Here is a 57671-nt window from a genome sequence, read left to right as displayed (position 1 = left end):
ATCCCGGCCTGGCTCATTCCGAGGTAGGCATGGGGCGTGAGCATGAGGTTGACCCCGGCCACGATGGCAGTGTCGCACTCTCCGCGCTGCAGGCTCTGACAAGCCAGGTGCACGGCGACGAGCGCCGACGAGCAGGCCGTGTTGATGGTCATGACCGGCCCGTCCAGGTTCAGGAAATAGGAGAGCCGAGCCGCGAGGATGCCATTGTGGTTCGAGGTGACGTTCCGGTCCTGCGCGAGGAACAGGTAATCGCCATCCTCGGCTCCCACGAACATGCCCACCCTGCCGGCTTCGATGTGGCCGGAGCCATAGCCGGCATCTTCGAGCGCCTTCCACGCCTCTTGCAAGAGGTGCCGGTGCCTCGGATCCATGCTCTCCGCCTCTCGGGGCGAAAGCTCGAAGAACAGGGGGTCGAATTCGTCGACGCCAGGGATGAAGCCGCTCCACATGCACTTCAATCCGCCCTTGTTCGGCTCCCCCTCGTAGGTCCTCCAGTCGAAGCGCTCCGCGGGTATCTCTCGGATCGTATCCACGCCACCCGCGAGGACCCGCCACATCCCTTCGATGTCGCGGGCTTCCGGGAATCTTCCACTCATCCCGATGATGGCGAGGGGCTCCGGAGGATCCTTCCCATCGCCACGAAGAGCTGGCGTGGCCCTCGGGTCGCTGTCTACAGAGGCATCGCTGGCAAGTGCTGCGCCGCCACCAGGCGCTTCGGACGCGGAAGCTCCCGCATCTACCTCCTCGACGGCGTTTCCTGGCCGCGCGTCGGTGTAGAAGCGCCGGAGTTCCTCCAGGTGCTCCATCGCGAGATGCCGGCTCAACCGGTCGAGCGTCGGGTGTCCGAAGAACACCGACGGCATGACGTCGAAGGGAAAGGAGCGGGTGAGCTCGGAAGCCAGGTTCGTCAATCCGATCGAGTCGAGTCCGTAGTCCGAGAAGTTGACGTTCCCCTCGAGCTGTTCGGGCGGCAGTTTGACGATGCGGCCCGTCGCGGCTCTGAGGTCCCAGGCCACGCGCTCCTCGATCGCCGTCGCTTCACGCTCGGGTGGCTGCTGGGAGAGCGCGCGCTCACGGGGCGATGCCGCTCTCTCGGACGTCGGAGTCGCCGGGTTCGCGTCGTGCGTGCTCGACAAGCCCGCGCGCGGGGCGGGCGGCGCAGGGACGCGCGCCGGAAGCCCCAGGAACCTGTAGATGCGCGCGGGCTGGCCGACGAGGAACAGGTGCTGTGTCTCATCATCGTGCAGGATCCGGTCGAACGCCTCGAGCCCCTCCTCCGTCTCCAGCAGCCGCTGACCGCTGGATTGCAGGTAGAGCTTCGCGCTCTCCTCGACAGTTGACCCGTGAGGCCCGCCGACCTTCATGCCCCCCTCTCGCCAGAGAGGCCAGTTGATCACGATGGCCCTTCCTCGACGCGCCCCCTGCTTTCTCAGCTCGTTGCGGTGGTGGGCGTAGGCGACCTGAAAACGGTTGCCCATCGCGTAATCGCAGGCGCCGAAGTCACCGAGGATGGCCGAGCTGGACGAGAAGTAGCAGATGAAATCGAGCGGCTCGTCGGCGAGGACCTCGTCGAGCGTCAGCGTTCCGCCGACCTTCGGGTCGATGACCCTCCGAAATTCTTCCGCGTCCTTCTCGAAGATGCTGCGGGCACTCTCGATGCCTGCAGCGTGAATGACGCCGTGGATCGGGCCGAGCGTCGCCCTGGCCTGGGCCAGCCCTTCCTTCATCTGGTCCGCATTGCACACGTCCGCCCTCAGGTAGAGCACCCGGCAGCCCAGTTGCTCCAGCTCGGTGATGACGGAACGACGCTCCGCGGTGAGAGGTGCCCTGCCGATCAGGATGAGGTTCGACCGCGGGCCGTCCCCCGATTGCCCGGCGAGGTGTCTTGCGAAGACAGTCCCGAGCCCACCCAGTCCCCCTGTGATGAGGTACGTCCTGCCCGCGCCTGCGCTCGCCAGAGAGGGCTTCACCCCCGTGCTCATGTGCCTTTCTCGGACCACGAGCTCGTGGCGCTTGCCGCCAGTCAGCAGAACGCTTCGTGGGTGCTGCGCGCAGAGCTCCCCCCACAGGTTCGCCGCCCAGACGCGAATGGCCGGCTCGCTGTGGAACGCCGCCGCATCCAGGATGGCCGTGTACACACGGGTGCCCGGGAGAACCATCCCCAGCGAGCGCTCAAGGCCGATCCAGGACTCGACGTAGCACCGTCCGAGCCCGTCCTCGAAGGGAGCCGCAAGGAGGATCCGCCGGGGCCGCGTCGCGCTAGAGGACACGGCCTTCAGCAGCGCCAGGAGGGCGGCTGGATCCCGGATGAACTCGGGATTCTCGAACGCGCCCAGATGAATCGCCGCATCGATCTTTCCGTGATGCTTCTCGGCCTCGCGCAGGGCTTCTGCGTATGCGCTCTGGTCGTGCGCAGCGGCGAAGACGATGGTCACGCGGGGCGCGAGATCCTTCATTGCAGACACGAAGGCCGCGCGTTGCTCCGGGCTCGAGAGGAAGCAGAGCAGGGTCTTCACGTCCGACGGGGAGCGCACGAGATCACGCTCCTGCCAGCTCTCCTCGAAGAACAGCCGCTCGGTGGCCGCCTGCGCGTCGGGGTGTGAAGGGCTCGACCACGCCCGACCCTGGGCCGGAGGATGAGCGGCTGGGGCGCTCTCCTCGCCGACCTTCTCCACCGCCGATCCCCTGAGCGACACGGCTCCCGGCTCCGACACCCAGTAACGCTCTCGCGAAAACGGGTAGGTGGGCAATGCGATCATGCGCGGCACGGGATTGCCGAAGCACTCCTCCCAGGAGAACTCGTATCCCTGGCAATACAGGTCCGCGAGGGCGAACAGGATCTGCTGGTACTTGCCTCTGGCTTCGTGGGACGGCGCCTCGCTCGCCCACCGGCTCTGCGCCTGCGCCTCGCGCACCACGTGAGCGCGGATGAGTTCATGGCAGGTCACCTCTCGAGGCACTTTCCCACGGAACAAACTCGGGACCCTCTCCCGGGAGTCGACCTGATCCCAGACGCGCGCGGCGTCGTCGAAGTCCTGGACCACGATCGCAGCGCGATGCTGGAAGTGATGGCGGCCGTCCATCAGGGTGTGGCTCACGCTCGCGAGTCCCTGCGCGCGGATCGCTTCGTCCTGCATGGCCGCGCTCAGATCCCGGATCCGCTCGCGCAGCGCCGCTTCGCTCTTCGCCGAGACCACGAGCAGGTGGTAGGGCGCGCGACGCTCGATCCCCTCACGCTTGCATGAATAGCTTTGCAGGACTGCGTGGGCGTTGGTGCCGCTCATCCCGAAGGCGCTCACCGCGCCCAGACGTTCACGAGCGTCGCGCGCCGGCCAAGGCGTGAGGGCCTTGTTCACATAGAAGGGCCCCGCCGCACGGGTGAGGTGCTCATTCTCCTCCTGGCAATGCAGGCTCGGTGGGATCTGCTCGTGCCGGAAGGCCTGCACGAGCGCGATGAGGCTCAGGAGCCCGGACGCCGCGAACGCGTGCCCGAAGTTCGTCTTGCTGGAGGTCAACGCGCAGAACGCCTGGCGGTGCGCGTCTGCCGGCCCCATCACGGCCTTGAACGCATCGCTCAAGGCCTTGAACTCCACGGGATCGCCGAGCTTCGTCCCTGTCCCATGGGTCACGATGTGCTCGATGTGCCCCGGGTCGATCCCGAAGCGCTCGTAGACGTCCTTCAGCAGCAGAGCCTGCATCACGCTGCTGGGCGCGGTGATCCCGTTCGTCTTTCCATCGTAGTTGACGCCCGTCCCCCTCAGGACGGCGAGGATCGGATTGCCGTCACGCTCGGCATCCGCCAGCGGCTTGAGCACCACGACCGCGATCGCCTCGCCGGGGACCATGCCGTTTGCCCGGCGGTCGAACGCGAAGCATCTCCCGTCTGGCGAGAGCATGCCCGCCTCGCTCATCCTCAGGTACGGCTCCGGGGTGAGCATCAGGTTGACCCCGGCCACGATGGCTGCGTCGCACTCGCCAGCACGCAGGCTGAGACAGGCCTGGTGGACAGCGACGAGCCCCGACGAGCAAGCCGTGTTCAGGGTCAGGACGGGGCCGTGGAGGTTCAGGAAGTAGGGAAGCCGCGCGGCCATGACGCCATCGTGGTTGCCCGTGAGGCCTTCCTTCACCAGGCGCTGGTACTCGCCCTCCTCCGCGCCCACGAACATTCCGATCCGGGAAGCGCAAACCTGACGCGCGCCGTAGCCAGCATGTTCGAGCGCCCTCCACGCCTCCTGGAGCAGAAGGCGCTGTCTGGGGTCCATGTTCTCGGCATCGCGCGGCGAGATCTCGAAGAACAGCGGGTCGAACTCGTCGATCCCGGGGATGCAGCCAGTCCACTTGCAGTTCGTCTTGCCCGGTGCGCGCTCGGCGCTGCTGTAGAACGCGCGCCAGTCGAAGCGGTCTGCGGGTATTTCCTCGATGACGTCACGACCCTGCGCCAGGATCCCCCACATTTCCTCGATGTCGCGGGCTTGCGGGAAGCGGCCGCTCATGCCGACGATGGCGATGGGCTCCGCATCGCGGGAGGAGGCGTCCCGTACCCCTCGCCATGATCCCGCTCGCCTCGCCGACTCCTCCGACCGGCCCACGTCGCCCCTCGCGCGTGGCCCCGCTTCCGCCGCGGCCTCCTCGCCGCGACGCGGGCCGTGACGTGGGGAAGAGCCAGCAACCTCGCCCTCGCCCTCGCCCTCTTCCGCGTACAACCGCTGGACGGCTTCGGGGTGCTCATCGACCAGGTACTTCGAGAGCGCCTCCAGCGTTGAATACCCGAAGAACACCGCCGGGGTGATCTCGACACCGTAATGAGCCGTCAGTCGCGCGGCGAGCTCCGTCAGGTTGATCGAGTCAAAGCCGAACTCGGACAGGTTCTCTTCGATGTCGAGCTGATCTCGCTGGACACCGAGGAGAGCGCTCGTGATTGCCTTGAGTTCCCACGTCACGCATTGCGCAACGCTGAGGCCCCTCTGCTCCGGGCGTCGCGGCCGCGCCGGTGCTCTGGAAACGTTCATCGGGGAAGGTGAGCCGCCCACGGGGGAGACCCGCAACGTCTCTGACCGAGCGCGGTCGCGCTGCCCACCGGGGTCTGGAGGGTCAGAGAGCCAGTGTGTCTCCCGGGCAAATGGATAGCCGGGCAGATCGACCCGAGGCGGTCTTCTGTCGCCGAACAACCGCCCGAAGAAGAGCGCGTAGCCCTGGCAGTGAAGCTCGGCGAGTGCGAGGAGCACCTCCTCGTAGCTTTCTGGATCGCTCCTCAGCGCCCGGCTTCGCTCCAGCAGTTCCTGCGCATGACGAGCGATCGCTCTCTGTCCGGTGAAATGTCGCGGTACTTTCCCGACGAACAGGTTCGGCGCCTTCTCGTTCGCCTCGAAGCGGCGCCACGCAAGCACCGCGTCCTCGGGATCCTGGACGACGATCGCCAGGCGATGCTTGAAATGATGCCGGCTCTCCAGCAACGTGGAGCTCACGGCAGAAAGCCCCTGCTCGAGCGTTCGGGGGCTCTGCAAGGCTTCGATGAGCTCCCGGAACCTCGCCCGAAGCGCCTCCTCGGTCTTCGCGGAGGTGGCGAGCAGGTAACAGGGCGCATCGTCCTGTCGATGCGGCGCCATCCTCTGGGAGTAGCTCTGCAACACCACGTGCGCGTTGGTGCCGCTCATTCCGAAGGCACTGACTGCGCCGAGGCGCTCTTTCCCGGGAGCGTTCGCCCAGGGTCGGCTCGCCTTGTTCACGTAAAAGGCGCTGTTGGCCCAGTCGAAATGCTCGTTCTCCTCCTCGCAATGGAGACTCTGCGGAATCGTCTGGTAGCGAAAGGCTTGCACGAGCGCGATGATGCTCACCAGGCCCGACGCGGCGAAGCTGTGGCCAAAGTTGGTCTTCGTGGAGGTCAGCGCGCACGACCTGGGCTTCGCACCGGCGCCCTCCGACAGGGCCTTGAAGGCATCGTCCAGTGCGGAGATTTCAATGGGATCCCCCAGCTTGGTGCCGGTTCCGTGGGTCACCAGGTACTCAATGTCCCCCGGATCGATGGAGTGACGCTCGTACACCGCCCGCAGGAGCTTCGCTTGCGAGACGCGGTTCGGCGCGGTGATCCCGTTCGTCCGGCCATCCTGGTTGATCCCGATCCCGCGGATCACGGCCCGGACAGGGTCGCCGTCCTCCTGCGCCTGCGAGAGCCGCTTCAGTACGAGCACTGCCACGGCCTCTCCAGGGACCATTCCATCGGCGCGCCGATCGAAGGCTTTGCACCTCCCGTCTAGCGAGAGCATGCCCGCGTCGCTCATCTTCGAATAGAGGCTTTGCGAAGGCATCAGGTTGACGCCAGCCACGATCACGGTGTCGCATTCACCGCTCCACAGGCTATGGCACGCCTGATGCGCAGCGACGAGGCCCGACGAGCATGCCGTGTTGATGACCAGCGCCGGCCCCTCCAGGTTCAAGAAATACGAGAGTCGCGCAGCCAGGAGGGCATTGTGGTTCGCCGTGATGCCCCCCTCGTTCAGCAGCGACTGAAACTCTCCCTCCTCGGCACCGACGAACACCCCGATCCGGCTCGCCTGTAGCTGTTCGGGCCCGTAGCCCGCATGCTCCAGGGCGTTCCAGGCTTCCTGCAGGAGGAGGCGCTGCCTCGGATCCATGCTCTCTGCTTCACGCGGAGAGATCTCGAAGAACCGGGGGTCGAACTCGCGCACGCCGGGGATGCAGCCGCACCACATGGGCTCGCTCTGGCCGTGGTCGCCGAGGGCCCCCTCCTCGAAGCGGTCCACGGGAGCATCGGTCACCGTGTCGCGACCGCTGGCCAGCACGGCCCACATCTCCTCGATGGTGCGGGCCTGCGGGAACCTGCCGCTCATGCCGATGATCGCGATCGGCTCCCGGTCCAGCGCTGGCTCGCCCCCCCTCGAGGACTTCGCCGCCGCATGCAGGGGCACCCCCTCGGGGACCTCTTCCCGGGGAACTGCGCGCGGAGGCTCCGGTCGGTAGACCTCGCGCATCCGCTCGCCGTGGGTGGTCAGGAGGTAGCTGGTCAGAAGCTCCAGCGTGGAGTGGCCGAAGAACACGGTCGGCGAGATGTCGAGGCCATAGAGACTGGAGAGCCGGCGCGCGAAGTCGCTCAGCCCGATGGAGTCGAAGCCGAAATCGGCCAGGTTGGTGTCCAGGTCCAGAGCGTCACGGCCGACCTTGAGCAGCTTGCTGCTCAGCTCCACCAGGTCCTGGACGACACACGCCTCCACGCTCAGCCCCCGCAGCTCCGGCCTCTGCCGGGTCGCCGTCCTCGCCTTCTCGTGTCTCGGTTGCGGCACCTCTGCTTCACGCGGCGTGGCTTCCGAAGTGCTCACCGACGGAGGCGAGAACGAAAGGAGGCGGCGGACGCGCGCTGGCTGTCCGACCAAGATCAGCTCCTGCGTCCGACCGCCATCCACGATCTCGTCGAAGAGCCTCAGCCCTTCTTCGGTCTCGAGGAGACGTTGACCGCTCGAGGCCAGGTAGAGCTTGAGCTGTTCGTCGGAGCCACGCGTCGCATCGCTCCTCACCCCACCGAAGCCCATGCCACCGTCTCTCCAGAGGGGCCAGTTGATCGCGACGGCGCGACCCTGACGCTCCCCCCGAGCCCGCAAGGCGTTGCGATGATGGGCGTACGCCATCATGAAGCGATTGCCCATCGCATAGTCGCAAGAACCGAAATCGCCCAGGATCGCTGAGCTGGAGGAGAAGTAGCAAATCAGCTCCAGCGGCTCCCCCTGGAGCACCTCGTCGAGCACGAGGACGCCCTGCACCTTCGCATCGAGGACCTCCTGAAAGCCCGTGACCTCCTTCTCCAGGAGCGACGCTGCGCTCGCGATCCCCGCCGCGTGGATCACCCGTCGAATGCGCCCGAAGCGCTCCTTCGCGGGGCTCAAGCTCGCCTCCATGCGCCGCGGATCGCACACATCCGCTTGCAGGTACATCGCCTGAGCACCGAGTCCCTCCAGCGCACGCACCTTGGCCTGCTGCTCCGGACCGAAGCTCGACCGGCCCAAGAGGACGAGATTCACGAGGGAGCGGCCATCGACAGGGTGAAGTCGCGTCTTCGCCAGGTGGGTCGCGACGAGGTAGCCCAGACCGCTGCATCCGCCCGTGATCAGCCAGGTGACCCGCTCCGCGTCGCGTGCTGCGCCGGTTTCGGGACGGCTCTCCTCTTTCCTCGGTCCCCCGGACCGTTCATCCAGGATCTGGAGCTCGCGGACATGGCGCTTCCCATCCCGGTAGAAGACGCTCCGCGCCCCTCCTGCAACGAGTTCCACCCAGACCTTCTCTGCCCAGTCCTTCATCACGGGGCCAGGCTGCGGCCCCCGATCCTCCCGCATCACCACGAAGGCACGCGTACCCGGGAATACCCAGCGCAGAGAGGGCTCCAGGGCGACCCAGGACTCCAGGTAGCAGCGCTCCAGCGCGTCCGAGGTCGCCCCGGCCAGCACCAGGGCACCGGGCCGGGACTTCAGGCCGGCGATAGCCTGGAGCACGGGCACGATCGCGGCGGGCTCCTTCAGGAGGCGGGTGTCCTCCAGCGCCACGAAGTGAACGATGGCGTCCAGTGGACCGTGCTCCTGCTCGATCCTCTGGAACGCCTGCTCATGGACGGCATTCGCAGCGAGAAAGAAGACTCTGGTCTGCGGCGCGAGGGCTCGCATGGACTCGAAGAACCCGCGCCTGAGCTCCGGATCGGAGAGCAGGCAGACCAGATTCCGGATGGATTCTCTGGCAGGCGCTGCGGTCTGTGCAGGCGCCTCCTCTCGCCATGTCTCCTCGATGCGCATGCGCTCGAACGACTCCGGAGGCGCGGTGCCCGGAGCCACCTCCTGAACCGGGCCGAGGTGACCACCCGAGTTCTGCTCGACCCCGGTCAGTGCGACCCGTTCCGCAGGGGCCGCCGTCACGGCGGGGACATCGGCTTCAGGGATCCAGTGACGATCCCGCGCAAAAGGATACGTCGGCAGAGGGACGCGCCAGGCTTGCTCTTCTCGATGCAGCGCTTGCCAGTCCAGCTCGACCCCGGCGACCCAGAGGCGCGCCAGCTTGAAGAGGTCGCCTTTCGCGAGGAAGACATCGATCAGGCTCCGACCTTCATCCCCCTTCAGGAGCATGTCGAGCGCATCCTTGCTCTTCCTGGCATTGCCCTCGTGGAGTCCCTCGATGCCCGTCACAGCCTCTGCGTACCGCGCGAGCTTCTCTTCCAGCTCGTCGAGGTCGGAGACGGAGAGCGCGATCCGCTCTGCCATGGCCTCGCGGCCCGTCTGCAGGGTGTAGGCAAGATCCGCGAGCGAAGGCCGCGCACCACGATCTCGCAGGAACACGGCGAGCCTCCTCGCGTACTCCCGCAGCCTGTCCTGGTTCGCGGCCGACAGCACCACGAGCGCTCGCCGCGTGCTCCCTGGAACGGATGGAGGCCTCGAGCCTCGATGCTCTTCCAGCACGACGTGAGCGTTCGCGCCGCCAAAGCCGAAGGAGCTGACCCCCGCGCGGCGGGGGCCATCCTGCGCTTCCCCGAGGGGCTCCCAGGCGCGCGTCTCCCGGGCGATGTAGAAAGGGCTCCGATCGAGCTGGATGTACGGGTTGAGCTCCTTGAAGTGGATGCTCGCGGGGATCTTCTGGTGCTTCATCGCGAGGACCACCTTGAAGATGCCGGCGATGCCCGCGGCGGATTCGAGGTGCCCGATGTTGGTCTTCACGGATCCCACGCCGCATACCGGCTCCCCGGGCATCCGCTTGCCCCGCTGCTCGTAGAGCCTGGAGAAGGCGAGCTTCAGCGCGTTGATCTCGATGGGATCTCCGAGAGAAGTCCCCGTGCCGTGGGCCTCGATGTAGCTCACGGTCGCGGGATCCACGTCCGCGCGCTCGTAGGCGTCCACGAGCAGTTCCGCCTCCGCGGAGGGATTGGGGGCCGTGAGCGAGGTCGCGCGACCGCCGTGGTTCTCGGCCGTACCCAGGATGACGGCATGGATGTGGTCGCGATCCTCGATCGCCTTGTCCAGGGGCTTGAGCAGGAGCGCCCCCACCCCCTCGCCGCGGACGTAGCCGTTGGCGTTCCTGTCGAAGGTCTTGCACGCGCCGTCGTCGCTGAGCATGCCGGCGTCGCTGAAGGCCAGGGTCAAGAAGGGACTGAGCATGACGTTGACCCCACCAGCGACTGCCAGCTCGCACTCGCCGCTCTGGATGGCCCTCACCGCCCTGTGGATCGCGATCAGAGAGCCCGAGCAGGCCGTATTGACAGGCTCGCTCGGGCCGCGCAGGTCGAGCAGGTAAGAGACCCGGTTCGCCAGGATCGAATGCGCGATCCCCGTGGAGGTGTAGGCCTTCACGTCCACGTTCGCCTTCGTCAGCAGATCCAGGTAATCGATGCCCCCCACCCCGACGAAGACCCCCACCTTGCGGCCTGCGAGCGCCGCAGGCCTGTAGCCTGCTTCCTCGATCGCGCTCCACACCGTCTCCAGGAAGAGACGCTGTGAGGGATCCATCAGCTCCGCTTCGCGGGGGGAGATGCTGAAGAACCGGCTGTCGAACCTGTCCACCTCGGGCATGAAGCCGCCCCACTTCGCCCGCGTCTTGTTCGGCTCCTTCGCCGGATCGCCGTAATGATCCCTCCAGTCCCAGCGGTCCCCGGGAACCTCGGTGACAAGGTTGTCTCCAGCCTCCAGATGCTTCCAGAAAGCTCCCAGATCGGGAGACTGAGGCATCCTCCCGCTCATCCCGATGATGGCGATCCGCGTGGGCGCCAACCTGGTGGCAGCGGCCTCCGGAGGCCTGCCGTGGTGTCTGTCCCGCGAGATCGGGACGGACGCCTGGAAGCGGTTCTGGTCCCTGTCCCTCGGGGTGGTGGACGCGCGCTCCGGGGAAACGTTCACGACCACCTGTCGCGCTGTCGTGTCCGCGGAAGGTGCAGCCAGGTGCATCGCCTGCTGGATCTTGCTGCCGTGCTCCTGGGCCAGGTGTCGGCTGAGGGAGCCGAGCGTGGCATTCTCGAAGAAGATGGCCGGGGTGATGCCGAGGTCGTAGCGGCCATTGAGCTGGTTCGCGAACTCGATGAAGGTGATCGAGTCGAAGCCGTAATCACCCACGTTCGCATCGTCATCGATGTCGCTCGCTCCTCTCGCGAGAATCTTCGCCGCGATCGCCCGGAGGTCTGCCCCGAGCTTCTCTTCCAGCCGCGGGTCCAGTGCTGGCCCGTCCGCGAGCTTGGCCGAGCTCGCGCGCGAGAGCTTCAGGGTCTGTCGGATCTTGGTGCTGTTCCCTTCCAGGACGCAGAGGTTGTCGCCTCCCAGCGAAAGAGCCTCGGCGAAGGCCGCCAGACCGGCGTCCGTGGACAGGGGCACGATGCCCATGCTGCCGACGAGCAACCGCTCGCTCTCCGCGTCGACCCGCATTCCACCGTCCCGCCACAGCGGCCAGTCGATGGACACGCTCACTCCGGAGCGCCGCCCCTGCTTCCGTTGCTCCTCGCGCCAGTCGGTGAAGTGGTCGAGGAACCGGTTTGCATAGGCATAGTCCGACTGACCCATGTTCCCGATCAGGCCGGAGATGGACGAGAAGAGGACGAAGAAGTCGAGCGCCTCGGCCCTCGTCGCCTCGTCCAGGTGAATGCATCCGAGAACCTTCGGGGCGATCACCGCGTCCGCATCGGCCTTGCTCTTGTTCTTCAGCAAGGAGTCCCGGAGCGTCCCTGCGGCGTGGATGACGCCGTCGATCTTGCCGAAACGGGCGCGGACCTCCGCAATGGTCCTCTCGACGTCTTCCTTGCACGCGACGTCCGCGCGAAGATAGAGCACCTGCTCTTCCCCCTGATCGAGCAGCGCGACCGCCTGGGCCTTCTCGCCGTCCAGGGGTGAGCGGCCGACCAGCACCACCCGAGCACGGTGACGGGATCGCAGAAACCGGGCGAGATGAAGGCCCAGTGCGCCTGCACCACCGGTGATCAGGTAGACGCCGCCCTCCTTCGGACCGACGGCGCCCGCGCCTCCACCCGCGTCCGCCGCCGGGCTGATGGCAGGCCCCGAGGCCGAGGGAAGCTCTTCGATGACGCGTGAAAACCGCTGCCCGTCCTCGTAGCGGACCTCGACGTCCTCGGACCGGAGCTCATGGGCGACGATCTGCGCGAAGCTACCCGGAGACTGGAGGCTGACCGTCTTGCAGGAGAACCTGGGGTGCTCCACGTTCAGCGTCTTCGCAAACCCGCCGAGCCCTCGAAATACCGGATCTGGCGCGCCGTCCTCGAGGGAGACCAAGAGGAGCCGCGCCACGACCTGCTCTCGCAGCAGCCCCTGGGCCAGCAGCAAAGCTGCGTGAAAGCCCATCGAGAGACGCTCTTGCACCCCCTCGATGGCGGGCTTCACGTCTCCCCGTGACCAGAACTGGACGACCAGACCCGGTTCCTTGCCGGCCGCCCTCAGGGACCTCAACAGCGCCAGATAATCGTCGGAGTTCGCTGGATCGATCCCGTAGCTGCCATCCGCGTTCGCCTGGAAGGTCTCGCTCGGCGTCACCAGCAGGACCTCTCTGCCGAGCTGCTCGGCCAGGGGGGCGCGCCTCTCGGCGGAGCGGTCCAGGAGCAGGACCGGACGCACCTGGTCTCCCTGAACGGGAACGTCGGCTGCGGCCTCGGTGCGCTCGGCGAGGGAGGAGGGGCGCCAGACGCTCCGGAAACGCATCCGCTCGCGTGGCCTGGTCTCTCTCCCGTAGGGTCTGTAGGAGAGGTTCTTGAGCTTCGCGAGGACCTGGCCGTCCTCCGCCAGGATGTCGATATGCATCCGCTTCTCGCCGAACTCGGATGCCCCGGCGTTGCTCGCGAACGTCGCGTGGCCGTAGCATCGCTGCGGGAGCGGACGAAACACGTCAATCTCGCCCAGAGAGTACGGGATGTAGAGCTTGTCGCCGGAGCCCATGTCTCCAATCAGACCCAGCAGAGTCTGAAGCGCGCCATCCATGAGCGAAGGGTGGAGTACGTACCGAGGGGCATCCGCATGCAGGTGCCGGGGAAGCTCCAGGAGACTCAGCGCCTCGGTTTCGTTCGCTTGAAGTGCGTTCAGCGTCCTCAGGCCAGGGCCATACTCGAGCCCGTTGTCACTGAAGAGCCGGTAGCACTCCTCCACCGTCATCTTCCTGGCGCATCGGGCCTTGATCGCTTCCAGATCGACAGGAGGAGGAGACGCGATGTCCTCGTACCCCAGCTTGCCCTGGGAATAGAGCACGTTCGTCCCCTTGTCCCCCGGCCCGCTCACCTCGTAGCTGACCGAATCAGCTTCCGGGAACAGGCTGATGTGAACCTCTCGGGGCCCATCGGTGACGATGACCGGCCTCACCCAGGCGACGCTGGAGATCCGTGTCACCCTCCTCCCGCTGGACAGTTCCCCCGCCGCAATCGCCATCTCCAGGTGCGAAACACCAAGGAGCGTCTTCTTCCCGGCAACGAGGTGATCGGCCAGGTAAACCTCGCTCCCGGAGAACTGCCTGGAAAATCGCTGCTCGGCGAAGGTCGAGGTGTTTGCCTCGATCAGGGGGTGGACCCCGCGATAGGCCTCTTCCGCGCGCGACGAACCCTTCTCGCCACTGACCCAGTAACGCTTCGGTGCAAACGGATACGTGGGCAGAGGAATGCGCCGGGGTCTCTGGCTCCCGTGAACCTGACGCCAGTCGACGAGACCCCCTGCCACCCACCGGGAGGCCAGCGCGGCCGCAGCCGCTTCGTCGAGCCTGTCGCCCGGAGCGCTCAGCGCCCCTCCTTTCCGCTCGTTCTTCACGGTCCCGAGGAACAGCCCCTCGATTCGCGGCTCACCACGCCGGAAGGCGGCGAGCCTTTCTTTCAGCGTCGAGACGCTCGCGGCCACGATCGCCAGCCTCTCCTCCATGGAGTCTCTGCCCACCTGCAAGGTGTAGGTCAGGTCGGAAAGAGACACGGAGGCCGAACCCTCCAGGAAATCCTCGAACCTCTTTGCGTAACTCTCGAGCCGCTCCCGGTTCCGCGCCGACAGCACGAATACCCAGGGTCCCTCCTCTGGCGCTGCGGTAGACGCGGTCAGGCCCCGGTGCTCCTCCACCACCATGTGCACATTGGTGCCGCTGAAGCCGAAGGAACTCGTCGCCGCCCTTCTCGGGTGTCCGGTGGGAGCCGGCCACGGGCGCGCTTGGGCCGCCGTGAAGAATGGGCTGCTCTTGAAGTCGATGTGTTCGTTCTCGGTCTGCAGGTGCAGTGACGCCGGGATCTCCTGGTGCTTCACGCACAGCAGTGCCTTGATGAAACCCGTGATGCCGGCCGCGATCTGAGCATGGCCGATGTTCGTCTTCACCGAGCCGATCGCGCAGAACTGGCGCTTCTTCGTGAACTTCCGGAAAGCCGCGGTCAGACCCTCGATTTCGAGCGGATCGCCCAGCTTCGTTCCGGTGCCGTGCGCCTCGACATAACCGATCGTCTCGGGATTGATCCCGTACTTCTCGTACACCTCTGTCTCGAGCGCGGCCTGGGCGAAGGCGCTGGGCACCGTGATCCCAGGGGTCCTGCCATCCTGATTCACACCCGAGCCCACGATGACACCATGGATGTGGTCCTCATCGCGAATGGCCGCCTCCAGCGATTTCAGGACGACCACGCCGACGGCCTCGCTCAGGACAATCCCGTCTGCGCGATTGTCGAACGCTTTGCAGCGGCCGTCACTCGCGGACAGCATCCCGCCGAGCCTGGAAGCCAGCACGAAGAGCTCGGGGGTACTGAACACCATGACCCCGCCCGCGAGCGCCATCTCGCTGTCGCCGTTCCTGATGCTCTCGCAGGCTAGATGAACCGCGACGAGCGACGAGGAGCAGGCCGTATCCACCGCAATGGATGCGCCCTTCAGGTTCAGGAAATAGGAGATGCGTGCGGTCAGGATGGACGCGGTGTTGCCGGTCAGACTGTAGGCATCGGCTTCGGTCCCCTCGCTACGCAGGTGGGTGAGGTAGTCGCCCGTCACGCAACCCACGAAGACGCCGCACTTCTTGCCCTGCAGATCGCGGGAGGCATAACCCGCATCCTCGAGCGAGGTCCACGCCTCCTGAAGAAAGAGACGCTGCTGAGGGTCCATCAGCAACGCTTCGCGGGGAGAGATGCCGAAGAAGTCGGCGTCGAAACGGTCGATGCCCGCGAGGAAGCCTCCCCACTTGCTGATGCTCTTCCCCGCCCCGGCGGTCCCCGGCTCGTAGATCTGCTCGACATCCCAGCGATCCGCGGGGATCTCCCGGATCGAATCCCGCCCCGCGCGGAGGTTTTGCCAGAGTTCATCGGTGCTGAGGGCGTCCGGGAACCGACCCGACATGCCAATGACCGCAACTGGCCTGCCGGTCCGCGCGGGCCGTGTCGCGCCGACCGGTGGGCTCGCTCCTCGCTTTGCTTCCTTGTAGAGCCGCAGCGCCTCCTCGGAGGTGATCCGGCCGCTCTTGACCAGCTCGAGGATCTCGGATTCCGTCATCTTGCCGTTCATAGACTCATGTCCATCAAGCGCTTGGCTTCATCGAGATCCAGATCGTCGCCACGCAGCCTCTCGAAGATCCGCAGCAGGCGTGTGTCGTCGGCATCGGGCTCCCGCGCCTCGACACCAGCGCTGCGCGCTCCGTCGTCCTCACCGTGACGTGGCATCGTGCTCTCCCCAGCTTTCATCGCTTCAATCGCGCCTGCGAGATCCGCGATGGTCGAATGCTCGAACAGAAAGCTCACCGGCAGGGGTATGGTGAACGTCTCCTGGATCCGGAAAATGAGCCTGGCGGCCAGCAGTGAGCTTCCCCCGATGTCGAAGAACCCGTCGTGGATGCCCACCTGCTCGCAGCCGAGGATGTCCCGGTAGAGACCGGCCAGGGTCTCCTCCGTGGCAAAGCGCGGAGCGACATACGCCCCCTCGACGGTCGACGCCGCACGGTCCGGCCTGGGGAGGGCCCTTCGGTCCACCTTGTTGTTCGGCGTCAGAGGAAGGGCGTCGAGAGCGACGAATGCCGCGGGGATCATGTACTCCGGGAGCCACTTCCGCAGAAAGCTCTGCAGCTCTCTCGGCTGCGGCTCATCGCCCGACCGAGTCACGACGTACGCCACCAGCGCCTTCTCCGAACCCATGTCGTCCCGCCCGAGGACGACGCAATCGCTCACGCCGCTGTGCTTCTTCAGCGCAGCCTCGATCTCGCCAGGCTCGATGCGGAAGCCGCGGATCTTGAGCTGCTTGTCCCCTCTGGCGACGAACTCGATCCGGCCATCCGCGAGGAATCGCCCCTGATCTCCGGTCCTGTACAGGCGCGCGCCGGAGCCGAAAGGATCGGGGACGAACCGCTCCGCAGTCAGGCCGGGCCGGTCCAGATAGCCTCGCGCTAGCCCATCGCCGCCGATGTGCACGTCGCCGATGACGCCGGGCGGAACGAGACGCAAGCCGCGATCCAGGATGTAGATCGTCGTGTTGTCGATGGGCACGCCGATGGGCTCGACGGCGAGCTGAGGAGATGCGGCGTGCGTGACGGGGGCGAGGGCGGACCAGATGGTCGTCTCCGTGGGGCCGTAGAGGTTCCAGACCGCCTTCGCGTTCTCCAGGAGTTGCCGCGACAGGGTGGTGGGCAAGGCTTCTCCTCCGCAGAAGACGGTGAGGTTCGCGCTAGCCTTCCAGCCTGAAGCCAGGAGCAGCCGCCAGGTGGCAGGCGTCGCCTGCATCGAGGAGATCTCGTGGGTGGCGAGCATTCGTTGCAAGGACGCCCCATCGGCGGCGGAGTCCCGATCCGCCACGACCACGGAAGCGCCGGTGATCAGCGGCAGGTACAGCTCCATCGCAGCGATGTCGAACGAGATGGTCGTCACGGCCAGGAGGCGCTCCGACCGCTCGAAGCTCAGACGCCGCTGCATCGAGCACAGAAAATTGGTCAGAGCGCGGTGGGTGACGAGGACTCCCTTGGGTACGCCTGTCGAGCCGGACGTGTAGATGACGTACGCCGTGTTGTCCGGCAGCACGTCGACATCCAGGTCCGCGCCGTCCCCATCCTCTTGCCACGCCTCGGGATCCCCCAGATAGAGCGTCGACACGGCACCGCCCGAGGTGGTCACCGGAGATCCCTGGAAGGTCACCAGCACACCGACCTTCGCGTGCTCCAGCATGTAGGTCAGGCGGTCCGCTGGATACGTCGGGTCCATGGGCACATACGCCCCTCCCGCCTTGAGCACGCCCAGCAATGCCACCGCCATGTCGAGCGACCGGGGTACGCAGATCCCCACCAGGATCTCTGGACCCACTCCGAGGGCTCGGAGGCGGCGCGCCAGGCGATTGGATCGGGCATTCAACGCCTGGTAGCTCAGACGCTGCCCTCCGCAGAAGATCGCCTCTTTTTCCGGGTGGAGCCTCGCCTGTTCCTCGAAGAGCCGATGCGCAGGTCTGTCCGCCGGATAGGAGGCCTCGGTCCTGTTCCAGTCCTCAAGGATCCGGCGCTGCTCGCCGGCGGAGACGAGCGGATGCTCCGGGACGTCGAGGTCCGGATGGGCCGTGACACTCTCCAGCAGGACGTGGAAATGACCCACCATCCGGGCGACGGTGGCCTCGTCGAACAGGTCGGCGTTGTACTTCAGGGACCCGGACAAGGTGGTGCCGAGCTCCATCATCTCGAGCGTGAGATCGAACTGACCTTCCTGCTGCGCCATGGGGAAGGAGGTGAGATCGAGTCCCCCGAGGGTCGTCCGGACCCCCGGCTCCTGCGAGAGCAAGCCGATGATGTCACCGTGACCGTGCGCCTTCTGGAAGACGAATTCGGCCTGGAACAGGGGAGAGCGACCCGTCCGTCGATCCGGGTTGAGCTGCTCGACCAGCAGAGGGAACGGATAGTGCTGGTGCTCCAGCGCTCTCAGCACAGTCTCCCGGACCTGCTTCAGGTGGGCGCGGAAGGTGAGGCGCTCGCTCAGATCGCCTCGCAGAACGACGGGATTGACGAAGTACCCGACGACATCGTTGAAGCGATCGTCACGTCTCCCCGAGGTCGGAGAGCCGATCCACACCATGTCATCGCCGGTGTAGCGATGGAGCAGGATCTGATAGGCCGCGAGCAGGACCATGAACAGCGTGGCCCTCTCCTGCTGCGCGAGCGCGGCAAGCCGGCGGCTCAGCACCGCGTCGAGCGTGAAGTACCGCGAGCTGCCGTTGAACGTCTGGCTCACCGAACGGGGGTGGTCGACGGGCAAGTTCAAGACGGGCGGCGTGCCCCCAAGGGTGCGCTGCCAGTACTCCCGGAGACGGTCTCCCTCGCCCGAGCTCAACATGCTCCTCTCCGAGGACATGAAATCGGCATGGGAGTGGGTGAGCGGCGGCAGCGACGGGCTCTCGCCCTTGTCGAGGGAGGGATAGACCACGCCGAGTTCCCGCATCAGCGTCCAGACGGACCAGGCGTCGGCGACGATGTGGTGCATGTTCAGCAGGAAGACGTGGTCCTGCCCCGCGCACCGGAAGAGATGCACGCGCACGAGCGGACCGCGCGCGAGATCGAAGGGTCGCCGGTAGCGCTCCTCGACCTCTCGCCGCAGCTCGTCAGGCGAGAATTCGAGCGCGTCGACGTGCTCGAAGAACATCTCCGGGGCGTCATGGATCTCCTGCATCGGAACTCCCTGACGCGCCTGGATCGTGGTCCTCAGCGCGGGGTGTCGTTCCACGAGGAGCCTCCAGGCATCGTGGAACGCGACGAGGTTCAGCGGCGATGCGATGCGGAACGTGAGGGCGATGTGGTACGCAGCGCTCTCCGGTGCGAGCTGATGCAGGAACCACAGCGCTTGCTGCCCGTGCGAGAGGGGAAGGAGACGTGGTTCGCGCGGTGGTGGCGTCGCAGGCAAGGGCTCCACGAAGGGGACCAGCCGCCCCAGGCTCTCTCCGTGGTGCTCGTACAGGTGGCGGGCGAGAGACTCCACCGTCGAAAACTCGAAGAGAATCGCCGGCGACAGCGCGAGATCCAGCTCCTTGTTGAGCTGATTGACGAAAGCCATCGAGGTGATGGAGTCGATCCCGTAATCGGTGAGCTGGACGTCGAGCCCCACCTTCTCCGGAGCCATCTGCAGGAACCTGGCGACCCGATGCAGGATCTCCGCCCGGAGACGCTCCAGTGCATCGCCAGGGGCGCTCGCGTGCGCTGCTCGTCGCGAGGAGCCTCCGGTCACGACGAACCGTTCGATCTTCCGCGGATCGCCCTCCACGACCATGAGCTGCGCGTCATCCAGCGCGAACGCCTGGAGGAAGGATTCCAGACCGGACCTGGCCTCGAACGGCGTCATGCCCATGCTCGTCTGCAGGAACAGCTCGCTTTCTCCGTCGACCTTCATGCCGCCCTCGCTCCAGAGCGGCCAGTTGATGGAGAGCGTCCTGCCGCGGCGTTGCCCCGCGGCTCGGGAGAGCTCGCGCCATGACGCAAAGGCGTCGAGGAACCTGTTCGCGAACGAGTAATCGGCTTGACCGACGATGTCGACGACGGCCGAGATGGAGGAGAAGAGCGCGAAGAAAGCGAGATTCTCGTCCTTCGTCGCCGCGTCCAGGTTCACGGTTCCGAAGACCTTCGCACTCACCACCGCCTCGATGTCGCGCCGGGACTTGTTGCGGACATAGGCATTTCTCGCCACGCCGGCGCTGTGCAGGATGCCGTCGAGCCCACCGAAGCAGGCCTTGATCGTCGCCAGCAGCGCGTCCACCTCCTCGCGTACGGCGACGTCGGCCTGGAGGTAAACTAGCTCTCCGCCCTTCTCCTGGATGCGCCGCAGCTCGGCGGCTCTGTCCTCGCCGAGCGCGGAGCGACCGCACAGCACGACGCGGGCCTGGTGGTGATTCGCCAGGAAGGCCCCGAAAAGGAGGCCCAGACCGCCCGCGCCGCCCGTGATCAAGTACACGCCCCCACGCTTCAGCGGGGGCTCGCGCGCAGGCATCGCCCTGACCCGTTCCAGGTCCATGGCCCAGCGTTGCCCCTCGCCGTAGCGCACCTCCACCGCGCGCTCGGCGATCCGGTCCGGCTGAAGCTCGCGGTAGGCCACCTCCGCGACGCTCTCCGTGGGGAAAAGCGCGACGGTCCTGCAGAAGAGGTGGGGGTTCTCCTGCCGAAGGCTCCGGAGGAAGCCTCCCACGGCAGCATACGGGGGCTCCGCGCCGGGATGGCTCTCCCGGTAGACGTAGAGCAGGTGAACCTTCTGCTGCCCCCTCCGCTCCACCAGGGCCCGGCACAGGGCGAACATGGAGTGGAGGCCAAGCTCGAGCTGCTCGGCGAGCACGCCAAGGGTCGCGTCGAACGCCGGGCGAGACCAGGCATGGACCACGCAGGCCGGTGCCATGCCCCTGTCGTCGAGCGTCCGGAGCAGCAGGCGATGATCGTCCAGGCTCCCCGGCGCAACCTCGAAACGCCCACCGCCGAGGTCCTTGAAGCCGCTCCCGGGCCTCACCCGGACGACCTGGGTCCACCGCGCCTCACTCCACGCGGAGGCGCCATCGCCAGGTCCCTCGAAGACCAGGAGCGGCCCCCTCGGAGTGGCCCCCGCGGGCGCAGCGCCTTGCGGGGACGAACTCCAGACCTGCCGGTAGTAGAGGCGCTCGGGTGGGGGCGCGCCCTTGAGCAACGGCCTCACCACCAAGTCTGTAAGCCTGGCAAGGAGCCTCCCCTGCTCGTCGAGGATCTCCACATCGAACCGCCTCTCCTCCGACTCGCTCGAAGGCAGCCGGCTCCTGGAGGTGATGAGGCTGTAGCACCGGCTCGTGAGCGGGCCGAACAGCTCCAGCGCGCCCAGGGAGTAGGGCACCAGCACCTGAGGCTCGGCCCCCCTCTCGCTCGAAAGCAGCATCAACGCGTGCAGCGCACTGTCCATGAGCGCAGGGTGGAGGCGGAAGGCGTCGAGCCCACGCACGGCCTCCTGAGGCAGCTCCAGCAGGGACAGGCTCTCGTGCTCGTTCCGCCAGACCTCCTGGATGCACCGGAAGCTCGGACCATAGGCGAAGCCCAGCTTCGCGAAGGCTCGGTAGCAGTCTGCGCCGTCCTCGCGCTCGCGGCACCGGGCCCGGATGGCCTCCAGCTCCCGGTGCACCGGGGGCGCGAGGTGCGCGCCGTTCGCGCCGTTCGCGGCCCCGTAGATCACGCGGCCCTGCGCGAACACGCCCGGGCGCCCGTCGTCATCGTGACTGCGGACCTCGAAGCGGGCGCCGTCACCCTCGGCGTGAAAGTCGACATCGAGCGTGATGGGCCCGCCGTCCACCACGACCGGCCTCGCCCAGACGACGTCCCTGACAGCGCTCACCTGCCGCTCCGCGGCGATGCCGCCACCGACGCATGCCATCTCCAGATAGGCGACGCCCGGAAGGACCTTCCGCTGCGCGACGACGTGATCGGTCAGGAAGAGTTCGCGGCCAGTGAGGGTCGTCGTGAACCTTTGCCGCGCGAAGCTCGAGACGTTCTGGCCCAGCAGGGGGTGAAGCTGACCCGCCTCTCTCGGCGCCTCGGCGGTGCCCTCTTCCTCCGGCACCCAGCAACGTTCCCTGGCGAAGGGGTACGTGGGTAGGCTGATCCGGCGGGGCGGCGGGATGAAGTCCGAGTCGTGCAGGCGGTTCCAGTCGACCTCGAAGCCCTGGACCCAGGCTTCGACGAGCTTCTCGTACCTGCGACCATGCATCCACGTGTCGAGGAGCATGGCCAGGTCCTCGTCGCCGAGGAATGCGCCGAGCACCTCCTTGCTGCGCGCGCCTTGCGCCTGGTACACGCCCTCGATGGCGCGCTTGCCCTGAGGCCCGCGCCGCTCCGCCGGGCCCTCCGGGGCCAGGAAGCTCCGGAGCTTCTGCTCAAGGTCCTCGAGCGAGGTGACGAGCAAGCCCAGACGCTCCTCCATGGCCTCCCGCCCGACCTGGAGCGTGTAGGCCACATCCGCGATGCGCAGCGTCGGCCCGCGGAAGGCGAGCGCGTGCGCTGCGACCGCCTCGGAAACCGCCTCGCTCGGCGGCCTCGCGGGCGCCCCGAGCTTCTCGTCGAGGTACGCCAGGAGGATGGCCAGGGAGCCCTTCGTCAGGAACTCGGTCGCGTCGAGCGCCACGCCGAACTCCTCCTGCACGGCCTCCAGCGCCTGGAGCTGCTCCAGGCGCCCCACGCCGTAATCCTCGAAGCGCTCCTCGTCGACGAGGTGGTGCTCCTCGACTCCGAGCGATCGTGCAAACAGCGGCCGGATCACGCCTGCGAAGCGCGCGCGCGCCGAGGCCGACGCGACCGCCGGCCCCTCGTCCGGCTGGGTCCAGGCGGCACCCTGGACCGCCTCGTCGCGAAGGCGGGCGTCCTCCAGAAAAGCCAGGAGCTGCGCTGCCTGAGCGCGCAGCCGCTCGACGTTCTTCGCGGACAGCGGCACCACGAAAAGATCAGGCTCCTCCTCGTCCCCTTCACGCGCCGCGCCCCCTTCGGGTACGAACTCTTCGATCAGGACATGCGCGTTCGAGCCCCCCGCGCCGAAGGAGCTGATCCCGGCAACCCTCGGGCCTTCCTTCTCTCCGCCCTCGTCGAGGAGCACCGGCCTCTTCCACGCCTCCAGGTGCCGCTGGACCTTGAAGGGCGAGCGCTGGAAGTCGATCAGCGGGTTCAGCTCCTCCGCGTGCAGCGATGGGACCAGGGTCCCGTACCGCATCTGGAGCAGCACCTTGGTGACCGCCACGACCCCCGCAGCGCCTTCCAGGTGGCCCACGTTCGACTTCACCGAAGCGATCGCGCAGAACTGCGAGTCCTGCGTGTGTCTCCGGAAGGCCTTGGTGAGGCCTGCAACCTCGATGGGGTCACCCAGGGCGGTGCCCGTGCCGTGTGACTCCACGTAAGAGATGCTCCGGGGGCTCACCTGGCTGTTCTGCAGCGCATCCAGGATCAGGCTGGCCTGGGCGTTGGGGTTCGGGACCGTGAACCCATTGACCTTGCCGCCATGGTTGAGGGCGCCACCCTTGATGACGCCATAGATGTGGTCTCCGTCCCGGAGCGCGTCATCGAGCGACTTCATGAGAATCGCGCCGACGCCCTCGCCGGGCACGTACCCGCTCCCTCCAGCGCCGAAGCTCCGACACTTCCCCTCGCTCGAGAGCAGGTTGAGCTGGCTCAGCCTCGCGTACTTCTTCGGGTGGATCGACAGGTTGGTCCCGCCGGCGATCGCTGCGTAGCACTCCCCTTTCCGCACGCTCTCGTACGCGAGCACGATCGAGGTGAGCGAGCTTGAGCAAGCAGTATCGAGCGAGACGCTGGGGCCACGGAAATTGAAGAAGTACGAGATGCGGTTGGCGATGAACGAGGCCCAGTAGCTCGTGGCGACGTGGCCCTCCAGAAAGTCGTAATCGTGGTACATGCTCCCCACGAAGACGCCCACGTTGTTCTCTCTGGGGAGTTCTGCCCTGTTGCTCGTGCGATCCCACCGGTAGCCGGCATCCTCGCAGGCTTCCCACACCACCTCCGCGAACAGGCGCTGCTGCGGGTCCATGTAGTTGGCCTCGCGCGGGGAGATGTTGAAGAAGAGCGGATCGAACTTGTCGACATCCGCGATGAAGCCCCCCCACTTGCTGTTCGTCTGGTCCGGCCTCGGGTGGTGGGGCGTGTAGTACTTGCGATGATCCCACCTCTCCAGCGGGATCTCCTCGATGCAGTCTCGCCCGGCCACCAGGTTCGCCCAGAACTCGCGCAAGTTCCTCGCCTGGGGGTAGCGACCGGCCACCCCGATGATCGCAACGTCCCGCCGCTCGCGCGCGACGGGCCGCTGCTCCGACAGATCACGCTCTCTGACCTCGCGGATGGGACGGAGGTGCACGGGCTCGGGGATGCTCGTCGCCGCGCGGTGGACCTGAGATGCCCCTCCCCTGGGCGCCTTGACCCCGAAGCGCGCGGCGAGCAAGCCCCGCAGCTTGTCGCCATGGTGCTCGGCGAAGTACCCCGCCAGGCTCCGGACCGTGCTGTACTCGAAGAACAGCGTGCCGGGGAGCGAGCCGAAGTCCTCCCGCAGACGGCTGTTCATGTCCATGATGATCATCGAGTCGATGCCGTAGGCCCCGAGGCCCTCGTCCGCATCGATCTTCGCGGCAGCGACGCCCGTAGCCTCGGAGATCAACCCCGTCAGGTACCGGACCGCGCCCGTCACGATCGCGACGGGCTCTGCCGATTCCCTCCCTGACCCCGCCGCCGTTTCCTTGGCAGCAGCGCGCGGCGGCTCCTGGGCCAGGGGCGGCACCGGTTCCCTGCGAGCAGCGCGCAAGGGCGGAACCGGCTCTCGCGCATCCGTCGCGGAGGGCATCGAGAGCGGCACTCCTCCCGTCACCCCCAGCACACGCTCGACTTTCCGACGATCCCCCGGTGCGACCACGACCTGCGGGCTGCCAAGGCGGAGCGCCTCCTCCAGGATCGCCTGGCCCTCGGCTGCCGTGATCGCGGTGAACCCGCCGTGCTCGAAATAGAGGGCCCGTCCGCGCTCGTCCCGGAAGAAGTCGTCCTGGAAGCCGCCTTCCTTCCAGTAAGGCCAGTTGACGGAAATCGTCTTGCCGTGTCTTCGTTGCCCGGCTTCGAGGTGGCCTCGCCATGCAGCGAACCCGTCGAGGAAGCGGTTGCCTGCGGCATAGCTCCCCCTCCCGAAATCGCCGAGAAACGACGATAGCGACGAGAACAGCAGGAAGAAGTCCAGCGGATCGTCCCGGGTCGCGAGGTCCAGGTTCACGGTCCCGTGGACCTTCGCGCGCATCCCCTGCTCGAAGCTCGCCGCCGTCGTCTCGGGGGTGAAGGGCTCCCCGGCAAGGCCGGCGCAGTGCAGGACCCCGTGGAGGCTCCCCACGCCTCTCCGGGCCTCCTCCAGCGCCGCCGCGAGTCCCTGCCGGTCCGCGACGTCGACCTGCAGGTAGGTGACGCTCCCGGCGGTCTCCCGCAAGGTCGCCAGGCGCTCCAGGCCGCGTGCATCCAGGCTGGAGCGCCCGAGGAGCAGGAGGTGGGCACCACAGAGGCTCGCGAGGAAGGAGGCCATCTGGAGACCGATCCCGCCGAGCCCCCCGGTGATCAGGTAGGTACCGCCCTGCCTGAACGTCGGCCCCGAGGCGCGCCGGTCGGCGTCTTCGAGGCGCTGGAGATGCCGGGTGAACCGCTCCTCCGACCGGTAGAGGATCTCCGTCCCGTTCGGTGCCCCGCCAAGCAGTTCGCGGGCGAGGAGCGACGGACTGAGCGCCTCTCGCCCGGCACGTGACGGCTGCGTGGCGTCGACTCTCACAGTGACGAGCGACACCGCAGGCGCGATGCCAGGTATCGATCTCGCGAGGCCTGCGATCGTCTCGTGGAGCGGCAGCGCGCGCGGGTCCTCGGGGAAGCAAGCGACGACACGGACCGCATGCCTCGGCGCCTGCTGCATCAGCGCCTTCACCAGGCTCATCAGGCCGTGCAGCCCACGGTTCAGTCCCTGAGCGAGGCTCCCCTCATCGCCCGGCAGGCCGGCCTCGTCGTCCTGGGGCGTCGCGCAGGGCAGCGCATAAAGCACGTCCGTCGGTCGCCGCCCCGCGCTTTCGAGCATGGCCAGGAGCTTTCGCGCGTCCCCGAGCTCTCCGGGGGCGATCTGCACATGCACGGACGAGATGGGACGATACGCCCCATGCGGCTCGATCCAGATCACGTCCTCCCCGGGGATGCCGTGGTTCCTCGACAGGTGCTCGGCCAGCGTGTCGCGACAGTCACGCGTGGTGTCGACGACCAGGATCCGCCGGTCCCCACCGCGCGCACCGAGGTCGCGCACGCCGCGCACCTCCACAGCCGGCAGCTCCGTCCTCTCCCAGACCGGCTGGTACAGCGGCAGCCTGCGCGCCTCTTCCTTCTTGGGCTCCGCGACAGGCTGCGCCTTGAACCGCTTGAAGCAGAAGTCCTCGAAGCGCAGAAGCTCTACCCCGTCCATGTCGAGGATGGAGATATCGGCGACGTAATCACCGTTCTCGTGCTTCTTCACCAACCGCGCATACGAGAGGCACGCCTTCGGCACGCTCCCGAACGCGCGGAGCGATCCCAGCGAGAAGGGTATCCGCAGCGTCGCGTTGAGATCGTTCTTGCCGAGGCCGATCATGAAGCAGGCCCGCACGGCGGTATCCAGCAGGGAGGGATGCCAGACGAACGTGGACCAGCCGTCCCACAGCGCCTCGGGGACCCGGATCGCCATCAGGGCCTCCTCCTCGCCCACGTACATCGACTCGGTGAGCTGGAAGGATGGCCCGTAGTCGAAGCCCAGATCCTTCAGGTGTGCGTCGATCGCGTGAGCCTCCACGACCGCCGAGCAGCGTGCGCGGATCGCACCGAGATCGACCTTTTCGGGTCTCGCGGAGGTGGACTCCGCCTTCGCCATCGTTCCCTGAGAGAAGACCCAGGCGCCGCCAGTCGCTGCCTCGGCGTCCCGGCGTATTTCGAAGGAGACGACGTCGCCACGCGGGACGAGATGGATGGCCACCGGGCAGGTCGCGTCCTGCAGGAGGACCGGACGCCCCCACATCACATCCCGGACCGCGACGACCTCCCCCCCGAGCGCGCGTGCCCCGGCGGCGCGGGCCATCTCCAGGTGTGCGACCCCCGGCAAGATCACCTGGCCGTGCACCACGTGGTCCTCGAGGTAGAACACCTTCCTGTCGAAGACCTTGCGGTACTTCTGCTCCTTCAAGGTCGACTCGTTGCTGTCGAGCAGCGGGTGGAGACCTGGCGCAGCGACACTGGACAGGCCCGGGGCTCCCGCGGACGGTGCGCGCCCTGGGAGCCAGTGACGCTCGTGCGCGAAGGGGTAGGTGGGTGCCGAAACGTGGCGGAGCCCGTGGTCACCGCCCGCCACGAGACCTGATCCCTGAAACACGCCCTCGTCGTGCATCGCCTCCCAGTCGATCGTCACCCCCGCAGCCCATAGCGAGGCGAGGCTGCCGAGATCCCCTCGCTGCGCCGCGAGGCGGCCGAGTTGCTCCGCCGGAGCCCCCTGCACCAGCGCCTTCATGCCGGCAGGGACGCTCCTGAGGTTGCCCTGGTAGCAGTCCTCGATGTCCCTCTCCCGTGCGATGTACCGCGCGAGCTTCCGCGAGAGATCCCCCTCGCTCGCCACAACCATGGCGAGCCGCTCGTCCATCGCCTGCCGGCCCTTCTGGAAGGTGAAGACCACGTCCGCGAAGGTGGCCGTGGCCTCCCTCTCCCCGGCGCGCAGCCACGACAGGACGTTCCCCGCATAGGTCCGGAGCTGCTCCTCGTTCTTCGCGGAGAGCACGAACACGTGGGGGCCTTGCGCCCCCGGCCCACGCCTCTCTGGCTGCCGGTACTCCTCGAGGACCACGTGCGCATTGGCCCCCCCGGAGCCGAAGCTGCTCACCCCGCCCAGGAGCGCTGGTGAGCCCGGCCGCGGCCGCCACTCCTGGTGGCGATCGACGATATAGAACGGGCTCTCGTCGAGCTGGATGTGAGGGTTCAGGCTGCTGAAGTGGATCGTGGCCGGCAGCTCCCGCTTCTGCAGGCAGAGCAGGAGCTTGAGGAGGCCCGCGAGCCCTGCGGCCGCCTCCAGGTGCCCGAGGTTGCTCTTCACGGAGCCCAGCCCGCACGACCTCGCCTCCGGAGACCCTCCTCCAGTCGCAGCGGCAAAGGCCTCCTTCATGCCTCGCACCTCGATGGGATCCCCGAGCGAGGTCCCGGTGCCGTGGGCCTCGATGTACCCCAGCGCGTCGGGAGAGATGCCCGCCGCGCGCCACGCAGCGAGGAGCAGCCGTGCCTGCTGCTCGGGGTTCGGGACCGTGAGCCCGCTGGCCTGTCCCCCGTGGTTGGTCGCGCTCCCGCGGATGACCGCGTAGATGCGATCCCCATCCTGGACGGCGCGCTCCAGGGGCTTGAGCAGCACCATGATCGCGCCCTCGGCGCGGACGTAGCCATCCGCCGCGCCGTCGAAGGTCTTGCACCGTCCATCTGCCGCGAGCATCCCTGCCTTGTGGTAAACGACGCTGTTCGCGGGGTGGCAGATGACGTTGACGCCCCCGACCAGCGCCAGCGAGGACTCTCCCGCCCGCAAGGCGTGCACCGCCTGGTGAAGCGCGACCAGCGAGCTCGAACAGGCAGTATCGATCTGGACGCTCGGACCGTTCAGATCGAGGACGTAGGAGATCCGGTTGGCGAGCACGGCCATCGAGCTGCCAGACCCGAAGTGAGGCCCCGGAGCGACCCCCGATGTCTCCAGGAGCCGACCATAGTCGGATCCGCTCGCACCAATGAACACGCTCGCGTCCGTGTGGGCCACGGACTCCGCCGGGTAGCCGGCATCCTCCAGCACCTCCCAGGCAAGCTCCAGGAGGATCCGCTGCTGCGGATCCATGCTCTCGGCTTCCTTGGGAGAAATCCGGAAGAACGACGCGTCGAAGCCATCGATCTCCCTCAGGAACCCGCCGCGATCGATGCCCCGATGTTGCCCTGCCGGATCGATGCCGGCGGGCCACGGAAACCGCCCCTCGGGCAACGAGCCGATGGCGCTCCCAGCTCCTTTCAGGAGCGGCCATAGCTGCTCCAGCGTGGTGATCCCGCCGGGCAGCCGGCAAGCAACGCCGATGATCGCGACGCCCCCCGGCGATGGCGCCCGAGGCGCGCTGGCGCCGCGGCTCACGTCCGGTCGGGCTTGCTCTTCCCGGACCTCGCTCGCCCCCGCGCGCTCTGGCGCCGGAGCACGTCGGAGCTGCCGTTCGAGGGAGGCGCAGATCTTGGCTGCGGTGTTGTATTGGAAGAAGAACGTGGGATCGAGGGCGACCTCGTACTTGTGACGGATCTGCTCGTTGAGTTCCAGCAGGTCGGCCGAATCGAGCCCCATATCGATCAGTGGATGGTCTGGTGCAAATGCCTTCTCCTTGGTCTCGCCCAGGCAACGCCGGATGACCATCTCCACGAACCGGGCGATGGAGGCCTCCGAGTGTGCGACGCCGGCACGCTCGACCTGTTCCTGCCCTCCCGCCGTCACCTCGTTCCGCTTGCGTGTCAGTGGTTCGTAGGAGATCAGCACGCCATGGCCGTCGTTCTGCGTATCTCCTGGCCTGAAGCCCGGGACCACGCCTTCGACACGCGCCCCGTGCATCTCGTGGAACCGCAGGATCGGATCGGCCAGCGTCCCCCGGCTGGTACGCCAGTGAACGTACTCCGACAGAGGGACGCCGCTTCGCTTGTCGTAGCTCTTGCAGCGCGTGACGCCCACCACAGAGCGCACACCGTTCATCATGCTGCAGCGCTGCAGCATGAACTCCAGGAGGTTGTCCCCGAGCTGCTGCTCCTGCATCGTCGGCGCGATGTTCAGGGTGAGCAACTGCACCACGGGGCCGTCCGGGCGATGCAAGCGATGGACCTCACGGGCAGAGCAAGTCCACAGCGCCTCGGCGCGCTCGATGCGCTGGGAGTAGATCACCCCCACCACCGAGCGCACGGGCTCCCGGCGCTCGACGACGAGCTGGCCCTCGGGATAGCGGGTGATGCGATCGCTCAGCTCTTCCCTCGGCGTACGCACCTCCGGAGACCAGCAAAGCCGCTCCAATTCGTCGAGCGCGTCGAGATCGCCGGGCTCCGCAGGGCGCACGATGTAATCGCGCTTCTCCAGGTGGCTGAGCGTGATGCGGCAGAATGGCAGCGTCTTCGGGTAACGTGTGGGCTTCACCCTGGGGAAGAGGCCCACCCCTGCCGCCAGCATGAGGAAGCACTCCGCATCGATCAGGTGCTGACTCGAAAAGGCATGCAGGGCGTCGAAATAGAAGCTCTCCGTGGTCTCGAAATGCCCGCGCGTGAGCTGCGGCGACATGCCGTGCACCTCGAGCAGGATCATTCCATGCGCACTGACGACTGCAGCCCAGCGTTCGAGGTGCTTCGACCAGGCCTCCAGGATGTCGCCGGAGGCGATGCTCTCTCCCCGCGCGTCCACGTGAACGCCTCCGGGCGCGAACCCGAAGTGCCTCGGCAACTCGCCTTCCCCGCGCGGCACGTACCGGAAGTTGTGATCGAGAAAGGAGCGCACGTGCAGGATGCGCTCCGGGTCCGAGACGCCCACCGCCCCGAGATCCGAGAGCAGGCGCTGGGGATCGTTGATGTCCCCTTCCAGGAGGATCGGGGAGAGCCCCTCCAGGGTCCGCGCCGTCTCGCGCAGGGCGGCCCGGTTGTAATCGATACCAATCAGGCGCAGCGGGAACTCATTCAATCGCTTGCCCCGCTCGGTGCGGGTGCAGATCAAGGCATGGATCTGCTTGAGGAAGGTGCCATCGCCGCAGCCCATGTCGGCCACGTAGCGGGGCTGCTCTTCCAGGGGCAGGCGGTTGAACAGCTCCAGGACGAGCGCCTCCACGTCCGCGAAGTAGCGCTCGTGCTGGAAACCGCTGGATAGGACGTTCAGCCTCCGATCGACGTGCGCCTCTCCGGACACGGGATCCACCCGGAACACCGGCTCGGGATCCCCGAAGAGCACCTCGCCCATCCGCGCCAGCATGGGGCGGTAGGACGCCGGGAGCGCCATGATGAGCGCGCGCTCCACGAGCTGGCGCCCGAGGTCCGTCAGGTCGAGCACCTCGCCCCCTCCGGTGGCCCAACGTTGGTGGAGGAACAGCGCCCGCAGCGCCTCGCGCATGGGCGCGTCGAGCCCCGCGAAGAGCGCAGCATCCCCGGCCCGCTGCCGCTCCCTCAGCGCCAGAAAGAGGGGCAGCATCCATACCCCATCGAGCAGCTTCGTCACCTGCGGCGAGGCAGACCCCCGCCCATCGACACGCCCGCGGATCCACCGGAGAAGGATCTCCCGCGGCTCGTCGCGTTGCAGGAGATCCTCGATCGGATGCCGGTAAAGCTCCCCTGCTCCCTCCGGGATCTCGTGAGGTCTCGCGTCCTCGGTGAGCAGGTAGGCTCCGTCCGTGGTTCGCGTGACCCAACCGAGGGATTCGAGCATGTGCAAGGCCACCCTCAGATAGCCTCGATTCGCCCCCTCGCTGAGCGCGGCGAAGTGAACCGGGCGCTCCGCATCGAGCCGCCGGAACAGGCCCCACGCACGGCAGGCCTCGATCACGGGAATCGCGACGTATCCATGAGAGTATGTATTGAACACCGAGAGCATGGTCATGACCTCGCGAACGAACGACGGTGTCGTCGACGGCGAAACGAGCTTCGAGGAACGATCACCCCACGATGGCAGCGAGAGATCGTCCCTGTCGGGCCAGGAATTCGGCAGCCCCGTTCATCAGATGGACCGCGATCTCGTCGACGTGCCGGTTGGGCCACGGCTCCAGCGGCGTCCCCTTCACCCAGGCGTTGAACGCGCCCATCGCGGAGCTGCAAGGGATGTGGAATTGCACGCGCTGCGCCGCGTCTCCCGATCGCGCATAGGTGTGCGCGCGATCCAGGTACGCGCGGAACACCCGCGCCATCCTCGCCTTGGGGTTGCCCTCGGCTTCCTGCGCGCTCGCCGGTGACATCGCGGTCAGCTCTGCGTGCACGTCGTCGAGCCGCTTGCCGAAGTACTTCTCTTCGAGCAGGCGCCTCGACTCCGCGTCGAGCGCGTCGAGCGACGGGTGGGACCGGTACAGCTCGTAGAGCTTGTTGGCGCGTGCAGGAAAGAACACGCCCTTCTTCAGGACCTGCGCGCGCCCGCCGACCTCGAAATGCGCGCTGTCCGGGATGTACGCCGTGTCGTGGATCTGGGCTTTCTCGAGCAGATCCTTCGCCAGGCCGCTCGTCGCGGCCTCCACGGTGCACTGGTTGATCGAGGTCGTGCAGATGAAGTCCGCGCCCATCAGGAACGCGGCAGCCGCGCTCTCCGGAGCCCCGATCCCGCCTGCCAGGCCAATCCGCACCGCCGCGGCTGCAGGCTGCTCTGCCCGGAGGCGAAGGAACGCGGGGAGCAGCGTGAGCGCGGACCCGTGCTCCGTCGCGCTGCCAGCCTCCGCGACGACGCAGAGGTCGGTCACCGTGGTCAGCTCCGATGCGAGCTCCGCCTCCTGCGCGCTCAGCTGCCCTCCGGCGACGAGTTCGCGCAGAACCCTTGCCGGGGGAGGCGCAAGGAGCCGCTCCGCGACCTCCAGGCGCGAGGTCCTGCCGATGATCTGGTGGGGCGCGCGAACCACCCCGTCGAACCCGCGGTGCACCCCCTTGACGCGGTAGTGTGCGAGCGCGGGCGTGACGAGCGAGAAGCCTGACGCCTCGACGATGGTCACGCCATGCTGGAGGAGCGCGCGGACGCGGCCCTGCTCGTCCTCGCCCGCCCTCAGGTCGACCGCGAGGCTCCTGCCTTCGAGGCGGCGCTGCAGCGTCGAGAGGGACCTGTCCAGCTCCTGCTCGGAGAGCCCTGCCGCACCGAACACCCCCAGGATGCCCGCCCGAGCGAGCTTCTCGATCATCGCGACACCCGAGATCCCCTCGCGCATCGGACCTGCGTAGTAGGCGTACTCGGTGCCGTACGCCCGCCGGAACTCCGGGCTCCCGAGGCGCTGCCCTGGAGCGGCGGATGGCGACCGGCGGGATGACGCCTGCGCGTGCCCGCTCTCCGCCACCTCGCTGCTCCGTAGCGCTTCGGCGAGGAGTTCGGGCGAGAGCGTGTGAGCCCCATTGCCGTTCGACTTCACCGCCGCACGGTGACCCTTCGTGTCGTGCGCCGAGCCGTTTCCGGAGGCGCCGCGCGGCGCAGGGTCCTCGATGCCGCTGGACGCGGCGGGCATGGCAGGCGTGGCGGGCGTGGCGGGTTCCACGGGCACCCGAGTCTCCCCCTCGCGGCTCCTTGGTGTGAATGTCCGGCGGTTCTCGGTGATGATCTTCGTCAGCACCGTCCCGTGGCCGAGATCCTCGAACTCCACCTCCCCTTCGTTCAGGAGGTAGGCGACGATCTCGCCCCAGCGGACCGGGCTCCGGAGCTGCGCGGCCAGCATGTTCACGGTGTCCCCGGGCGCGTACGGCCGCGCCGTGACGTTCGCGATCACGGGGAACCGGAGCGGTCGGAACGAGAACCCCGCGAGGTATGCCCTGAACTCCTGCGCGGCGGCCTCCATGTACCGCGAGTGGAAGGCCGCGCTCGTGTTGAGGCGCGCGTACCGCCCACCCGCCTCCTGGAAGATGGGACCCGCGCGCGTGATGTCGACCTCGGGGCCGGACAGCACGGTCTGCGTCGGGGTGTTGAGGTTGGCGATGTCGAGCGAGTCCAGACCATGCTCCTCGAGCAGCGCCCGGACGCGATCCGCCTCCAGGTTCAGCACGGCGGCCATCGCGCCCCCTTGCGCCCGCGCCATCAGCTCACCGCGCCGCTTGACGAGCTGCACACCCACCTCGAAATCGAAAGCGCCCGCCGCGAAGAGCGCGTTGTACTCGCCCAGGCTGTGTCCAGCCGCGGCGTCTGGATCGCGTCCCAGCTCATCGCGCCGGCGCAGGTACGAGAGCGCACCGACCACGAACAGGGCCGGCTGGGAGAACTGCGTCTTGTTCAGCTCCCGCGCCGGGTCCTCGGTGCACAGCGACTTGATGCTGTACCCGAGGATCTCGCTCGCCGCATGCGTCTGCGTGGGCCAGGCATCGAAGAGATCCTTCCCCATCCCCCGCTGCTGTGCACCCTGACCGGGAAACACGAAGACCCTCATGCCGGAGCCCTCCAAGCTGCGTCTTCGAGCGCCCCCCGATGCTGCGAGAGGAGCTTCGACAGGTTGTGAACGTCTCGACCGAAGATCGAGAGCACCGGGAAGACCCGCGCCGCGGATGCCCGGCCGAGCACGTGCTTCGTGTATCCCGCGAGCGTCCCCGAGGGGCCGACGTCGACGTAGACGTGCTTCCCTTCGCGCTCCAGGGCCTCGATGGTCCGCTGAAACCCGATGGGTTTCCTCAGGACGCCCCAGAGGTGATCGTCGTCGAAGGCGATGACCCGGCGGTTCGTGGCGCACGACAGGACGGGCATCGCCAGGCTCCTGCGCTGGAGGCCCTGCATGGCCCGCCTGACCCCGCCTTCGGCAGGCTCGACGAGCGAGGAGTGGAACCCCTGGTCGACCGGGACCACCTGATGGACGACGTCGTGCGCGATGAGGCAGCGGCGCACCTCCTCCCAGTCGCGCTCGCGCAGCGTGAGGGCGACACACCCCTCGAAATTGTAGGCGGAGATCTCGCAGCGCTCCCGCAGAAGCGGGGTGCTCGCGACCCAGGCGAAGCTGTGGAAGACCCCCACCAGCGTCGCCCTCGCGCACGCCTCGCGCAGCACGTCGAGCTGCTGGTGGAACACCTGGAGGATCTCCCCGAAGTCGAGCGCCTCCGCCAGGATGCCCGCCGCGTACTCCCCGAGGCTCGCGCCGAGCAGGAGGTCAGGGACGACGCCAGCTTCCATGAGCGAACGCGCGAGCGCGCACTCGACGACGAGCAGCGCCGCTGCGGCCCGTTTCAGATCCGAGAACGCATTGCCTCGCTGCCGCTCCGGAGCATAGATCTCCGGGATCACCGACGCGCCTCCCGTACCAGTCACGAAGCTGTCGTAGTGGAGAAGCCAGCGGTTGAAGACGGCGTCCTGTTCGAAGAGCTCGCGCCCCATCTGGTGGTACTGCGAGCCCAGGCCGGAAAACATGAACACGGTTTTTGCGGGACCCATCGATCCTCTCTCCCGGAACCCTCTCCGGGGCGCTGCTGCAACCGATCCCCTCAGGCCCCAGTCGAGACCTGCGAAACCCCGGGCACCCGCTGCTCGCGCCCCTGGAGGTACTTCACGATCTCCTGCACGCCCAGCGCGGCCCCCCCCGCGCTCTTGAAGTCACGGGAAACCTCCCTGCTGCGCTGCTTGTAGCTGGGATCGCGCAGGATCGTCTCCACAGCACCCCTCAGGCCCTTCGCGCTGATCTTCTGCAACAGGATGCCTGCACCGGCCTCGCGGACGCGCCTGGCGTTCAGGGTTTGCTCGCCCGTGACAGGGACGACGACCATCGGCACCTCGAAGTACATGGACTCGTTCACGCTGTTCATCCCTCCCTGGGAGACGAACAGATCGACCATCTTCAGGACCTCGAGCTGCGGAACCGAGGGATACACCTTGAAATTCTGGGGAACCGGCTCGTACTTCAGCAGCTCCACGCCCTTGCCAGCGGAGAGGATCACTTGCACGTTCATGTCACCGAGCGCCTGGAAACAGGTCCGGTACAGGTTCACGTCCCGGTTGAGGATCGTGCCCATGGAGATGTAGACGACGGGCGTGTCTCCCTCCTTCTGGAAATCGAACGTCTCGTCGCCCCGTTTCGTGATGGTGGGCCCGATGAACTTGTAGGAATCATCGAAACGCGATCCCTGTGGCTGCCATGCGCGCGTCGAGTAGACGAGGTTCAGCTTCTCGGGGCTGGTCGAGAACTGGACCAGATCGATCCCCCTGGGCGGCACCGGTAGGCCAGAGGCCTTCAGCCGCTCGTTCTGGCTGGCCACCAGGGAGAAGAAGCGCTTCCCGTGCTGGGTGAAGAACAGGCGGGCGAAGAAGTCGACGGTGTCCGGAAATGAATTGAGGCTCTTGAGGAGGCTCTCGTTCATCGCGAACGAAGAGATGGACGACGCCGCGGGGATGTTCAGCCGCGACGCGATGGCTTTGGCCCACCCACACACGCCGTCGTGAATGATGAGGACTGGCTTCAGCGCGGCGACCTCGTCGAACATCCGCGCGTGGAGGATCTCCCCGCACTCCAGCATGATGTTCGTCGAATGGACGAGGTTTTCACTCTGCTCCAGCGTCGGCAGAGCCAAGCCATAGTCCCTGAACTGAGCGCCAGTCGCCGAGATGACCTCCCTGAATCGCTCGCTGGCGTAATAAGCGACGTCGAAGTTTGCTTTCACGAGCGCTTCTACGAGCCCGATCGTCGGATTCACATGCCCGTGCTCGGGGAAGCTCAGGAAGGCTATCTTGGTCATCATCATCGAGGAGGTTGGGAGGACATCATGGGGCGCCCGAGGAACTCGGCGCGTCGTGTGCTCGTGCGTTCGTGCGTTCGTGCGCTCGTCGGAACAGGGCATCCAGCGCGGACGCGACGGCTCAGCAGCCGCTTGCGCTGACCCGTCGACAGGTTGCGCGTCGTGAAGTGCGTGTCGACGTAAGACGTCTTGTCGTCAATCCTCATCTGCTGCAGGAGGCGCTGCACGAGCTGCTCGTCGGCGTCGAGCACGCCGTAGAGCCTAGAGAAGAGGTGAAAATCCTCGAAGATGACCGAGAACATCTCGCGGTAGGCCGCGACGCTCTCGGCCCGGACCTTCTCTCCATCCATGCGCAGCTCGCCGCCCGTCGCCGGGTAGAGCCCCATGAGTACCTTCATGAAGGTCGACTTGCCGCTGCCATTCCCGCCGACCACGAAGATCGTCTCCCCCCTGGCGATGCTGACGCTCATCGGCCCGATCTGGAAGCCGTGGTCACCCGCAGCGGCGGCGTATGCAAACGTGACGTCGTCCATCTGGATCGTCGAGAAGGTCCCTCCCCAGGGATCCTTGGCCTGCTCCGGCGGCACCGCGTCGCGCATGGCACGGTCGAGCTTCTTCTCCAGCACCTCGATGTTCGAGAGGGCGATGCCCGACCTCTTGTACGCAGGCATTCCGCCCACCGCGCCGCCGAGCGGTGACCAGAAGAACAGGACCGCTCCGACGAGCGTGGTCACCTTCGTGCTGTCCAGGGGTACGTGCTCGGGCAGGACAAACACCATCGTAATCAGCAAAGCGAACAGCACGCATTGCACGAAGACGAGATTGTCATTGAAGAGTTTGTTGGCGCCGACGGTCGCCGCGCGCACTTCCTCCACGGTCCCCGAGATGTCCTCCCGGACGTCACGGCTTCGCTTCCCGCTCAACCGGAGTTCCTTCACGCCTTTCAGCATGTCGGTCATCTGGTCGAAGAACGTGATGCGCTTCTTCGCCCCCTCGGCGAGATGCTCGCCGACCTCCGCGTCCCGGGCGAAGTACCGCAAGATGCCCACCGTGGTGAGCAGTACCAGCAGAGCGAAGGCCGGCGGAGACAGCAGGAGGATGTAGACTGCGGCGCACGCGAGGACGCACATCGACTGGAGCACGTTCGCAATGAGCCTCGCGGAATCGGAGATGACCGACACGTTCTCCGTGATCCGGTCGTAGATCTCCGACGTCCCGAGCTGCTCGAGCCCCTGGAGATCCGCGCGCTCGATCTTCCCGACGACCCTCAGCTTGATCTGCTTCAGCGCCTGCTCGATGAGCGTGGTGGTGCGATGGTAGGTGCGCCGCGAGCAGAAGACGTACAGCACGACGCACAGCAAGATCAGGAACAACGAGCGCATCTTCTCGGATGAGTCCGAGGACGCGGCCGCAGCGTTGAGTAGCGCGATGGCAAGCGCATTCGCCGCTCCCGCGATGACGGCCGCGGCAACGAGCCCATGGGTTTCCCCGCCGGCCTCGTTACGAATCAGCTCCCAGAGGGTCATTTACAACCGATGGCGCCCAGGGGATCCCCTGCTCTCATGACGTGCTTCCAGGCGCTTGATCGTTCGAGCGCATGGGGGGTGCACCCAGTGAACGTGGCGGCCCTGCGTCGCTACGCTCCGACTTCCCGTAGCTCCCGCTGGGTAGTCCATCCTCCAGGGCGAGTAAAGGCACCTCACCCCCGCGCAACGCGGGGGCTTCGATAGATCAAGTGATCGATTAGATCGATCGTTGGATCGATCGTTGGCTGCCCCCACCCCACACCCACCGCGGAGACGCGGCATGCGCGCAGCCCTCTCGGCCTTTCTTCCCTCCGCGTCGGCCACGTGCCCGGAGACGCTGGCGCGGGTGGTTTGCCTTCAGCCGCCGCTGGCGGTGTCCAGCGTCGAGGTCAGGCTGCCTTCGCCGCGCGTGTTGAACGTCTTGAGCTTCACCACGCCGCTCACGGAGACGGGCCCGCTGTAGAGGGTCGAGCTGGAGGTGGGCTCGGTGCCGTCGGTGGTGTAGCGGATCGCGAGCCCAGGGAACGCCACGTTCGCCTCCATCTTCCCGCTGATCATCCGCGCCCCCGGTGGGGAGATCCGGTAGCCGATGCCGCCGCTCAGATGATCGAGGCGCGGCAGATCGCGCTGCCCCAACGTGTTGGCGAAGCGACTCCACGCCTCGCCGACCTGGGTGGCGCGCTTCGCAGCGTCCGGCTCGCTGGCCCAGGCCGGGTCAGGAGCCCACGCCCGCTCGGCGAGGCCGAGCAGCTTGGGAAAGACGTAGTGCTCCAAGAGTGCCTGGCTCCCGACCGTCTCCGCCCAGAGCTGCCCCTGGATCCCGAGGATCCGCTTCGCGCCCTCCGGAGTCAGCTTGGCGGCGTTCGCGATGAGCGCCGGGTTGACGGGGTTGCCGAACTGGTCCTTCTCGGCGTTCTTGTAGATGTCGAGCGGCACGAATTCGAACGGCTTGCGCGTGTCGACGAAGCCGCCCCAATACGCGCCAGGCTCCAGCGGGTGCTTGTCGTACGCAAAGTCGAAATACAGGTTGGTCGCGTTCGAGAGGACGACCGTATAGCCGGCGTTGGCCAGCTCGTAAGCGTTGCCCTCCTCGCCCGTCCCCCAGATGTTGTTCCACACGAACGTCCGGAAGCCACTGTTCGCGAACACGGGGTTGGGCTGCTTCTCCACCTTGTCTCCGACCTTCACCTTCTTCAGGCCGATCTCCTCCCAGCCGGCAGTGATGAGCTGGTGGGCGGTGAGGATCTTGCTGTACTCGCGCAGAAAGTGACCGGAGAGATCGTCGGCGCTCTCGATGCCGTCGCCGGGCGCCTTGGCGATGAGGGCCTTGCAGGCAGGGGACTCCACCCACACGCCGCTCGGCACCTCGTCACCCCCCGTGTGGATGGACTGGAGCGGCGCGCCTGCTTCCTTGTACATGGCGACGATCTCGTCGATCACCGTGTTGATGAATTTGTACGTGGAGTCGAGGCAGGGGTTCACCACGTTGTCGTTCCAGAACTGCGGCGTCACGTAGGTGGACTTGTCCTCCAAGTCGGTCAGCAGAAACTCCTTCGCCCCCGCCGCGTCGTTGGCCGCCATCCGCTTCGCGTGGCGCGCCAGCATCGACTTGATGGCGGCACGGGCATGGCCGGGGAGATCGAGTTCGGGGATCACCTCGATGTGTCGTTCGCTCGCGTACTTGAGGATCTCGATGAAGTCCGCGCGGGTGTAGTGTCCACTGCCGACGTTGTCCTTCGCTGCGGGATCCGGGCCGAAGCCGAACGCCGGCTGGAGGAAGTCGCGGCTGTCCAGGGTGTGGCCGCGGCGGCTGCCGACCTCGGTCAGCTCGGGCAACCCTTTCACTTCGAGCCGGAACCCCTCGTCGTCAGTCAGGTGGAAGTGGAACTTGTTGAGCTTGTAGAAGCTCATGACGTCGAGCACCTTCAGGATCTCTTCCTTCGTCTGGAAGTGGCGCGCGACGTCGATCAGCATGCCCCGGTAGGCGAAGCGAGGCGCGTCCTCGATCGTCACCGCGTCGAACGCGAGCGTCGCCTGAGCGCTCTGGTAGGCCGCGACGGGCGCGAGGGCGCGCAGGCTCTGGATGGCGTGGAAGACCCCGGTCACGTCGCTACCCACGATCGAGACCCCCTGCGCGGGGGAGATGGTGAGCTTGTAGGCCGCGTCGCCGCTCTGCTTGGCCTGCCCACCCACCGTGATGGAGCCCGTCGTCAGTGATATCGACGCCGTTCCCTGGGGCGCCGCGCCCGCCACGACGCCAGGCTTTGCGCCGAGGAGCTTCTCCAGCGAGGCCGCCAGAAAGCCCGCTTCTCGCTCGAGGCCCGCTCCGTGGTGAATCGTCACGGCCGACGTCAGCGAGAACTGGCCCGTCTGCGCCTGCATGAGCACCGGCGTCGGCACGAGCGGGGATACCTCGGCCGGCGGGAGCTGCTTGAGCGCCTTGTTCTCGTCGAAGCGCGTCTGCGCCGTGGGCACCGGAATGACGTCGATCGGAACCCGCGTCGTCTGCTTTTCGTTGGTGAACGGCTTGATGCTCGCTTTGCCCAAGGGCTCTGGTGGCGTGGCCTGGCCGCGATCATCGGTGAAGACGATGTAATATCCGAGTGGCGCGTCCGACTCCTTGATCGCAAAAAACTCGGCATCGAACGGGATCACCAGGGTCTTCCCCGGGTCGAGGGGAGTGAAGGCGTCGGTGGGTTCGAGCTTGGCGAGATCGCCATTGACGCGCGAGATCTTCACGCCAGCGGGGAGCGAGTCGGGCAGGACGGTGTTGACGTAGTTGAAATAGAGAATCCAGCCTCGCTTCCCGAGCGCGACCGTTCCTTTGTTCTCGAGGGTCAGCTCCGCGCCGAAGCGAACGGAATCTTTCTTGTAGTTCTCGACGACGCCCCACGTCACCGCGAGATCCGCGCCGCGCGGATGAGCCAGCGTCTCGGACGCGGGCGTCTGATTCTTGGGATTGGAGCACGCGATGAGTGACATCGTGCCCGCGATAAACCACCCGAACCGAGAACGATTTCTCACGACATTCACCTCGTTCGAGAGCCCGTCGTGAGAGGTGCACGCCAGGCAGAGTGAAGATCATCCACCCGGAATCGATTTCCGGAGGAACTCGCCAGCGTAGCGCCGACCTTGTGATACACACAACATTTCGTCAGGCTCTACGCATCATGGTCATCCGTGCTCGGGTCCCGGGAGCGTCCTGCGGCCTGCAGATCGGCGGCGACAAACCATCCATCCTCTGGATCCTGGAGAGTGGGGCGAACGGCTCGGAGCGGCCCTCCGCGAGCGCCGTCAGCGCTTCACCGGCTGCAGCATCCACGCCGCCGTCGCCCCACCGCCGTCGGGTCAGCTGCAAGCCACAGCGCGTGCGCTCCGGCGAGCTGGAGCGCCGAACCTACCACGGCTCAGATCCCGATCCCGACGCCAAGCCGCGGATGTGATTCGATAGGTGCTGTCGAATTCGACGCTTCGACCATTCAAGATCGGTATGGCGATTGCGAGTGCTTGGAATCGCGTCCTGCTGAAAGGAGGACGGCAGGCTTCTCCCGGCCCAGGAGATGCGTCAGACCACGAGACGCGCCAGGAGGAGGACCTGAGAGGAGAAGGAATTCAGGGGCTTTTCTCGAGCCCTAGCTCCTCGATCCGGCGGTCTGCGCGAAGGAGGTGCACGCTTTCGTGATCGTCCGGGCGCGGAGGGCGCAGCGCGAGGGAGCGCCCTCCATCCAGGCGCTCGACGCGATCGCGGGCCCTGGATTCAGTGAAAGGGGAGGGTCACGCCCGGCGGCGGCGCCGGAAGGCGAGCAGGAGCAGGGCGACGAGTGAGGCCACGGAGGCGCTCCGGCCAGAGCTGGAACCCACCACGTGGCAGCCGCAGCCGCCTTCCTCTTCGCCCGGCGGGGTGGACGGGCCGCCGCTGCCGGTGATCTCGAAGGTCAGCACCTCGCCGTAGGCAACGCCGGCGTCGTTCGAGGCGATGGCGCAGACGTAGTAGGTGCCCGGGGTCAGGTTCTGCGCGACCTCGGAGAACGCGACCTCGTCGCGCCCCGCGCCGAGGGCTGCGCCGTCAGCGGCGGGCGCCCGGGTGCCGAACGTGTCGTTGCACTCGCCCGGATCGACGGCGTCGAAGCGGAACCAGGCGGTGGCTTCGGAGCCCAGGGGGTTCGCCGCGCCGTTCAGCGTGGCGGTGCCCTGGTCGACCGTCGGCGGTAGCGTCGTGACCTCGGGCGGTGCTGCGTCGGTCGTGAAGGAGAGGACCTCGCCGAAGACCGCGCCGCCCTCGTCGTTGCTCGCCGCCGCGCAGTAGTAGTAGGTGGTGCTGGGCTCGAGATCGGTCAGGGGCTGCGTGAACGCGACCTCGTCGCTCCCCGCGCCGAGATCGACGCCGCCGCTCGCCGGCACCCGGGTGCCGAAGGCGTCGTCGCAGTCCCCAGGGTCGGTGTCGTCGTAGCGGAACCAGCCCGTCGCCTCCACGCCGTTGGGCGTGGCCGTGCCCGCGATCGTGGCGCTCTGCGCCTCGATGTCGGTCGCGTCCTCCGTCGTCACCTCGGGCGGCGTCGTGCCGGCGGTGAAGGACAGGATCTCGCCGAACGCGGTGCCCTCGGCGTTGGCCGCGATGGCGCAGTAGTAATAGGTCACCCCCGGGGAGAGCCCGGTGAGCGCCTCTGCGTAGGCGACGGGCGTGGCGCCGTCGCCCAGGTCGAGGTCGCCGCTGGCCGGCGCGCGCGTGCCGAAGCTGTCGTCGCACGCCCCGGGGTCGGTCGTGTCATAGCGGAACCAGCCGGTCGTGGCGCCGCCGTTCGGGTTGGCCGAGCCATTGAGCTCCGCCGCGTCGGCCGCGACGTTCGTGGGCGGCTCGGTGATCACGCTCGGGAGATCCGCCGCGGTGGTCAGCTCGAGGACCTCACCGAAGCTCGTGCCGAGCTGGTTCTCCGCGATGGCGCAGAAGTAGTAGGTCGTCCCGGGCAGGAGGCCCGAGATCTCCTCGGTGAACTCCACGGCGGCGTCGCCGGCGCCGACGTCGGTGCCGCCAGACGCGGGCACGCGCGTGCCGAAGGTGTCGTCGCAGCTCCCGGGCTCCGTGGTGTCGTAACGGAACCAGGCCGTGGTCGCGAGCTGGTTCGGGTTCGCCGTTCCGTGGAGCGTCGCGGACGCGGCCTCGACGTCGGTCGCGTCCTCGGTCGTCACGTCGGGCGCGCCCGAGGTGGTGAACGAGAGGACGGCGCCGAAGCTCGTGCCCACGCCGTTGGAGGCGATGGCGCAGTAGTAGTACGTCGTCATCGGCGCGAGGCCCGACACCGCCTGGGCGTAGGTCACCGGGCTCGATCCGGCGCCGAGCGAGGTGCCCCCGGCCATCGGGGCGCGCGTGCCGAACGCGTCGTCGCACGTGCCCGGGTCCACCGTGTCGTAGCGGAACCAGCCCGTGGTCGCGTCCAGGTTCGGGTCGGCCGCGCCGTGGAGGAGCGCCGCGCTGCTCATCACCGCGGTCGCCGGCTGGGTCGTCACCGAGGGTGCCCCCGGCGTCGTGAACGAGAGCACCGCGCCGAAGCCGGTGCCCGCCACGTTATCGGCGATGGCGCAGTAGTAGTACGTCGTCCCCGGGGTGAGGCCCGTGAGCTGCTCTGTGTAGCCCACCGGGATCGTGCCGTCGCCGAGGGCGGTGCCGCCACTCGCCGGCGCGCGCGTCCCGAAGGCGTCGTTGCAGCTCCCCGGGTTGTTCGTGCCGTAGCGGAACCAGCCGGTGGCGTCCTCCTGGTTCGGGTCCGCCGTCCCGGCCAGCGTCGCCGAGGTGCTCGTCACGGCGGCCGCGGCCTCGGTCACCACCGAGGGCGGCGCGGTGGTGGTGAACGAGAGCACTGCGCCGAAGCTCGTGCCCACGGCGTTCTGGGCGATGGCGCAGAAGTAGTAGGTCGCTCCAGGCGTGAGGCCCGTGATCGCCTGCGTGTAGGCTACCGGGCTCGTTCCGTTGCCGAGGGCGGTGCCGCCGGCTGCCGGGGCGCGCGTGCCGAAGGCGTCGCTGCAGTTCCCGGGGTTCTGGGTGCTGTACCGGAACCAGCCGGTGGTCGCGCTGAGGTTCGGGATCGCCGAGCCGTCGAGCGTCGCGCTCGTGCTCGTGACCGCGCTCGCGTCGACGGTCGTCACCGACGGTGCGGCCGGCGTGGTGAACGACATCATCGCGCCGAAGCTGGTACCGGCCGAGTTCGAGGCGATGGCGCAGTAGTAGTACGTGGTGTCCGGCGCGAGGCCGGTGAGCACCCGGGAGTAGGCCACCAGGCTCGATCCGGAGCCGAGCGCGGTGCCGCCGCTCGTCGGCGCGCGCGTGCCGAAGCTGTCGTCGCAAGTGCCCGGGTTGACGGCGCTGTACCGGAACCACCCGTTCGTCGCGAGCTGGTTCGGGTTCGCCGAGCCGTTGACCGTCGCCCCCGTGCTCGTGACCGCGGTCGCTGCCACGGTCGTCACCGACGGCGGCGCCGCGGTGGTGAACGACATCACCGCGCCGAAGCTTGTGCCCGCCGCGTTCTGGGCGATGGCGCAGTAGTAGTAGGTCGTCCCGGCGGAGAGGGCCGCGACCGACTGCGCGTACGAGACGGCGCTCGATCCGGAGCCGAGCAGGGTGCCGCCGGACGACGGGGCGCGCGTGCCGAAGGTGTCGTCGCAGCTCCCCGGGTTCACCGGGGCGTAGCGGAACCAGCCGGTGGCCGTCGACCCTCCCGGGGTCGCCGAGCCGTTGAGGGTCGCGCTCGTGCTCGTCACCGTGCTCGCTGCCGCGGTCGTCACCGAGGGCGCCGCCGGCGTCGTGAACGAGAGCACCGCGCCGAAGCTGGTCCCCACGGCGTTCTGGGCGATGGCGCAGAAGTAGTAGGTCGCTCCAGGCGTGAGGCCCGTGATCGCCTGCGCGTAGGCCACAGGGATCGAGCCGTCGCCGAGGGCGGCACCGCTGGCCGCCGGGGCGCGCGTGCCGAAGGCGTCGCTGCAGCTCCCGGGGTTCACCGTGGCGTAGCGGAACCAGCCGGTGGCCTCGCTGAAGTTCGGGTCCGCCGAGCCGTTGAGCGTGGCGCCGGTGCTCGTCACCGCGGTCGCGGCCGCGCTCGTGACCGACGGCGCCGCGGGCGTGGTGAACGAGAGCACGGTGCCGAGGCCCGTCCCCAGCGCGTTCTGGGCGAGCGCGCAGAAGTAGTAGGTCGTCCCGGCGGAGAGGCCCGTGATCGTCTGCGCGTAGTCCACCGGGGTCGAGCCGGCGCCGAGCGCGGGGCCACCGGACGTCGGGGCGCGGGTGCCGAAGCTGTTGTTGCAGCTCCCGGGGTTGACGGTGCTGTAGCGGAAGAAGCCGGTGGCCGCGCTGAGGTTCGGGTCCGCCGCGCCGTTGAGCGTGGCGCCGGTGCTCGTCACCGCGCTCGCAGCCACGGTCGTCACCGAGGGCGCAGACGCCGTGGTGAACGACATCACCGCGCCGAAGCTCGTGCCCGTCACGTTCGAGGCGATGGCGCAGTAGTAGTACGTCGCCCCCGACGCGAGGCCGGTGATTGCCTGGGTGTAGGCGACGGCGATCGAGCCCGAGCCGAGCGAGGTGCCTCCGCTCGTCGGCGCGCGCGTGCCGAAGGTGTCGTTGCAGGACGCCGGCTCGCTCGTGCTGTACCGGAACCAGCCGGTGGCCGCCGAGCCGTTCGGGTTCGCCGCGCCGTTGAGCGTCGCCCCCGTGGCGGTCACGTTGCTCGCCGCCACCGTGGTCACGGAGGGCGCGGCCGGCGTGGAGAACGAGAGCACCGCGCCGAAGCTCGTGCCCACCGCGTTCTGGGCGATGGCGCAGTAGTAGTAGGTCGTCGAGGCGGCGAGACCCGTGATCGCCTGGGAGTATGCGACGGCGCTCGAACCCGAGCCGAGCGAGGTGCCGCCGCTCGCCGGGGCGCGCGTGCCGAAGCTGTCGTCGCAGGTCCCGGGGTTCACGGTGGCGTAACGGAACCAGCCGGTGGCCGCGCTGGAGCTCGGGTTCGCCGAGCCGTTGAGCGTGGCGCCGGTGCTCGTCACCGCGCTCGCGGCCACGGTCGTCACCGACGGCGCGGCCGCCGTGGTGAACGAGAGCACCGTGCCGACGCCCACGCCCACCGCGCTGTCCGCGATGGCGCAGAAGTAGTAGGTCGTCCCCGCCGCGAGGCCCGTGATCGCCTGGGCGTAGGGGACCGAGGTGCTGCCCGCGCCGAGCGAGGTGCCGCCGCTCGCCGGGGCGCGCGTGCCGAACGCATCGTTGCACGAGCCGGGGTTGACCGTGGCGTAGCGGAACCAGCCGGTGGCCGCCGAGCCGTTCGGGTTCGCCGCTCCGGTGAGCGTGGCGCCGGTGCTCGTCACCGCGGTCGCGGCCGCGCTCGTGACCGACGGCGCCGCGGGCGTGGTGAACGAGAGCACCGTGCCGAGGCCCGTCCCCACGGTGTTGGTAGCGAGCGCGCAGTAGTAGTAGGTCGTGCCGGGGGAGAGGCCGGTGATCGGCTGCGCGTAGTCCACCGGGCTGCTACCGGCGCCGAGCGCGGGGCCGCCGGACGTTGGGGCGCGGGTACCGAAGCTGTTGTTGCAGCTCCCGGGGTTGACGGTGCTGTAGCGGAAGAAGCCGGTGGTCGCGCTGAAGTTCGGGTCCGCCGCGCCGTTGAGCGTGGCGCCGGTGCTGGTCACCGCGCTCGCGGCCACGGTCGTCACCGACGGCGCGGACGCCGTGGTGAAGGACATCACCGCGCCGAAGCTCGTACCCGTCGGGTTCGAGGCGATGGCGCAGTAGTAGTACGTGGTGCCCGCCGAGAGGCCGGTCACCGCCTGGGCGTAGGCCACCGCGCTGCCGCCGGAGCCGAGCGAGGTGCCGCCGCTCGTCGGGGCGCGCGTGCCGAAGCTGTCGTTGCAGGACGCCGGCTCGGTCGTGCTGTACCGGAACCAGCCGGTGGCCGCGCTGAGGTTCGGGTTGGCCGAGCCGTTGAGCGTCGCCCCCGTGCCGGTCACGTTGCTCGCCGCCACCGTGGTCACGGAGGGCGAGGCCGGCGTCGTGAACGACAGCACCGCGCCGACGCTCGTGCCGACCCCGTTCTGGACGAGGGCGCAGAAGTAGTACGTCGTCGCAGGCGCGAGGCCCGTGATCGCCTGGGCGTACGCGACCGCGCTTGAGCCCGATCCGAGCGAGGCGCCGCCGGTCGCCGGGGCGCGTGTGCCGAAGCTGTCGTTGCAGGTCCCCGGGTCCACCGTGGCGTAGCGGAACCAGCCGGTGGTCGCCGAGCCGTTGGGGGTCGCGGAGCCGTTGAGCGTGGCGCCCGTGTTCGTGACCGCGCTCGCGGCCACGGTCGTCACCGACGGCGCGGACGCCGTGGTGAACGTGAGGACCGTGCCCACGGAGACGCCGATGGTGCTCTGCGCGAGCGCGCAGTAGTAGTACGTCGTCCCGGAGGTGAGCCCGGAGAGCGGCTGCGCGATGTCGGCGGGGCTGTTGCCGCCCCCGAGCGAGAAGCCGCCGGACGCCGGGGCGCGCGTGCCGAAGCTGTCGTTGCAGGTCCCGGGATCGACGAGGCTGTAGCGGAACCACCCCGTGGTGTTGCTACCGTTGGGGTTGATCGTCGCGTTGATGGTGGCCGAGGTGGCCGTGAGGTCGGACGCCGCCACGGTGAGCACCGACGGCGGGGCCGCGGGCGTCGTGAAGGAGAGGACCGCGCCGAGCGTGGTGCCGATGCTGCTCTGCGCGATCGCGCAGAAGTAGTACGTCGTCGCGGGCGAGAGGCTGACGAGCGGCTGCGCGAGGGCGACGGGCGAGGCGCCGGAGCCGAGCGAGGTGGTGCCGGTCGCCGTGCCGAACGACGTATCGCAGGCGCCTGGGTTGCTCGTGCTGTAGCGGAACCAGCCGCTCGTGGCGAACCCGTTGGGGTTGACCGAGCCGTTGAGGGTCGCGGTCGTCGCCGTCACCGGCGTGGCCGCCAGCGTGGCCACGGTCGGCGGCGACGTCGTGGTGAAGGTCAGGACCGAGCCGAACGTGGTCCCCGCCCCGTTCTGGCCGATGGCGCAGTAGTAGTACGTCGTCCCGGGGGTCAGCCCGGCGATGCCCTGCGAGAACGACACGGTCGACGTGCCCGAGCCGAGCGCGGAGCCGCCGCTGACCGGCGCGCGCGTGCCGAACGTGTCGTTGCAGGTGCCGGGGCTCGCCGTGGCGTAGCGGAACCAGCCCGTCGTGGCGTCGCCGCTCGGGTTGGCGGAGGCGTTCAGGGTGGCCGCGTTGGTCGTGACGCTCGTGGCTCCCCCGGTGGTCACGATCGGCTGGGTGGCCAGCGTCGTGAACGAGAAGACGGCGCCGAATGTGGTCCCGTAGTTGTTCCGCGCGATCGCGCAGTAGTAGTAGGTCGTCCCCGGCGAAAGCCCGCTGAGTCCGCGCGAGAAGGCGACGGGCGAGGTGCCGGCGCCAAGCGACGTGTCGGAGCTGCTGGTGGTCGGCGCGCGGGCGCCGAACGAGTCGCTGCAGAGGCCCGGGTTGACCGTGGCGTAGCGGAAGTAGGCGTAGGCCGCGTCGCCGTTGGGATCGGCGGACCCGTTGAGGGTGGCAGAGCTCGACGTCACGAGCGTGGCCGCCACCGTGGTCACGGTCGGCGGGGCCGGCGTCGTGAACGACAGCACCGCGCCGAACGACGTCCCCTCGGCGCTCGCGGCGATCGCGCAGAAGTAATAGGTCGTGCCCGGCGAAAGCCCGCTGATCTGCTGCGAGTAGCCCAGGGCGGAGTTTCCGGCGCCCAGCGCGGTGCCGCCGCTCGTCGGCGCCCGCGAGCCGAACGTGTCGTCGCAGGTGCCGGGGTCGTTGAGGCTGTAGCGGAACCAGCCCGAGGTCGAGGAGCCGTTGGGGTTGGCCGCACCGTTCAGGTAGGCCGACGTGTTGGTGAGGCTCGACGCGGCCGTGGTGGTGACCGCGGGCGGCGTCGGCGTCGTGAAGGTGAGGACCGAGCCGAGCGCGGTCCCCACCGCGTTCTGGGTGATCGCGCAGTAGTAGTACGTGGTCGAGGGGCTCAGCCCGGTGATCCCCTGCGAGAACGACACGGTCGACGTGCCGGAGCCGAGCGAGGAGCCGCCGGTCGTGGGCGCGCGCGTGCCGAAGGTGTCGTTGCACGTGCCCGGGCTGACCGTGCTGTAGCGGAACCAGCCCGTCGTCGCGGCGCCGCCCGGGTTGCCCGAGGCGTTGAGCTGCGCGGTGGCGCCCGTGAGCAGCGTCGCGCTCCCCGTCGTCACCGTCGGCTGGGTGGCCAGCGTCGTCAACGACAGCACCGCGCCGAACACGGTGCCGTAGTTATTCCGGACGATGGCGCAGAAGTAGTAGGTCGTCGCTGGCGTCAGGCCGCTGATCGCCCGCGAGAACGCGACGTCGCTGGTCCCCGCGCCGAGCGACGAGTCGGAGGCGCTGGAGGTCGGCGCCCGGGTGCCGAACGAGTCGCTGCACGCGCCAGGGTTGACCGTGGCGTAGCGGAAGTACCCGAAGGCGGGATCGAGGTTGGGATCGCCAGACCCGTTGAGGGTCGCCGTGGTCGAGGTCACCAGCGTCGCCGCCGCGCTCGTCACCGTCGGCGCGTTCGGCGTCGTGAACGACAGCACCGCACCGAACGCCGTCCCCTCGAAGCTCGAAACGATCGCGCAGAAGTAGTAGGTCGTCCCCGGCGACAGGCCGCTGACCGGCTGCGAGAAGCCCGTGGACGAGTAGCCCGCGCCCAGCGAGGTGCCGCCGCTCGTCGGCGCCCGCGAGCCGAACGTGTCGTTACAGGTCCCCGGGTCCACGGGGCTGTAGCGGAACCAGCCCGTGGTCGTGGAGCCATTGGGCGTCCCCGCACCGTTCAGGTAGGCCGACGTGTTGGTGAGGCTCGACGCGGCCGTGGTGACCACCGTGGGTGGCGTCGGCGTCGTGAAGGTGAGGACCGAGCCGAACGCCAGCCCCGCCGAGTTCTGGGTGATCGCGCAGTAGTAGTACGTCGTCCCCGCCGTCAGGCCGGTGATCCCCTGCGAGAACGACACCGACGAATTGCCCGCGCCGAGCGCGGAGCCCCCGGCCGCAGGCGCGCGGGTCCCGAACGAATCGTTGCAGGTGCCCGGGCTGGCCGTGGCGAAGCGGAACCAGCCCGTGGTCGCCGCCCCGCCCGGGTTGCCCGAGCCGTTGAGCGTCGCCGTGGTCCCCGTGAGCAGCGTCGCGCTCCCGGTCGTCGCCGTCGGCGGGTTGGCCAGCGTCGTCAACGACAGCACCGCGCCGAACACGGTGCCGTAGTTGTTCCGCGTGATCGCGCAGAAGTAGTAGGTCGTGGATGGCGTAAGGCCGCTGATCGCCCGCGAGAAGGTGACGTCGGTGGTCCCCGCGCCGAGCGACGAGTCGGAGGCGCTGGAGGTCGGCGCCCGGGTGCCGAACGAGTCGCTGCACGTGCCCGGGTTGACCGTGGCGTAGCGGAAGTAGCCGTAGGTCGCGTCGCCGTTGGGGTCCCCGGACCCGTTGAGGGTCGCGGTGGTCGAGGTCACCAGCGTCGCCGCCGACGTCGTCGCGGTCGGGGCGTTCGGCGTCGTGAACGACAGCACCGCGCCGAACGCCAGCCCCTCGAGGTTCGAGGCGATGGCGCAGAAGTAGTAAGTCGTCCCCGGTGACAGGCCGCTGACCGGCTGCGAGAAGCCGATGCCCGAGTAGCTGGCGCCCAGCGAGGTGCCGCCGCTCGTCGGCGCCCGCGAGCCGAACGTGTCGTCGCAGGTGCCGGGGTTGTTGAAGCTGTAGCGAAACCAGCCCGTGGCCGAGGAGCCGTTGGGCGTGCCCGTGCCGTTCAGGTAGGCCGACGTGCTGGTGAGGCTCGACGCGGCCGTGGTGACCACCGTGGGCGGCGCGGGCGTCGTGAAGGAGTTGACCGAACCAACGGAGAGCCCCACCGTGTTCTGGGCGATCGCGCAGTAGTAATAGGTCGTCGCCGGGGTTAGCCCGGTGATCCCCAGCGCATACGACACGGCCGTGTTGCCCGCGCCGAGCGAGGAGCCGCCGCTCGTCGGCGCGCGGGTGCCGAAGGTGTCGTTGCACGTGCCCGGGTTGACGGTGCTGTAGCGGAACCAGCCCGTGGTCGCGGCGCCGCCCGGGTTGCCCGAGCCGTTGAGCTGCGCCGTGGTGCCCGTCAGCAGCGTCGCGTTACCCGTGGTCACGACCGGCGCGTTCGCGAGCGCGGTGAACGAGAGGACCGTGCCGAACGAGGTCCCGTGCGTATTGCTGGAGATAGCGCAGTAGTAGTAGGTCGCGCCCGGCGTGAGGCCGCTGATGTTGCGCGTGTAGGCGACCGGCGAGGTGCCGGAGCCGAGGCTCGATCCGCTCGACGAGGGCGCGCGCGTGCCGAAGGTGTCGTCGCAGGTGCCGGGGTTCGTCGTGCTGTAGCGAAACCAGCCGGTGGTCGCGGAGGAGTTGGGGTTGGCCGACCCTTCCAGCGTCGCCGCGCCGCTGGTCACGCTGGAGACCCCGGTCGTCGTGACCGCCGGCGCTCCCGGGACCGTAAACGAGAGGATGCCGCCGTAGGCCGTCCCGGAGGCATTGGAGACGATCGCGCAGAAGTAATACGTGACCCCGGACGTCAGGCCTGTCGTGAGGATCGAGTAGGGCACCGAGGCTGCGCCGGCGCCGAGATCGGTGCCACCGTTGGCGGGGACGCGCGTGCCGAAGGTGTCGTTGCAAGCCCCCGGGTTCACGGAGCTGATGCGGAACCAGCCCGTCGTCGGCTCTCCATTCGGATTGCCGGCGCCATTGAGGTTGGCCGACGACGTCGTGATCGACGTCGCGGGCGATGTGGTGACAGTCGGTGCGGCAGCGAGCGCCCCGAACGAGGTGAAGAACACCAGTACGAGCGCAACAGCCCGCAGGACATGAAGATGCATGTCGACCCGTGGGGGATTTAAGGCCTACTCAGGAAGCTCGCCGCGATGGTAGGCGCTCCGCCAGCGCCTCACCAAGCCCTATTGCGCGGGATCTTAAGGAGGGAGCGGGGGCCCGCGCAGCGCGCGCGGCCAGGAGCCTGTCGATGCCCAGCGGAATCCGCCGTCATTACATCGGCGCGCAGAGGAGCGCGCTGCTCGAGCGCCACGAGAGCGAGAGCGAGAGCACGCAGCGAGCTCTCAAACGGGACCCGCGCTGCGACCTCTCATGGGCCTCATGAAGCGCGCGGCCACCGGTCACCGCCTGCTCGACATGCCTCCGGAGAGCGACCTCTCGGAAACCATGATCTACATTCGCGAAGCCGAGAGCCTCGGGCACCAGGTCGGCGACGCCTTCCCTCCACTCCCTCCGGCGCGGCTCGTCTCGTTAGCGGAATCGTCAGAGGGATCAGCCTGCTGAACCAACTCCGCACAAGGACTTACAAGTCTGTGGCGTCCCCAGCGGGATTCGAACCCGCGTAACAGCCTTGAAAGGGCTGGGTCCTGGGCCGGGCTAGACGATGGGGACGGGCCTGGAACGCGGCGGAACCTAGCCTCCGCTGCGCGACAACGCAAGCCCCTGCCGCGACAACCCGAAACCGTGACGTCCCCCACGGTTCGAGGGGCCTACGGGGTCCCTTCGTTACTGTCGTACAGCCGCCGTACAGCCGCCGTACAGCCGCCGTACAGCCGCCGTACAGCCGCCATCCAACCGCCGTTCGGAGCGCCAAAATCGAGCCACAGCGACCCTCTGCGGTGTCTTCAGCGCTTCGTCGCTCCTCCCGGGAACCTGAGCGACGTCGCGCACTCCAAGCGAGGCTACGCGGGCACCCAGCCTCGCTGCCGACCTGCTCACCTGAGACCACACCGCAACCACAGCCCACCTTTCCACGGAGCCAAGCCATGCAACCCCTCGCCCATCCTCGTTCGCCGCTCACCGCGGATCCCTTCCCCTCGCAGGATGCCCCGTCGCTTTCCTCCCCCTCCCTCCTCGCGCCTCCCTCGCCCACGCTCGCTCCGCCCTCCCACCGCGCGCACGTCGCGCTTCCCTTCGCCGTCCTCGGTGCAGCGGGGGGCTGGATGGCTGCCGACTTCTTCCGGGTCGGCGCGCTCGAGCACATGGACGCCGGCCTCCGCCCGGCCCTCGTGGCCATCACTCCCCTCACGGCCTTGCTCCTCGGCGTTGTCCTGCAACCCGTCACCCGCTGGCCTGCGGCCCGCGCGGCGGTCGCCACCGTGGTCAGCGTCCTCTCCGCGGCCATCTTCGCGGGCGCCTTCGTGGGAGCCATGACCTGGGCGAAGGATGGCGTCGGCACGGGCGCCGCCAGCGGCTTCTGGTGTGGGGTCGCCTTCTTGCCGGGCTTCGGGGCGGTGCTCGCGGCGAGCCGTCGCGTGGGGCGGGCCAGGGCCGGCTCCCTCGTCGACGGCGCGGACCGACGCACGGTGTGGCTCGCCGTCGCCGTGACCATCGCGCTCGGCACCCTCGCTGCCCTCCCAGACTGGACCCTCCTGCCGGGCAAGGGGATGCCGGCGCTCGGCGTCTCCCGCGCGCTCGGCATCCTCGCGGTCACCACGACCGGCATCGTGGCGCTCTGGAACGCCGCCGCGCTGTTCCGCGCCCTGCGGGCCACGCAGAAGCTACGCACCATGCGCGCGTGCGCGCCCGACGATCCCAACCTCGTCTGGGCGCAGCGCCAGCTCGATTTCGGCCTCGGATACCAGGCGGCGGCCTCGGTGCTTCCAGCGGGTGGGATCTACCGCGAGCATGACCGCTTCACGGCGGTGATCCGCGGTGATGCTTCTCTGGCAGGACGTGCCCTGTTCGGGGCCCTGGCCCTCGCGGGCGCGGCGCTCGTGTGCGGTCAGGGCTGCCTCCTAGCGACCCTCTCCGGAACGTCATCCAGGATGGCCACGGCCGCGTGGCTGGAGGACAGCGCCACGGCGCTCGACCTTTCCCGTCCGGTGACGGGCATCCCTGTAGCCGAGTGAACAACACCCCGCGCAGCCGCCAGCACGCCTCCCCTGCCCTGCCGCGCCCCGCCCCGGCCCGCGCTCCGCCCACTTTCGGGAGCCCGACGCGTGACCCGCGGACGGACCACGCTATGCTCGCCGGGTGCGTCCCCGTGACAGTCGTTACGAGCAGGTCGACCAGCAACGCCGCATCGAGTACCGCGATCCCGACGAGTTCGATCGCATCGCCTTCGCCATGCGCGCCCTCGACCGCCTCCGGCCGAAGCAGATGACCGTGGCCGTGTACAAGGCCGTCGCGTCCATCCGCGTCGAGCAGTGGCGCGACCTGCGCCGCGAGGGCCTGAGCTGCGCCATCGTCGGGATCCCTCCGCAAGCGAGCCGCGAGCACATCGCCTATGCGCTCGCCGAGCTCGCGGGCGTCGCCTCGATCCCCTACACCGTGCAGATGCTCCTCGCCGAAGACCGCCGCGCCCAGGCGTGACGTCTCACCGCGCGCCCGCGCTGCGCGCCCCGCCCGCGCCGATCTGGCCCTCCGCCGCGATCTCCACCGCGCGCCCTCCCACCAGCGCCCGCACCGCGCCGCCTTCTCGTGCAGAGACCCCGACCCGCGCCGTCGCGGGTTGCGGCGCGGCCCCCACCCGGAGCGGCGCCCGCCAGAGCATGTTGCCACGCGCGTCGTAGCGTATCGCCAGCACCCCGGACGCCCCTCCTCCCGCGGCACCTGCCGAGGCCCCTTCCGCGAGGCCTGCTTGCAGCAGCACCACGCCCTCGCCCGAGGGCGCGATGGACACGGGTGCGCCTGGCGTCGCGTGCCACGGCAGTAGCACCCCCGATCGTCCCCAGGCCCTGGAGCCTTGCCGATCGAGCACCTGCGCCCGCGCGCCCTCGGGCCCCGAGGCGGCCACCACGAAGCCACGCCCTGGCCAGTGCGCCGCCGAGAGCGCCGCGCATCCGCCGCCCTCGACCACCTCGTAGTCGGCGACGATCCCGCCCTCGGCGTCCCAGTGCCGCACGGCGGCGAACTTCCCCTCCGGCTCACAGAAGGCGAGCGCCACGCCGCCCTCGGGTGCGCCCAGGATGGCCAGCTCGCGCACGCCGGGGATCACCCCGACGAGCGGCATCTCCTTGCTCCACGCCTGCGCGCCGCTGGCATCGAGCACCAGCACCAAAGGCTCGCGCGCCTCGGGGGGACCGAGGATCAGCAGCGCCTCGCGCCCTCCGGGCAGCGCCGCCGTCTGCACTTCCAGGGGCCAGGGCAGCTTGTCCCCGTACTGCGTCTTCAGCGTTTCCTTGTGTCGCGAGAGCCGGGGATCGTCGGCGAGCCGTCGGACCATCACCCGCCGTGCTTCGCCGGGCACCGCGCCATCCTCCGGCGCTGCTGCGGGCGACGCCTCGTCCTGCGCGCCCTCGGGAGCGCCACCGTCCACGGGAGGGCCACCGTCCTCCACCGCCCTGGCTTCGGCTTCCTGATTCGCGGCATTCGCGGCGCTCGCGGCGCTCCCTTCGCCCACGTCTCCGGCGTCGCCAGCGTCTCCAGCGCCCGCGTCGGCTGTCGCCTCTCCCCCTGGCCGGCTGCAGCCGCCGAGCAGGATGGCCACGAGCACGAACGCCCCGCGCAGCGCCCGACACGACGTCGCTCTCGGTTGACTCACGGAGGGCGAGCTTAGACCTGCGCTCCCGATCGGCAAGACGATGCGTTCGAGGACGCTGCAGGCTTCAGCCTTCGGCGGCCTTCGGGCTGGGCAGCCGCGCGGTGGCCGTCCCGAAGATCAGCGCCGCGACGACGCCGACCGCGAGCGCGCAGGGCCAGAGCACGCCGGGACCGAAGCGGTTCAGCACCAGGAGTCCGGCCGAGGGTCCCAGCATGAACGCGAGCCCCGTGGTGGTGCTGTGCAGGCCCATGTACTCACCGACCCGCCCCTCCGGCGCGCGCTCGGCGATGGCTGCCGTCGCCGCAGGGGTGAGGATCATCTCGCCGAAGGTCCACAGCGTCACGCTCATCACCAGCGAGAACGGGCCCTCGGCCAGGGCGAGCGCCCCGAACCCTCCCCCGAGCAGGATGGCCCCGAGCCCGAGGGCCCAGGCGTGCCGCCAGTGCGCAGTGGCGCTGTTGAGCGGCAGCTCCACCACCACGATGAGCAGGGTGTTGACGGTGATCAGCGCGCCGAACGAGTAGCCCGGCATGTCTAGGTGGCGCACGAGGTAGAGCGGCAACGTCGAGTCGAACTGGAAAAAGATCATCCCCGTGAGGAGCACGCCGAGGAGGAGCGCGAGGAGGACCGGATCGCGCGCCACCGCGAGCTTCGCCACGCTCGGCGGCACGTCCTCCATCTGCAGCCCCTGGCTCCGCTGCCGCAGGGGCGAGGCGAAGATCAGGAGCGCCGCGAGGAGGCTGGTCATGCCCTCCACGATGAACAGAGAGGGGTACCAGAGTTCCGAGAGCAGGCCTCCCACGGGCGGGCCGATGCTCATCCCCAGGTTGCCCGCGAGGCGCGCAAAGGCATACGCAGGCTTGCGACGCTCCCTGGGCGCGAGGGCGGTGACCACCACCAGGCTCGCGGGGCGAAACGCCTCGGCGGTCGCCGCGAGCGCGAAGGTGACCACCGCCAGCGCCGGTACCGAGCGCAGGAGCGGGTACACGAGCAACAAGAGCCCCGACCCCAGCATCGATCCGAAGAGGATGCGGCCAGGGCCGATGCGATCGCAGAGCCGCCCGGCGATGGTGGCCCCGCACAGGGCGCCTGCCCCGTAGGTGGCGAGCATCAGCCCGGCCACGCCGACGTCGTGACCGAGGTGTCGCGTCAGGTACAGCGACAGGAACGGCACGGCCATGCTGCCGATCCGGTTGACCAGGATGGCTGCCGCCAGGATCCACAGATCCCGCGGCAATCCGCGCATGTCACGCCATGGATTCATTGGGACCTCCACGACTTCTTCGGGTCCTTGCCTCGCTTGTAGCAGACCCAGCGCAGAGGTGTCTCAGTTCTTCATCCCTCCACGCATCCCCCCACGAGGTGGACGCTCCGCGCCGCGATCGCCTCCGTGAAGGAGAGATCGTGCGTGGCCACCAGCGCGATGCCGCCGCGGGCAGCGTGCTCGCGGAGCAGCTCGGCGAGCATCGTCATCCCCGCTGGATCCAGGCCGTTCGTGGGCTCGTCGAGCACGAGCAGGGTGGGGTCACCCACCAGCGCTGCGGCCAGACACGCGCGACGTCGCTGACCGAGGGACAGGCTGCCCACGAGCTGATCGAGGGTCGCGCGCGCCCCCACCCGCTCCAGCAAGTCGTCGGCCGGCAGGGCAGCATGCTTGAGCGCCGCGACGAGCGCGAGCAGCTCCCGCACCGCCAGGTGGGGCGGCGCCGCGGCGGACTCCGGCACGTATCCCAGCCGCTTCCGTGCGGGTGCATTTCTCCCCAGGAGCGAGGCTCCATCGAGCGTCACGGTCCCCGCATCCGGCTCCAGGATCCCCGCGACGACGCCGAGCAAGGTCGACTTGCCGACCCCGTTCGAGCCCACCAGCGCGCAGAGCGTCCCGGGGTCCGCACGCAGCGCCGCGCCGCGCAGGACCTCCCTCCCTCCGAAGCGTTTCCTCACACCGTCGAGGTCCAGGCTCATCGCAGCGTCCCGTCGAGGTCCAGGCTCATCGCTGCCCGTCGAGGTCCAGGCTCATCGCTGCCCGCCGCCACGGGTGTACACGTCGTGTCACGGGTACCTCGTCATCATCACGTCGCGTCTCCATGTCGGTGCGCGCTGCGTGGCGGTTCGAGGTCGGCAGCCTTCCGCGCAGCGAGTGCGGTGAGCACCACGGCTCCCCCTCCCGCGGCCACGAGCGACAGCTCACCAAGGAGGCCCACGGCACCCGTCGCCAGCCCGACCGTGATCAGCACCCGGATGGCCCCCACCCGATCGCGCCTCGGTCCGAGCACCTGCGCGCGCCGCGCAGCCCACGGCCCGACCGCGCCGAGCGCCATCCCCCACACTGCGCCTTCCACGGCGAGGCGCGCCCCGAGGCCTGGGCCCGCCCCCAGCCCGTGAGCCGCCAGCGCTCCGTGCACGATCCCGAGCACCCCGCCCGCGATCCCTGCCGCAGCCGCGGCGGCTCCGGCCCGCGCGCCTCCCCCGAGGCCGAGCGCGTCGAGCATCCACGCCTGGGCCTGCTCCGCGCGCAGGACCGACGCGCCCACGCCCGAGCCGGCCACCGCCAGCGAGAAGGCGGCGATCTGCAGGGACACGGAGCTTCGCGCGGCGGGCATCTCCACATCGTATCCCCGGCATACGAGCGGTGTGATCAGGCCTCCGAGGGTGGCGAGGAGCGCGCCCCGCAGCATCACCCCGGCCTCGGCGCGCCGGGCCGCGCGGAGCAGCGCCGCCGCGAGCGCCGCCGGGGCCCACCGTGGCAGAT

General features: G+C 68.4%; 13 protein-coding genes, 1 tRNA gene and 2 pseudogenes (1 of these 16 running past the window's edge). 3 read left to right on the top strand and 13 right to left on the bottom strand.

Annotated elements, in window-relative coordinates; translation table 11 throughout:
• From CAP_RS50715 to CAP_RS21145, 7 genes and pseudogenes are all read right to left on the bottom strand, one after another.
• Positions 1-15467: pseudogene (locus tag CAP_RS50715) on the bottom strand (SDR family NAD(P)-dependent oxidoreductase) (its annotated part extends 10486 nt beyond the left edge of the window); the annotation flags it as partial.
• An 8-nt stretch (positions 15468-15475) separates the two neighbouring features.
• Entirely contained in the window at positions 15476-31075 is a 15600-nt protein-coding gene (locus CAP_RS21170; RefSeq protein ID WP_081865114.1) for a non-ribosomal peptide synthetase, read from the bottom strand.
• 55 nt (positions 31076-31130) lie between these two features.
• Positions 31131-33575, bottom strand: a complete 2445-nt coding sequence (gene fabD, locus CAP_RS21165; RefSeq protein WP_044244000.1) for an ACP S-malonyltransferase — start codon at positions 33573-33575, stop codon at positions 31131-31133.
• Entirely contained in the window at positions 33572-34564 is a 993-nt protein-coding gene (locus CAP_RS21160) for an acyltransferase domain-containing protein (protein WP_081865112.1), read from the bottom strand. Before CAP_RS21160 ends, fabD begins: the two co-directional genes overlap by 4 nt.
• A 50-nt stretch (positions 34565-34614) precedes the next feature.
• The gene (locus CAP_RS21155; RefSeq protein WP_044243974.1) at positions 34615-35859 is read right to left on the bottom strand and encodes a macrolide family glycosyltransferase; all 1245 of its coding nucleotides are present in this window, start codon (positions 35857-35859) and stop codon (positions 34615-34617) included.
• 2 nt (positions 35860-35861) lie between these two features.
• On the bottom strand, positions 35862-37385 hold the full coding sequence (locus CAP_RS21150; protein WP_044243972.1) for an ATP-binding cassette domain-containing protein: 1524 nt from the start codon (positions 37383-37385) through the stop codon (positions 35862-35864).
• Between the two features lie 357 nt (positions 37386-37742).
• On the bottom strand, positions 37743-40367 hold the full coding sequence (locus CAP_RS21145) for a beta-N-acetylhexosaminidase (protein WP_044243970.1): 2625 nt from the start codon (positions 40365-40367) through the stop codon (positions 37743-37745).
• A gap of 188 nt (positions 40368-40555) precedes the next feature.
• Between CAP_RS21145 and CAP_RS21140 the strand changes: the two genes are divergently transcribed.
• Complete coding sequence (locus CAP_RS21140; RefSeq protein ID WP_044243969.1) at positions 40556-40828, top strand: hypothetical protein; 273 nt, start codon at positions 40556-40558, stop codon at positions 40826-40828.
• A 331-nt stretch (positions 40829-41159) separates the two neighbouring features.
• Here CAP_RS21140 and CAP_RS21135 read toward each other — a convergent pair whose 3' ends face one another.
• Positions 41160-51263 (bottom strand): beta strand repeat-containing protein, encoded by a 10104-nt coding sequence (locus CAP_RS21135; RefSeq protein WP_156041002.1) that lies wholly within the window; start codon positions 51261-51263, stop codon positions 41160-41162.
• A gap of 487 nt (positions 51264-51750) precedes the next feature.
• Positions 51751-51828 (bottom strand) — tRNA-Glu (locus tag CAP_RS21125).
• A gap of 374 nt (positions 51829-52202) precedes the next feature.
• On the opposite strand from CAP_RS21125, the gene CAP_RS21120 reads away from it, so the two are divergent.
• Together CAP_RS21120 and CAP_RS21115 are read left to right on the top strand one after the other, a co-directional pair.
• Positions 52203-53288: a hypothetical protein gene (locus CAP_RS21120; RefSeq protein WP_044243964.1), complete on the top strand. Its 1086-nt coding sequence runs from the start codon at positions 52203-52205 to the stop codon at positions 53286-53288.
• A gap of 124 nt (positions 53289-53412) precedes the next feature.
• Complete coding sequence (locus CAP_RS21115; RefSeq protein ID WP_044243962.1) at positions 53413-53751, top strand: hypothetical protein; 339 nt, start codon at positions 53413-53415, stop codon at positions 53749-53751.
• Between the two features lie 4 nt (positions 53752-53755).
• On the opposite strand, the gene CAP_RS21110 is transcribed toward CAP_RS21115, so the two are convergent.
• From CAP_RS21110 to CAP_RS52435, 4 genes and pseudogenes are all read right to left on the bottom strand, one after another.
• Positions 53756-54922, bottom strand: a complete 1167-nt coding sequence (locus CAP_RS21110; protein ID WP_156041001.1) for a hypothetical protein — start codon at positions 54920-54922, stop codon at positions 53756-53758.
• A gap of 64 nt (positions 54923-54986) precedes the next feature.
• Positions 54987-56168 (bottom strand): MFS transporter, encoded by a 1182-nt coding sequence (locus CAP_RS21105; protein ID WP_197041284.1) that lies wholly within the window; start codon positions 56166-56168, stop codon positions 54987-54989.
• 89 nt (positions 56169-56257) lie between these two features.
• Complete coding sequence (locus CAP_RS21100; RefSeq protein ID WP_044243957.1) at positions 56258-56884, bottom strand: ABC transporter ATP-binding protein; 627 nt, start codon at positions 56882-56884, stop codon at positions 56258-56260.
• Between the two features lie 107 nt (positions 56885-56991).
• Positions 56992-57671, bottom strand: a pseudogene (locus CAP_RS52435) (hypothetical protein); the annotation flags it as partial.

Origin of the sequence: Chondromyces apiculatus DSM 436, assembly GCF_000601485.1 — a bacterium.
Lineage (GTDB): Bacteria > Myxococcota_A > Polyangia > Polyangiales > Polyangiaceae > Chondromyces > Chondromyces apiculatus.
Note: the sequence above shows the minus strand (reverse complement) of the source record. Positions and strands in the feature narration are given on the sequence as shown.

What these genes read in the sequence shown, in the direction of transcription:
- CAP_RS21170 (WP_081865114.1), bottom strand. Translation starts at nt 31,075, where the DNA reads ATGACCATGCTCTCGGTGTTCAATACATACTCTCATGGATACGTCGCG.
- fabD (WP_044244000.1), bottom strand. Translation starts at nt 33,575, where the DNA reads ATGAGGGTCTTCGTGTTTCCCGGTCAGGGTGCACAGCAGCGGGGGATG.
- CAP_RS21160 (WP_081865112.1), bottom strand. Translation starts at nt 34,564, where the DNA reads ATGGGTCCCGCAAAAACCGTGTTCATGTTTTCCGGCCTGGGCTCGCAG.
- CAP_RS21155 (WP_044243974.1), bottom strand. Translation starts at nt 35,859, where the DNA reads ATGACCAAGATAGCCTTCCTGAGCTTCCCCGAGCACGGGCATGTGAAT.
- CAP_RS21150 (WP_044243972.1), bottom strand. Translation starts at nt 37,385, where the DNA reads ATGACCCTCTGGGAGCTGATTCGTAACGAGGCCGGCGGGGAAACCCAT.
- CAP_RS21145 (WP_044243970.1), bottom strand. Translation starts at nt 40,367, where the DNA reads ATGTCACTCATCGCGTGCTCCAATCCCAAGAATCAGACGCCCGCGTCC.
- CAP_RS21140 (WP_044243969.1), top strand. Translation starts at nt 40,556, where the DNA reads ATGGTCATCCGTGCTCGGGTCCCGGGAGCGTCCTGCGGCCTGCAGATC.
- CAP_RS21135 (WP_156041002.1), bottom strand. Translation starts at nt 51,263, where the DNA reads ATGCATCTTCATGTCCTGCGGGCTGTTGCGCTCGTACTGGTGTTCTTC.
- CAP_RS21120 (WP_044243964.1), top strand. Translation starts at nt 52,203, where the DNA reads ATGCAACCCCTCGCCCATCCTCGTTCGCCGCTCACCGCGGATCCCTTC.
- CAP_RS21105 (WP_197041284.1), bottom strand. Translation starts at nt 56,168, where the DNA reads ATGCGCGGATTGCCGCGGGATCTGTGGATCCTGGCGGCAGCCATCCTG.
- CAP_RS21100 (WP_044243957.1), bottom strand. Translation starts at nt 56,884, where the DNA reads ATGAGCCTGGACCTCGACGGTGTGAGGAAACGCTTCGGAGGGAGGGAG.